At 28.0% G+C, this 57,671-nt stretch carries 57 protein-coding genes (2 of these 57 cut by a window edge); 29 read left to right on the top strand and 28 right to left on the bottom strand.

Annotated elements, in window-relative coordinates; translation table 11 throughout:
• Positions 1–165: the start of an AraC family transcriptional regulator gene (locus I0K12_RS12225; protein WP_196888401.1), read on the bottom strand. 735 nt of this gene lie to the left of the window's left edge; 165 of the gene's 900 nt are visible here — the first part of the coding sequence; its start codon is at positions 163–165; its stop codon lies off the left edge, out of view.
• A 148-nt stretch (positions 166–313) separates the two neighbouring features.
• On the opposite strand from I0K12_RS12225, the gene I0K12_RS12220 reads away from it, so the two are divergent.
• On the top strand, positions 314–685 hold the full coding sequence (locus tag I0K12_RS12220) for a VOC family protein (RefSeq protein ID WP_196888400.1): 372 nt from the start codon (positions 314–316) through the stop codon (positions 683–685).
• Between the two features lie 19 nt (positions 686–704).
• Here I0K12_RS12220 and I0K12_RS12215 read toward each other — a convergent pair whose 3' ends face one another.
• Positions 705–1,610 (bottom strand): DMT family transporter, encoded by a 906-nt coding sequence (locus I0K12_RS12215; protein ID WP_196888399.1) that lies wholly within the window; start codon positions 1,608–1,610, stop codon positions 705–707.
• A gap of 85 nt (positions 1,611–1,695) precedes the next feature.
• On the opposite strand from I0K12_RS12215, the gene I0K12_RS12210 reads away from it, so the two are divergent.
• Together I0K12_RS12210 and I0K12_RS12205 are read left to right on the top strand one after the other, a co-directional pair.
• Entirely contained in the window at positions 1,696–2,559 is an 864-nt protein-coding gene (locus tag I0K12_RS12210) for a VOC family protein (RefSeq protein WP_196888398.1), read from the top strand.
• A gap of 98 nt (positions 2,560–2,657) precedes the next feature.
• Positions 2,658–3,341: a hypothetical protein gene (locus I0K12_RS12205; RefSeq protein WP_196888397.1), complete on the top strand. Its 684-nt coding sequence runs from the start codon at positions 2,658–2,660 to the stop codon at positions 3,339–3,341.
• Positions 3,342–3,494: 153 nt separating this feature from the next.
• Here the strand turns inward: I0K12_RS12205 and I0K12_RS12200 are convergent, their stop codons facing one another.
• On the bottom strand, positions 3,495–4,571 hold the full coding sequence (locus I0K12_RS12200; protein WP_196888396.1) for a phytase: 1,077 nt from the start codon (positions 4,569–4,571) through the stop codon (positions 3,495–3,497).
• 399 nt (positions 4,572–4,970) lie between these two features.
• Positions 4,971–7,754 (bottom strand): TonB-dependent receptor, encoded by a 2,784-nt coding sequence (locus tag I0K12_RS12195; protein WP_196888395.1) that lies wholly within the window; start codon positions 7,752–7,754, stop codon positions 4,971–4,973.
• 157 nt (positions 7,755–7,911) lie between these two features.
• Here I0K12_RS12195 and uvrB point away from each other — a divergent pair, with 157 nt between their 5' ends.
• Positions 7,912–9,909: an excinuclease ABC subunit UvrB gene (gene uvrB, locus I0K12_RS12190; RefSeq protein WP_196888394.1), complete on the top strand. Its 1,998-nt coding sequence runs from the start codon at positions 7,912–7,914 to the stop codon at positions 9,907–9,909.
• 68 nt (positions 9,910–9,977) lie between these two features.
• Here uvrB and I0K12_RS12185 read toward each other — a convergent pair whose 3' ends face one another.
• The 9 genes from I0K12_RS12185 to I0K12_RS12145 all read right to left on the bottom strand — a co-directional run bounded on the left by I0K12_RS12185 (position 9,978) and on the right by I0K12_RS12145 (position 16,252).
• On the bottom strand, positions 9,978–10,694 hold the full coding sequence (locus tag I0K12_RS12185) for a hypothetical protein (protein ID WP_196888393.1): 717 nt from the start codon (positions 10,692–10,694) through the stop codon (positions 9,978–9,980).
• Positions 10,695–10,973: 279 nt separating this feature from the next.
• Positions 10,974–12,311, bottom strand: coding sequence for a serine hydrolase domain-containing protein (locus I0K12_RS12180; protein ID WP_196888392.1), 1,338 nt, complete (start codon positions 12,309–12,311; stop codon positions 10,974–10,976).
• Between the two features lie 23 nt (positions 12,312–12,334).
• Positions 12,335–12,910, bottom strand: coding sequence for an HAAS signaling domain-containing protein (locus I0K12_RS12175; RefSeq protein ID WP_196888391.1), 576 nt, complete (start codon positions 12,908–12,910; stop codon positions 12,335–12,337).
• A gap of 1 nt (position 12,911) precedes the next feature.
• The gene (locus tag I0K12_RS12170) at positions 12,912–13,247 is read right to left on the bottom strand and encodes a PadR family transcriptional regulator (protein ID WP_196888390.1); all 336 of its coding nucleotides are present in this window, start codon (positions 13,245–13,247) and stop codon (positions 12,912–12,914) included.
• Between the two features lie 104 nt (positions 13,248–13,351).
• Positions 13,352–13,759: a hypothetical protein gene (locus tag I0K12_RS12165; RefSeq protein WP_196888389.1), complete on the bottom strand. Its 408-nt coding sequence runs from the start codon at positions 13,757–13,759 to the stop codon at positions 13,352–13,354.
• Positions 13,760–13,867: 108 nt separating this feature from the next.
• Positions 13,868–14,551 carry a response regulator transcription factor gene (locus I0K12_RS12160; protein ID WP_231372755.1) on the bottom strand — a complete coding sequence of 228 codons (684 nt, stop codon included), beginning with the start codon at positions 14,549–14,551 and terminating at the stop codon, positions 13,868–13,870.
• Between the two features lie 66 nt (positions 14,552–14,617).
• A complete protein-coding gene (locus I0K12_RS12155) occupies positions 14,618–14,977 on the bottom strand; it encodes a cupin domain-containing protein (protein ID WP_196888388.1) in 360 nt (119 codons plus the stop codon).
• The gene (locus tag I0K12_RS12150; RefSeq protein WP_196888387.1) at positions 14,974–15,978 is read right to left on the bottom strand and encodes a hypothetical protein; all 1,005 of its coding nucleotides are present in this window, start codon (positions 15,976–15,978) and stop codon (positions 14,974–14,976) included. Before I0K12_RS12150 ends, I0K12_RS12155 begins: the two co-directional genes overlap by 4 nt.
• A gap of 37 nt (positions 15,979–16,015) precedes the next feature.
• Positions 16,016–16,252 (bottom strand): hypothetical protein, encoded by a 237-nt coding sequence (locus I0K12_RS12145; RefSeq protein ID WP_196888386.1) that lies wholly within the window; start codon positions 16,250–16,252, stop codon positions 16,016–16,018.
• Between the two features lie 213 nt (positions 16,253–16,465).
• Here I0K12_RS12145 and I0K12_RS12140 point away from each other — a divergent pair, with 213 nt between their 5' ends.
• Together I0K12_RS12140 and I0K12_RS12135 are read left to right on the top strand one after the other, a co-directional pair.
• Positions 16,466–17,122 (top strand): hypothetical protein, encoded by a 657-nt coding sequence (locus I0K12_RS12140; protein WP_196888385.1) that lies wholly within the window; start codon positions 16,466–16,468, stop codon positions 17,120–17,122.
• 125 nt (positions 17,123–17,247) lie between these two features.
• Positions 17,248–17,721, top strand: a complete 474-nt coding sequence (locus I0K12_RS12135) for a hypothetical protein (protein ID WP_196888384.1) — start codon at positions 17,248–17,250, stop codon at positions 17,719–17,721.
• A gap of 77 nt (positions 17,722–17,798) precedes the next feature.
• Here I0K12_RS12135 and I0K12_RS12130 read toward each other — a convergent pair whose 3' ends face one another.
• Positions 17,799–18,455, bottom strand: a complete 657-nt coding sequence (locus I0K12_RS12130; RefSeq protein ID WP_196888383.1) for a metal-dependent transcriptional regulator — start codon at positions 18,453–18,455, stop codon at positions 17,799–17,801.
• 101 nt (positions 18,456–18,556) lie between these two features.
• Between I0K12_RS12130 and I0K12_RS12125 the strand changes: the two genes are divergently transcribed.
• From I0K12_RS12125 to I0K12_RS12090, 8 genes are all read left to right on the top strand, one after another.
• Positions 18,557–20,851 carry a TonB-dependent receptor gene (locus I0K12_RS12125; protein WP_196888382.1) on the top strand — a complete coding sequence of 765 codons (2,295 nt, stop codon included), beginning with the start codon at positions 18,557–18,559 and terminating at the stop codon, positions 20,849–20,851.
• Between the two features lie 32 nt (positions 20,852–20,883).
• Positions 20,884–21,336, top strand: coding sequence for a thioredoxin family protein (locus I0K12_RS12120; protein WP_196888381.1), 453 nt, complete (start codon positions 20,884–20,886; stop codon positions 21,334–21,336).
• A 170-nt stretch (positions 21,337–21,506) separates the two neighbouring features.
• Positions 21,507–22,595 carry a hypothetical protein gene (locus I0K12_RS12115; RefSeq protein ID WP_196888380.1) on the top strand — a complete coding sequence of 363 codons (1,089 nt, stop codon included), beginning with the start codon at positions 21,507–21,509 and terminating at the stop codon, positions 22,593–22,595.
• A gap of 283 nt (positions 22,596–22,878) precedes the next feature.
• Positions 22,879–23,175, top strand: a complete 297-nt coding sequence (locus tag I0K12_RS12110) for a hypothetical protein (RefSeq protein ID WP_196888379.1) — start codon at positions 22,879–22,881, stop codon at positions 23,173–23,175.
• A 9-nt stretch (positions 23,176–23,184) separates the two neighbouring features.
• A complete protein-coding gene (locus I0K12_RS12105; RefSeq protein ID WP_196888378.1) occupies positions 23,185–24,519 on the top strand; it encodes a hypothetical protein in 1,335 nt (444 codons plus the stop codon).
• Between the two features lie 229 nt (positions 24,520–24,748).
• A complete protein-coding gene (locus tag I0K12_RS12100) occupies positions 24,749–25,267 on the top strand; it encodes a hypothetical protein (protein ID WP_196888377.1) in 519 nt (172 codons plus the stop codon).
• A gap of 277 nt (positions 25,268–25,544) precedes the next feature.
• A complete protein-coding gene (locus tag I0K12_RS12095) occupies positions 25,545–25,994 on the top strand; it encodes a hypothetical protein (protein WP_196888376.1) in 450 nt (149 codons plus the stop codon).
• Between the two features lie 305 nt (positions 25,995–26,299).
• A complete protein-coding gene (locus tag I0K12_RS12090; RefSeq protein ID WP_196888375.1) occupies positions 26,300–26,890 on the top strand; it encodes a DUF3575 domain-containing protein in 591 nt (196 codons plus the stop codon).
• Between the two features lie 83 nt (positions 26,891–26,973).
• Here the strand turns inward: I0K12_RS12090 and I0K12_RS12085 are convergent, their stop codons facing one another.
• Complete coding sequence (locus I0K12_RS12085; protein ID WP_196888374.1) at positions 26,974–27,294, bottom strand: hypothetical protein; 321 nt, start codon at positions 27,292–27,294, stop codon at positions 26,974–26,976.
• Between the two features lie 631 nt (positions 27,295–27,925).
• Here I0K12_RS12085 and I0K12_RS12080 point away from each other — a divergent pair.
• A complete protein-coding gene (locus I0K12_RS12080; RefSeq protein ID WP_196888373.1) occupies positions 27,926–29,149 on the top strand; it encodes a multidrug effflux MFS transporter in 1,224 nt (407 codons plus the stop codon).
• Between the two features lie 76 nt (positions 29,150–29,225).
• Positions 29,226–30,467: a multidrug effflux MFS transporter gene (locus tag I0K12_RS12075; RefSeq protein ID WP_196888372.1), complete on the top strand. Its 1,242-nt coding sequence runs from the start codon at positions 29,226–29,228 to the stop codon at positions 30,465–30,467.
• Between the two features lie 8 nt (positions 30,468–30,475).
• Here I0K12_RS12075 and I0K12_RS12070 read toward each other — a convergent pair whose 3' ends face one another.
• The 5 genes from I0K12_RS12070 to fabG all read right to left on the bottom strand — a co-directional run bounded on the left by I0K12_RS12070 (position 30,476) and on the right by fabG (position 35,692).
• Positions 30,476–31,081 (bottom strand): DapH/DapD/GlmU-related protein, encoded by a 606-nt coding sequence (locus I0K12_RS12070; protein ID WP_196888371.1) that lies wholly within the window; start codon positions 31,079–31,081, stop codon positions 30,476–30,478.
• The gene (locus tag I0K12_RS12065) at positions 31,074–32,330 is read right to left on the bottom strand and encodes an oligosaccharide flippase family protein (RefSeq protein ID WP_255552895.1); all 1,257 of its coding nucleotides are present in this window, start codon (positions 32,328–32,330) and stop codon (positions 31,074–31,076) included. The genes I0K12_RS12070 and I0K12_RS12065 overlap by 8 nt, the downstream gene beginning before the upstream one ends.
• An 84-nt stretch (positions 32,331–32,414) precedes the next feature.
• Positions 32,415–32,768 carry a hypothetical protein gene (locus I0K12_RS12060; RefSeq protein WP_196888369.1) on the bottom strand — a complete coding sequence of 118 codons (354 nt, stop codon included), beginning with the start codon at positions 32,766–32,768 and terminating at the stop codon, positions 32,415–32,417.
• Between the two features lie 12 nt (positions 32,769–32,780).
• Positions 32,781–34,820 (bottom strand): vWA domain-containing protein, encoded by a 2,040-nt coding sequence (locus I0K12_RS12055; protein ID WP_196888368.1) that lies wholly within the window; start codon positions 34,818–34,820, stop codon positions 32,781–32,783.
• 122 nt (positions 34,821–34,942) lie between these two features.
• Complete coding sequence (fabG, locus tag I0K12_RS12050; protein WP_196888367.1) at positions 34,943–35,692, bottom strand: 3-oxoacyl-[acyl-carrier-protein] reductase; 750 nt, start codon at positions 35,690–35,692, stop codon at positions 34,943–34,945.
• A 345-nt stretch (positions 35,693–36,037) separates the two neighbouring features.
• On the opposite strand from fabG, the gene I0K12_RS12045 reads away from it, so the two are divergent.
• A complete protein-coding gene (locus I0K12_RS12045; RefSeq protein ID WP_196888366.1) occupies positions 36,038–36,499 on the top strand; it encodes a DUF4064 domain-containing protein in 462 nt (153 codons plus the stop codon).
• A gap of 221 nt (positions 36,500–36,720) precedes the next feature.
• Here I0K12_RS12045 and I0K12_RS12040 read toward each other — a convergent pair whose 3' ends face one another.
• Positions 36,721–37,347, bottom strand: coding sequence for a LysE family translocator (locus I0K12_RS12040; RefSeq protein WP_196888365.1), 627 nt, complete (start codon positions 37,345–37,347; stop codon positions 36,721–36,723).
• Between the two features lie 131 nt (positions 37,348–37,478).
• On the opposite strand from I0K12_RS12040, the gene I0K12_RS12035 reads away from it, so the two are divergent.
• Positions 37,479–38,447 (top strand): sterol desaturase family protein, encoded by a 969-nt coding sequence (locus I0K12_RS12035; protein ID WP_196888364.1) that lies wholly within the window; start codon positions 37,479–37,481, stop codon positions 38,445–38,447.
• A gap of 1 nt (position 38,448) precedes the next feature.
• Here the strand turns inward: I0K12_RS12035 and I0K12_RS12030 are convergent, their stop codons facing one another.
• From I0K12_RS12030 to I0K12_RS12015, 4 genes are all read right to left on the bottom strand, one after another.
• Positions 38,449–38,874, bottom strand: coding sequence for a DUF6678 family protein (locus tag I0K12_RS12030; RefSeq protein WP_196888363.1), 426 nt, complete (start codon positions 38,872–38,874; stop codon positions 38,449–38,451).
• A 122-nt stretch (positions 38,875–38,996) separates the two neighbouring features.
• The gene (locus I0K12_RS12025; protein WP_196888362.1) at positions 38,997–44,072 is read right to left on the bottom strand and encodes a DUF4132 domain-containing protein; all 5,076 of its coding nucleotides are present in this window, start codon (positions 44,070–44,072) and stop codon (positions 38,997–38,999) included.
• 266 nt (positions 44,073–44,338) lie between these two features.
• On the bottom strand, positions 44,339–44,806 hold the full coding sequence (locus tag I0K12_RS12020; RefSeq protein WP_196888361.1) for a hypothetical protein: 468 nt from the start codon (positions 44,804–44,806) through the stop codon (positions 44,339–44,341).
• A gap of 66 nt (positions 44,807–44,872) precedes the next feature.
• A complete protein-coding gene (locus tag I0K12_RS12015; protein ID WP_196888360.1) occupies positions 44,873–45,361 on the bottom strand; it encodes a hypothetical protein in 489 nt (162 codons plus the stop codon).
• A gap of 250 nt (positions 45,362–45,611) precedes the next feature.
• Between I0K12_RS12015 and I0K12_RS12010 the strand changes: the two genes are divergently transcribed.
• The 4 genes from I0K12_RS12010 (at position 45,612) to I0K12_RS11995 (ending at position 48,701) form a co-directional block, all read left to right on the top strand.
• Positions 45,612–46,550, top strand: a complete 939-nt coding sequence (locus I0K12_RS12010; RefSeq protein WP_196888359.1) for a hypothetical protein — start codon at positions 45,612–45,614, stop codon at positions 46,548–46,550.
• Positions 46,551–46,620: 70 nt separating this feature from the next.
• Positions 46,621–47,571 (top strand): hypothetical protein, encoded by a 951-nt coding sequence (locus I0K12_RS12005; protein ID WP_196888358.1) that lies wholly within the window; start codon positions 46,621–46,623, stop codon positions 47,569–47,571.
• A 3-nt stretch (positions 47,572–47,574) separates the two neighbouring features.
• The gene (locus tag I0K12_RS12000; RefSeq protein ID WP_196888357.1) at positions 47,575–48,129 is read left to right on the top strand and encodes a hypothetical protein; all 555 of its coding nucleotides are present in this window, start codon (positions 47,575–47,577) and stop codon (positions 48,127–48,129) included.
• A gap of 113 nt (positions 48,130–48,242) precedes the next feature.
• Entirely contained in the window at positions 48,243–48,701 is a 459-nt protein-coding gene (locus I0K12_RS11995) for a hypothetical protein (RefSeq protein ID WP_196888356.1), read from the top strand.
• Here the strand turns inward: I0K12_RS11995 and mgtE are convergent.
• Both mgtE and I0K12_RS11985 read right to left on the bottom strand, forming a co-directional pair.
• Positions 48,694–50,010, bottom strand: coding sequence for a magnesium transporter (mgtE, locus tag I0K12_RS11990; protein WP_196888355.1), 1,317 nt, complete (start codon positions 50,008–50,010; stop codon positions 48,694–48,696). The two genes, I0K12_RS11995 and mgtE, sit on opposite strands and share 8 nt — an antisense overlap.
• A 3-nt stretch (positions 50,011–50,013) precedes the next feature.
• On the bottom strand, positions 50,014–50,463 hold the full coding sequence (locus I0K12_RS11985; RefSeq protein ID WP_196888354.1) for a 5' nucleotidase, NT5C type: 450 nt from the start codon (positions 50,461–50,463) through the stop codon (positions 50,014–50,016).
• 349 nt (positions 50,464–50,812) lie between these two features.
• Between I0K12_RS11985 and I0K12_RS11980 the strand changes: the two genes are divergently transcribed.
• Entirely contained in the window at positions 50,813–51,424 is a 612-nt protein-coding gene (locus tag I0K12_RS11980) for an HAD family hydrolase (protein ID WP_196888353.1), read from the top strand.
• A gap of 332 nt (positions 51,425–51,756) precedes the next feature.
• Complete coding sequence (locus tag I0K12_RS11975) at positions 51,757–53,268, top strand: T9SS type A sorting domain-containing protein (RefSeq protein WP_196888352.1); 1,512 nt, start codon at positions 51,757–51,759, stop codon at positions 53,266–53,268.
• Between the two features lie 60 nt (positions 53,269–53,328).
• Here I0K12_RS11975 and I0K12_RS11970 read toward each other — a convergent pair whose 3' ends face one another.
• Positions 53,329–54,570, bottom strand: coding sequence for a zinc-dependent metalloprotease (locus I0K12_RS11970; protein ID WP_196888351.1), 1,242 nt, complete (start codon positions 54,568–54,570; stop codon positions 53,329–53,331).
• A gap of 146 nt (positions 54,571–54,716) precedes the next feature.
• On the opposite strand from I0K12_RS11970, the gene I0K12_RS11965 reads away from it, so the two are divergent.
• The 5 genes in view from I0K12_RS11965 to I0K12_RS11945 are tightly spaced (at most 9 nt apart) and all read left to right on the top strand, a layout consistent with a single transcriptional unit that may run on beyond the window.
• On the top strand, positions 54,717–55,157 hold the full coding sequence (locus tag I0K12_RS11965; RefSeq protein WP_196888350.1) for a carboxypeptidase-like regulatory domain-containing protein: 441 nt from the start codon (positions 54,717–54,719) through the stop codon (positions 55,155–55,157).
• A gap of 8 nt (positions 55,158–55,165) precedes the next feature.
• A complete protein-coding gene (locus I0K12_RS11960; RefSeq protein WP_196888349.1) occupies positions 55,166–55,918 on the top strand; it encodes a carboxypeptidase-like regulatory domain-containing protein in 753 nt (250 codons plus the stop codon).
• Between the two features lie 8 nt (positions 55,919–55,926).
• Positions 55,927–56,679, top strand: coding sequence for a carboxypeptidase-like regulatory domain-containing protein (locus I0K12_RS11955; protein ID WP_196888348.1), 753 nt, complete (start codon positions 55,927–55,929; stop codon positions 56,677–56,679).
• A 9-nt stretch (positions 56,680–56,688) separates the two neighbouring features.
• Complete coding sequence (locus I0K12_RS11950; protein WP_231372754.1) at positions 56,689–57,432, top strand: carboxypeptidase-like regulatory domain-containing protein; 744 nt, start codon at positions 56,689–56,691, stop codon at positions 57,430–57,432.
• 9 nt (positions 57,433–57,441) lie between these two features.
• Positions 57,442–57,671 carry the 5' portion of a carboxypeptidase-like regulatory domain-containing protein gene (locus tag I0K12_RS11945; RefSeq protein WP_231372753.1) on the top strand. The gene runs 508 nt beyond the window's last position, so only the first 230 of its 738 coding nucleotides appear in the window; its start codon is at positions 57,442–57,444; the stop codon falls past the right edge of the window.

The raw sequence follows: 57,671 nt of genomic DNA, 5'->3' as shown, positions 1-57,671 counted from the left end.
AGAAAATGAAATTTCAAAATAATTATGAGAATGTGGTGTATCATAATCTGGGTTAGGAATTTTGTCTTCAAACTTTACAATATAAAAATCCGAATATTTAGTTGTTGGTACATTTATATTTATCAAAAAATCGTTAATATCACTATAATAATAAACCTGCTTCATAAATCTTTATTTTTCTATCTACAAAGTAAAATATTTAATTTTAAAAAGCAGTCTAAAAATCTTTAGATTCCTTTTTTAATAGTTTTGATTTCAATTATATTTGAGAATCGTTTTCTATGAAAACTAACAATTAACCAAATTAAAAAATATGAAATTAGGAGCGTTTTCAATCAGCTTAACTGTAAAAGATTTACAAAAATCAAAAGAGTTTTATGAAAAATTAGGTTTCTCTACTATCGGAGGAAGTGAAGAAATGAATTATTTAATACTAAAAAATAATAATGCAATCATCGGTTTATTTCAAGGAATGTTTGACAAAAATATTATAACATTTAATCCCGGTTTTGATGAAAGTGGAAATACTTTAGATTCTTTTGAAGATGTTAGAGAAATTCAGAAAAACTTAAAGAAAAACAATATCAAACTTGATTCTGAAGCTGATGAAACTACAAGTGGTCCAGCTCATATCACGCTTACGGATCCGGATGGAAATCAAATTTTAATTGATCAGCATGTTTAGTATTTTTTTTTAATAAACTCTAAACTTTAGAAGTTTTGGGAGTCCAACTGCTTAAAACTGCACCTGAAAAAAGTAAAATACCTCCTAAAACTTCTAAGCTATTTAGCTCTACCAATTGAATTGGTGTTTCTCCGAAAAAATTATAAATATAAATTAACAACACGGTTAGAAAAGGAGATATAGCAAGAATCACACTCACCTTCCCAGCATCTATATATTTGAAAGCTTGAATGAAAAGTGTATAAGTATAAAGTGTTGCAATCACAGCGATAGAAATCAGAATCCAAATTCTAGAATCGAAAGATGAAATATGACCAAATTTCACAAAAGGAAGAAGAAAAATAGAAGTACACAGAAAAGTAAAAAGATTCAAATTACAAGGTGGAATCTCTTTTTTCACTAATACTTTTTGAGTTAAAGCATAAACTGCCCAACAAAGTTCTGCTAAAATTAAATTTAGCATTCCAAAATTAAAATGCTTCGAATCTACTTGTGAAAAAGTTTGATTGAAATAAAGTATAATTCCAATAAGAACGAGAACAAAACCATATTTTTGCGTTTTTGCGACACTCTCTCGTAGAAATAAAATTCCACCAGCAATTACAAATAAATCTCCGGAAAGCTCCATCATTGCAACGAAATCTGGAAACAATTCAGAAATAGCATGATATAAAAAAACAATATTTCCAAGTTGCGCAAGACTTGAAATAAGAATCATTTTATAATTCTTTTTAAGCCTTTGTTTATCAAAATTAAATCCTTTTGTCATCAATAAAAAACCAATCATCGCAATAGAATATTGAATCCAAATAACGGTTAAAACATCTATTTTGTCTAAACCTAGTTTTACAACTATTAACTCTACTCCTATTAATATCGCTGTTAGAAATGAAAAACTGATTCCTTTGATTTCGTTTTTTGTCATTTTTATTTTTTGTTTAAAATACAAATTCTTGAAGAATAATTATAAAGAGGTTTTGTATTTTTATTATTCAAAATAAATTCAAAAAATGACACTTACTGGTTTTACATTACAAATAAAAAATCCTGAAAAAACGATCCAATTCTACACGGAAATTTTAGGAATGCAACTTTTAAAAGAAGAAAAAAAGGAAAATATAATTTTCTATGATTTGAGTTTTCCTAATAATTCTTTTGTTATTCAATTAAAATTTGATGAGAAAAATAAAGACATAAATTACCAACAAAATTCTATTGATAATTATTGGAAATATAGTCTGTTTGTAAAAGATATTATTCGAGTTTATGAGCAATTACAAAAAATGGATTATCCAATTGGCGAACCTTTTCAATTTGGAAAAATTGGTTATTTATCACATACGCAAGATATAGAAAATCACCAAATTGAGTTTATCCAAACTAGCTTTAAAGAGAATACAAAACCAACAGAAGAAGACAATCAATTTTTCTTGAAAGAACCTCCTATTTTAGGCTTATTGACGATAAGAACTAAAGATCCTGTAAAAACTATTCAACTTTATGAAAATTTATTTGACATGAAACTTTTTGTACGAATGTATGTAGATCGAGGAAATGGTTTTACGCTTTATTTTTTAGGAAATAAAAATTTAGAAGCTCCAAGTTCAGATATTGATGTGATTGAAAATAGAGAATGGATGTATCAGCAAAATCATCTTTTTGTGGAAATTCAATATTATTGGGAAAGTGAATTAGACTCTTCTTTTGATTTAAAACATAAAGAAAAAGAAGGGTTACAAACAATAAACTTTAAAGGAAATACGGAACAACTTCTTTTAAAACTAGAAAAACTTGGCATCTCTTATGAGAAAAATGAAGATTCTATCTCTTTTAAATCTTATGACGACCATGTTTTTGAAGTTGCCCCCTTTTAAATAGAATAATAATAAATTATTTTTTTAATAATTTAATTATATAAGATATCCTTTTTTAACATATATTTGCCGCATATTACAATTTAACACAAATTAAAATGAAAAAGAACTTTTTATCAAAAGTTGCTAGCTTGGCTTTATTAGCCTTTGTATTAGTTTTTACATCTTGTAAGGACGATGATGAAGATCAGTACACTGGTCCATTTAATGGTTCAATCGACTCTGTTGAGAATTTTTACAACCAAGACATTGTAAATGTTTTAAATTCATTTGATTTCCCAATCAATACAGGAGATACTCCTCCAAACATCGAAGGAGCGTATTATTGTTCTCCGTTGGTTTTAGAAAGTAGTAATATTCCTACAGATTATGTTGGAAATGTCTTTTTAGATTATGAATTCACCGTAAGTAATCAAAATACTGGAGATTTGACTATTGATTTTGAAGGGGAACATACTGGTGGTAGTCAAGTAGATTTTGGGACTGGTACATTTATTTCTGGAAATGGAAATGATTTCACAGTTTATTTAAAACTTACTTCTCAAATTGGAAGTACGCCAGCTGAATCAGCTATGGTTCTTTCTGGTACAATAGCAGAAGATGGAATTGAAAATTTAGAGTATGCATTATTAATGATTGATAATAATGGAAATCCTGAAGGAGTTTATATTCCAAATAATGGAGGAAGACATATTGTAGATTATGATGGTTTTTCTGAATCTATTACTGCTGAAGCTTCAAGAGATAAAAATCAAGAAGGAAAATTTTTCTTTGGAAAATAAGAAAATATTATATTTTTTAACTTTAAAAAAGGAGCTTAAAAGCTCCTTTTTTTATTTTCCATATATCTAAAAAATTAAACTAAAAAATCCCTGAAGCCATTACAACTCCAAGGATTCTAATACAAAACACTTAACTATTTATTACTAAAAAAATTATTTATTCTTTAGATCTAAAGCTTTTTCAATGGTTTCCCAATTCACGATTTTAAAATTTTGAATTGTTGCTTTTCCATTTTCAATATTTGTTCCATCCTGAATTACCATAAAACCTTTTGGATATAAAGTACCAAATGCGTGACTTGAAACATCTATTCCGTCTGTGTCGTTTGTTCCGTCTACTTTTGCTCCATCTTTCAGCATAAAACTCCCTAGATATTGATTCGAAATTCTGTCAAAAATCGCATATGAATTATTTCCTTGAGAAGATAAAATAACATAACCTTTACCATCACCTGAATCATAAAGTGTTACCCCTTCGAAATCTGCTTTCATATTTGTGTCTTTCACACGAATAATTCGTACTCTTTCTTCCGTATTAGTTGGCTCAGCTGGATATTTCCAAAGTGCTTTTTCTTCTTCTCCTACATATAAAATTCCATAATAATCATCTGCAACCATTCCTTCACATTGACTTCCTACAGAAATTGTTCTCATGATTTTTCCAGAAATTTCATTTCCTTTTTCAAAAAGCTCCCATTGCTCTATTTTTCCTTTTTTACTAACGATAAAAGCGTAAGTCTTCTCTGAAGTAGGATTTTGATATAAACAAAAACCGTAAACTTCTTTTAAATTTGAAACCAAATCTTTAGAACCAACTTCTTTTAATTCACGTGTTTCAGGGTTTACAATCATTACTGTAATTCCATTAAAACTTCTATTAGATGCAGCTACGATAGCTACTTTTTTATTTTGAAATGGAAAATTATAACGAATATCTACATTATTCACTCTCCCAACTGGATAACGAAATAATTCTTTTCCGTTAATATCATACACAAATAATCCGTGTTTTTTATCGGTTCCGATAATTGTAGATTCCATTTCGTTTTTAGGATTCACCCAAATACAAGGATCATCTGCCGCATCTTCCTCTGAATGTACCGGCATCGTTTCTGCAGATGCTTCAATACTTACAAATGGTTTTGTTTCCATATTTGTTTGTTCAATTTGTTTTGGAGCTTTACATCCCACTGCTCCAATCAGTGCAATAAAAATTAATCTTTTCAACATGTTATTTCATTCTTTTAAATATTTTTTTCATCGCAATTTTTTCTGAATTCGTTTATACTTTTTTGCCAAAACTAGGAGTTTCATCTGATGTTTATTAATGATGAAGGAAAAATTTTCAGCATAGCCTTAGCTATGGTTAAAAATTTTTACAAGTCAATAATGAACATGCTTGAAACGAATTTTGAGTTAAAAAGTTTAAATGAGTTCTCTTTTAAACTTTATCAAAATTAATTTTATAGAAAACAAGACGGAGCTAAATAGAACCAACAACACTAAAAAACAATGGATTTTTCAACCCCGCTAATCTTCTATCTAAAAATAATTATGACTTTTCTATTGAACATAATAACACATATCTCTTATCCATTTTCAAAAGAAATATGCATCACATGTTTTTAATTAAAATTCAAATTTTAACCCAGCAGTCCAGTTAATTCCGTAATATTCTGCTTGTTTTGTTTGAGACTTGATTCCTTGATAATATCTTAAAGGTTGGTTTGTTAAGTTTCTTGCTGCAACAAAAACTCTCCATTTTTTATTGAAAACATAAGAACCATTTACATCCAAGAATAATTGCTGATCATAATAAGCATCTTCAAAAGTATCATCTCCATATTCGTCAATATAACTTCCCGTCAGATTTGTCGAAACTCTTAAAGAAAGTTTTTTCGTTTCGTAAGATAAAGATCCGTTGAACATATTTCTCGCAGCTCCTTCTAAAGGTAATTTTTCATCTCTTCCTTCTACTCCATCAGCTTCTGTTTCAGTATAAGTATAATTCGCATACACATGTAAATTCTTTAAGAAACTTGGTAAAAAATTTAATTGACGTTGAATTGCAAATTCAAAACCATAAACTTTTGCTTTATCTCCATTTCTTTGTTGGTAGTATTCAAATAATTCTCCGTCAAATCCTTGAACACTTACATCATCTTTTGTGTATGTATATTTCCAATTATCTAAACTTTTAAAGAACGCTCCTCCACTAATTACTCCAACAGATTTGAAATAATGCTCCGCCATAAAGTCAAAATTCATTGCTTCTGTTGCTTCAAGATTTGGATTTCCTTCAATAATTTCTAAATCATCTGAATTGATATTTTGATAAGGAACTAAATCATAATAATCTGGTCTTGCTAAACTATTTGTAAAAGCTAAACGTAAAATCGTATTTGGATTTAAAGAATATCTAAATTGTAAGTTTGGCATCACATTCGTGTACGATTTTTCTGCGCTTAAAATTGTTGCATCTTCGATAGACTCTGCTTCTTCTACATCTACACTATATCCTTCATAATCTACTTTTGTAGCTTCAACTCTCACTCCAAAAAGCACTTGTAATTTCTTTCCAAAATTCTGAGTCAACATTGCATATGCAGCATTTACTTGTTCGTTTGCTTTATAATTTTCTGGTAAAAACTCATCAATTACAAATTCTCTTTCAAATTTTGATTCATCATATAAATCTAAATTTCCTAAAAATTCTGTATTTGTAAAATTACCTACTTGGTATTCTGAACCAGGATAAAAATCTTTGTTCGATTCGTTTGATAAAGGAACTCCTCCCATATTTTCTAACAATCCTTCTTCCGCATCAATCGGAGAATATTCGTAGAAAACATTATCTCTCATTTTTTCCTTTTTCTTGTATTTATATCCAAATTTCAATTTATTTTCATAAGCTCCTTCTGTGATTAAAGGCAATCTGAAATTAGCCATGAAATCTGTATTTGTTTCTTTTGTATTTTTAAATTCTTCAGAAATTTCATCTAATTCAAATTCATCAGGATTGTTTGCTTCTGTTCCTGTAATAATTGGGAATTTATTTCTGCTATAATTCACATTAAAAGTACTAGCATCTTGCTCCGACTCATAAGTAATGTATCGCTCATTTGGTCTTTCTTCTTTTGCTTCTGAAATAGCAGCTTTCCAATCAAATTCTAAGCTTGAGAAAAATAAATGCTCTCCTCCGATTGCAGCTTTCATCAATCTTTGATCTTCCAATCTTCTATAATCATTATCTCCAACTCCTCCTTTTGTTTGTCTTTTTACTTTTCTAAAAAGCTCTCCAGAATCTTCATCTTCCTCTTCTTCTCCAATTTTAAACTTAAAACGATTTTCAAAATCATTTCTTTGGTTATAAATTGAGTTGATATAAATCGTATGATTGTTTGAGAATTTATAATCTAAGTTTAAAGCCATAGACTGACGAACTCTTTTTACATCATATTTTCTGATTTCTTGTTCTTTGATAAATGGTGTTGAACCTTCATCTTCACGATCCCATTCAAACTCTACATTATCCGACCCATAATCATTTGAGAAATAAACTCCATTTAAAACAATTCCTAATTTATTATCGAAAACTCTTCCTGCAACTAAAGCTGAAGTATTGATTATATTTTTTCCTCCACGATTATTTTGACCTAAACCAGCAACCGCCGAAGCCCTAAATTTATTTGGAGCTCTTTTCGTAACTAAGTTCACCGAACCTCCAATCGCATCTGCTTCCATATCTGGCGTTAATGCTTTGTTTACTTCGATTGTTTGGATCATGTCTGCAGGAATTAAATCTAACTGAACTCTACGATTATCTCCTTCAGCAGACGGAATTCTGTCTCCATTTAAAGTAATAGAATTTAACTGTGGAGCCAAACCTCTAATAATGATATCTCTTGCTTCTCCTTGATCATTTTGTACAGCAATCCCTGGAATTCTCTTGATTGCATCTCCAATATTTTCATCTGGAAACTTCTCTGTCTGATCTGCAGAAACGATATTTGTTATATTTAAATTTGTCTTTTGTTGGTTTAACGCTTTCGCTTGTCCTTTTGCACTTGCACTTGCAAGAATTACCTCATCTAAACTATTTAATGCTGGAACTAATTGAAAATCTAATTCTTTTGTCTGATTATTTTCTAGCGTAATTTTTTCTTCTTTATCTTGATACCCCAAATACTGAACTTTTACAGTATATTCTCCTTCTTTCACATTTAAAAAAAGATAATTTCCATTTACATCTGTCATCGTTCCGATTCCTAGTTCTTCAACCATAACAGCTGCTCCTGGCAATGGATTTTTGTTTTCATCCAAAACGATTCCTCTGATTACTCCTTTCCCATCATTTGCGAAAGTTAATAGAGAAAAACAAAATGCGAAAAGCATTAAGATAAAATTCTTCATTATTTATGTTTTATTTTTGGTTAATTTTGTAGTCAAAAGTATATTTAGCATGAAAAGAAATCCTCAATAGACTATTATCAAACTATTGAGGAATTGTTAATAATCCTTTCGAAATGTTAAAACATACTTAACATAACAGCACTTTTACGTTAAAAAAATGAAATTTAAAATCAAATCTAACTTTCAACCGACTGGTGATCAGCCACAAGCCATTAAACAATTAGTAAATGGGATAGAAAATGGAGAAAAGTATCAAACTTTATTAGGTGTTACTGGTTCGGGTAAAACTTTCACGGTTGCGAATGTAATCCAAAAGGTAGAACGTCCTACTTTGATTTTGGCACATAATAAAACATTAGCTGCACAGCTTTATTCTGAGTTTAAACAATTTTTCCCTGATAATGCTGTAGAATATTTTGTTTCTTATTATGATTATTACCAGCCAGAAGCATTTATTCCTACAACCAATACTTATATTGAAAAAGATTTATCTATCAATGATGAAATCGAAAAGCTTCGTATCAGTGCTTCTTCTTCTCTACTTTCTGGTAGACGCGATGTAATTGTGGTTGCTTCCGTTTCTTGTTTATATGGTATTGGAAACCCGATTGAGTTTAAGAAAAATGTAATTGAAATTGAAGTTGGACAAGAAATTGCTCGAACTCGTTTTTTACATAGTTTGGTTACGAGTTTATATTCGAGAACAGAAACAGAATTGAAAAGTGGATCTTTTAAAGTAAAAGGAGATACAATAACTATTTTCCCTTCTTATGGTGAACATGCATATCGTATTCATTTCTTTGGAGATGAAATTGAAGAAATAGAAAGTTTTGATGTGATAAATAATAGTGTGATTGAAACTTTTGAGCATTTAACTATTTATCCTGCAAATCTTTTCGTGACTTCTCCTGATGTTTTACAAAATGCAATTCATGCAATACAAGAAGATTTGGTAAAACAAGTTGATTATTTCCATGAAATCGGAAGACATTTAGAAGCAAAGCGTTTAAAAGAAAGAACGGAATTTGATTTAGAAATGATTCGTGAGCTTGGTTATTGTGGCGGAATTGAGAATTACTCAAGATATCTGGATGGAAGACCTGAAGGAACTCGACCTTTCTGCTTGTTAGATTATTTCCCTGATGATTATTTGATGGTTATTGATGAATCGCACGTTACAGTTCCACAAGTTCATGCAATGTACGGCGGAGATAGATCGAGAAAAGAAAACTTAGTAGAACATGGTTTCCGTTTACCTTCTGCGATGGACAATAGACCGTTGAAATTCGATGAATTTGAGATGATTCAAAATCAAGTGGTTTATGTGACAGCAACACCTGCGGATTATGAATTGGAAAAAACTGAAGGAATTTATGTAGAACAAGTAATTCGTCCTACTGGGCTTTTAGATCCAATTATTGAAGTTCGTCCGAGTTTGAATCAGATTGATGATTTGATGGAAGAAATTCAGACTAGAGTTGAAAAAGACGAAAGAACGCTTGTTACAACGCTAACAAAAAGAATGGCGGAAGAATTAGCGAAATATCTAACGAAAATACAAATTCGTTGTCGTTATATTCATTCGGATGTGGACACTTTGGAGCGTGTAGAAATCATGCAAGATCTTCGTAAAGGTTTATTTGATGTTTTGATTGGAGTAAACCTTTTAAGAGAAGGATTGGATTTACCTGAAGTTTCTTTAGTTGCAATTCTGGATGCAGACAAAGAAGGTTTCCTTCGTTCGCATCGTTCGTTGACACAAACTATTGGTCGTGCTGCGAGAAATGTAAATGGTTTAGCAATTATGTATGCGGATAAAATCACAAATAGTATGCAAAAAACTATTGATGAAACTAATCGTAGACGTGAAAAACAGATTGCTTATAATGTGAAAAATAATATTGTTCCAAAACAAATTGAAAAAGCAATTGATACTAGTTTAGTGGATAATCATAAAGAATATCAAGAAATTAAAAACTACGAAATTGCTGCAGAATCAGGTGAAGAATATGTAACAAAACCAGGTCTTGAAAAACGAATTCGAGAAGCTCAAAAAGGAATGGAAACTGCTGCGAAAAACTTAGACTTTATCCAAGCTGCAAAATTCCGTGATGAAATTAAAGCTTTGAAAGATCGTTTGGAGGAGTTTAAATAAGATTTAAAGCAGAATAAAAAAACAGAATTTAGAAACCATACTAAATTCTGTTTTTTATTAATCGTTTCTTATTCCAAATTCAATGTTAAAGGAATTGCATATTTTACATTGACATATTCACCGTTATCAAAACCTGGTTCTTCTATTTTTAGAGTAGACAAAACTCTTTGCATTTCTGCATTTAATATTTCGTTTGATCTTCCCGTATCAATATCTTTAATGGTTCCATCTTTTGAAATAGTAAACTTTGTAATGATTTTATAAGTCCCATAATCTAGCCCAGAACTTCCAACATCAAAATTTGAAACCAAATGTGTATGAATAAATTTCTGTAAACATTTTTTAGCAACTTTTTCATTTGGTTCCTCCACACAATCTTTTGATCTTGGACCTTTATCTATTTTATAGTATAAATAATTAGTATCAAATTTCTTCTTTTTATTTTCTTTTCTAAAGTTGTGCTGAATCTTAATTCCTTTTAATTTTTTAGAGTAATCATCCACATTTACATGAAGAAAATCTTTTGTTTTTTGGACTAAATCCTTATCTAACTTTTTTCCTAAACTTAAATCTTTGAATTGAATTAAGATTACATATCTTGTTTTACCATTATATTTATGTTTTTCTTCCTTAATTTTCACGTTTTCTGAATTCCACATTTTTGAAATTTCTGCAACCACTTCCGATTTCGAAACATTATACAATGATTTTACAGCTTCTTCAGCCTTAACAGTATGAATTGTAAGAAATAAAACTACTGTACTTAAAATTTTAGCAATCTTCATATTTTTTAATTATAATTAATTTTCACCAAATATAGAAAATCCGTTTAATTTAAAAAGTAAATCAATCTTTTATAATGATTTTTAAAAGATATCACAGACTATTTATTTTCAATTTATACATCAAAAATTAAAAATATTTACACATAATCAACCTCTATTTAACAAGTTAAATATCAGTGAAATACGAATTAAACACCCCTAAAACCTCTCAAGAGGGGAATAAAAAAAGCAGCATCCTGAAAATCAAAATACTGCTTTTTATGTTTATTACAAACTCTTCTATTCTTCTTTTTGAAAAGTAAACTTTCCTCCTCCTTGATGTAAAACAAAAGTCTTTTTCTCTAAATCAAATACCATTTCAACACCAGCTGGGATAAATTCAAATTTTGTTTCATTTTTTGGAGTAATTGGAAACGCTCCTTGACCTTCGGCTTGTGCCATTATTTCTCCATCTTTTTCATAAATTTCAACTTTGAAAGGCAAATCCTCACTTTTATACTTTCCTAAATACGGCGTTAGATCCTCAATTTTAAATTTAGAAAAATCTGGCAATACTAATTTGTCATTAAAAATAATATCTAAAATTCCGATTAACAAAGGGTTTCTTGCATATTCATAACCATTTAAAACAACAGACAAACCTAAATCTTCTTCTGGATGATACACAGCAACAGAATGCGTTCCGATAGTATCTCCTCCATGTCCATGAGAAACCACTTTCTCATAAAAAACTTGCATCAATCCTAAACCAAAAGGAGCTTTTCCTTCTGCCAACATTTTATCTAAAGATTCTTTTTTGATTAATTCTCCTTGAAATAAAGCTCGAAAAAATTCATTCAATTCCTCGGTTGTAGATACGATATCACCTACTCCTACAATGTTTGGAAAATAAAAATCTTCCACAACTTCCCATTTTCCATCATTCAAAATATAACCTTGCGCTACATGATCCATTTTTGTTTTCTTGTGAAAAACATAAGATTGCGTTTCTTTTAATTTTAATGGTTTTAGGATTTTTTCATTTAAAACTTTATGATATGATTTTTTGTATTTTTTCTCCACAATTTTTGCCAAAAGATAATATGCCGAATTCGAATATTCAAAACCTTCTCTTGGTTCAAAAAGTATTTCTTCTCCCTGAATTCTTTTTAAAATATTTTTCTTTTTTTCTTTTTTCATCAACCAAGTAGAATCCCCATATTGCATGGCAAAATTGTTCAGTCCACTTGTGTGATTCATCATTTGACGAATTGTAATTTTCTCTGAATTTTTAATTTTCGGGAAATAATTTTCTAGTTTTTCATCATAGCTCAATTTTCCTTCTTCTTCCAGCATCGCTAGTAAAACTGCTGTGAACGATTTAGAAATCGATCCCATTTGATAACGTAAAGATTCTGGATTTTCTACTTTTTCTTCCAAGTTTTCATAACCAAAACTTTTACCATAAATTTCTTTACCGTTTTCTGTAATCGAAATTTCTCCAATTCCTTGATTTTCTTTAGAAATATACGCTAAATACTCATCTAGTTTTTGTTTTTTTTCTGGTGTAATTATCTGTTGCGCTATACTATTTTGTACGACCAAAAGCACCAATAATAATGTTATTCTTCTAAGCATAATTTTTATTTTTAAGTTAAAATTTATTTTTGTTTTCTTATTAATTTTGTTTTAAATCTCAGTAATACAAAGGAAACTAGAATGAAAAGAGCTGTCAGAAAATAAAGTCCATTTCCTAAAACTTCTTTAACCTCAGGACCTCCTCCAGTGTGAATTCCAATTGCTCTAAACTCTCCATTTTCTACAAACAATCCTGTCTGATCTGGATGTTGAATTTTATAGTAACTAGTAATTATCAAAAGAATCGAGGAAACATAAATAAGAGAAACAATAAAATTCAGAAAATAAATCGTCATTTTATTCGACACCTTTTTTGTAATAGTATCTGTTTCTTCACTTTTTTCTTCCGAAATATTATCTGAAACATAATTTCTAAAAATCTCCTCTGGTTTCCCTAACTTTTGCAAAATCAAGTTTAAAAAATCATATTCATTTTCTTCTTTTCTCCTGTGATAAGCTTCAAAAATATGTGAGTTAACTTCATTTAAAATTTCATTTCTATCTTCTTCATTCAGCTTTTTTACAACCTTTTTCAACTCTTTTAAATACTTTTCATAAAGCTGAGTGGTTCTTTTTTCTTCAAATTTTATCGATTGCATCTTACTTCTTAATTTTTTTAATTAACCCTTCTAATTCATCCCAATATTTTTGCATACTCTTCAATGTCTCTTCTCCTATTTCCGTCAAAACATAATATTTTCTAGGAATTCCTGTTTCTTGCTCCACCCATTTTGAGTCTACCAATTTTTCTTTTTTCAAACGATTCATCAGCGGATAAATAGTTCCTTCTGCAATTTCAATAGCCGTTTTTTGCTTGATATTTTCTATTAATTCATAACCATAATATTCATTTCCTTTTAAAACATTTAATACAATAAAGGATAATGTTCCCTTTTTCACTTGCGATTTCCATTTATTTATAAATTCTTCGTTCATGAGACAAATATATAATAAAATACATAGTATAACAATGTACTATGATAAAAAAAGTACATCTAACAACAATTTATATTGATTATCAATATTTTAAATAAATTATTTTAGTTGAAATATTTCTTTTTTAAATAATAATGGAATACAACTGGTTCTATAAAAAGTAAAATATAGATTAAATCATCAACCTTGTAAATTGGTAAAATCCCCTTAAAAAGATCTAAAAAAATATGAGATTTCATATACAAATTCAAGGTTAAAAGACCTAGCCAAAGTAGAAATGGAACATAAAAAAACCAAAGTCGTTTTGATTCATTTTTGTAAAGAAAAATAAATGAGTTTAGGATAAGGTTTAAAACAATGATACCAAAAGAAAAAATAATTAATCCAGCGGAAATAAACCTTCCTTTTGTTAATGGTGGATCTATTTCAAAATTAATCGTATAAAGAATTAATAATAATAGTAAGTGTAATAATAATTGTCCCCAGTAAATTTTTCTTAATTGTAATTTCATTTTTTTATTGTGTCATGTGTGGTTTTGAGTGTTTTATTCAAATATTTTGATAAAAACACACCCTTTAACCCCTCTCGAGAGGGGAATTTTGAAAAGTAGTAAAATCTATTAAATCGTGTATTTCTCAACAATATTAAATAATTCCGAAATCTTTTTGATGCTTAATTTTTTATAAATATTCTTTACATGTGTGTTTACAGTATGCTCAGAAATAAAAAGTTTTTCGGAAATATCTTTTTGTGAAAAACCAGAACAAAGCAATTCAATCACCTGTTTTTCTCGTTTAGTTAGTTTTTTAATTTTCTCAAAAATATCTGTTTCAAAAACTACATTTTCTGGCATTGCTAAAAGAGAAAGTGCATATTTTGGTTTTCCATTTTTTTTCCGCAAAATAGTTCTTGTAGTTCCTATCATGTTTTTCCATTCTACATTTTTATGAAGCAATTTATATTTCAAATTTAAATACTTCGAATTGTCTTTTCGGAAAAAAGAAATAGATTCTATAAGTGCGCTATATGTAGAAGTATGAATCGTTTTTAAATAATAAAAATGATCGAAATGTGTAAGCCAGTTATTACTAAAACCATAAAATTCGACCATTTTATTATTCAAACATATGGGTCTGAAATATTCTACATCATGAAGTGTAAGATAGAAATCCGATTTATTCATTTGTGCTACCAATTCTTCTGATTTAATAGTTTCAAAGCGAATTAAATTCTGATTTTCGAGAGATTCTATTAATTGTTCAAGATGCACTTGAAGATTTGTAAAAGTAATTTCTTCGGTCATTTTTTTGTATAAACTTTTTCTTTCATCGCAAATTTAACAAAAACTATAAAACCCTATAATTTAATTTTATAACTGATCTTCTAGAGATTTTGTAATTGCCGTTTTCACTTTTCCAGTATGTTCGGTAGTTTTCGATTCTATCAACATAATCTTACATTCTTTCTTTGAAGAAACTCTATGATTCACTTCTTTTTTTACTACATACAAATCTCCTTTTCGCATCACAAAAGGTTTTTCATTTTCTATTTCCATCAAAAGTTCTCCTTCTAAAATAAAAAAAGATTCATCTTCATTTTCATGATTATGCCAAGGAATATCTTCTCCTAAAATCTTTGCAACTTTTATATATTGATTATTCACCTCTCCCACAACTTTTGGTGAAAAATAACTTTCTACTGTTTCTAGTTTATCTATTAAATTGATCATTTTTTTATTTTTATATATTTTAAAGCTTCCTCTTTTGTTTTAAAGAAAATCGAATATTCTTCATTTACAAAAGCATCATAAATTTGTTTGTTCTTTTCATATTTTTCTTTAAATCTTTTTAAATGATTTAGTTTTCGATCTACCTCAATTTTCTTATCAAAAAAAATTCTTCTTTTCTCATCTGACAAATTGGAAGTTTTAATATTTTTTAGAGAATCTCTTTTACTTTCAAATTTAGATAAGAGTGTTTTCTCAAATAGAAAGTTTTCTTTTTCCTTATTTAAATTTAAGTCCGAAATATAGAAAACATTTTTCTGAAATGAATTGATTAATAAAAAATCGAAATTATCTTCAAAACTTATATTTTCTAGAAAAATAAAAGTTGGTTTTGATCTATCTAATTTTGAAATAAATTCTAAAAATTCTTTTACTTTATCCTTAGTAATTACATAAAACTTATATTCTTCAAATTCAGAAGAATTATTTATTTTTTCATATCTCAATGTTGAATTTCTTTCCAAAAATGAAAGATAATTTTTCACTTCATAATCTTCTATATTCTCAAAAGTAAAATCGGAAATAACATCAAAAACTTTAAAATGATTTTCTGATTCTTTCGTTCTTTCCAATTCCCAATGAAATTCTGAAATTGTATCTTTTCCTTTACATATTTTAAAACCTAAAACTCCTCCATCTAAACCATTTTTATCTTCAATGTGATTATATTCTAAAGGAATTTTCTCAAACAAAGAATTTATTTTTTCGGGTTCTATCAGAAATACTTTTTCAAAAAATATTTGCGTAGAATCTAAAACGTACTTCTTTTTCTTATTTTCATAATGATAATAATGTTCATCTTTTTTATAAATAATCTTATTCTTATTTATTTCAATATAAAGATCGGGATAAAAAGACTCAGAATAACTTACTTCTAATTTTCTGATTTCATCTTTACAACTTGAAAATAAAATCAGCATAAATATTATTACTATCTTTTTCATAATTCTTTTTATATTTTCTCAAAAATAGCATTTTTATCTATTCTTCATCAAAAAACATATCTTTCATAGAAATCTTAGCCAATAACCGTGAAGCTTCTTTAGACTCGATTTTATGATATTTTTTTAAATACAATTTCAAATCCAACAATCCAGATTTTCTTTGTTTTATATCTAAAGCTAAAAATTCTTCTAAAGAGTTTTCTTTATTTTCTTTTTGAAATTCTTTAAACGCTTGATCTAGTTCTAATAATTTTTGTTCTGTTTTTGAAAGCATAACATTGATTTTTATTCAAATTTAATTTGTTTTTTGTTAATATTTAAAGATTCTTCTATATTTGACAACTTACTGCTATGAAATTCATTTTTACTAAAATAATTTAAGTTGTAGGAATAACAGGAATTCTTGTTGTAATTATGTCAAATATTATCTATAAAGTAATAGGTAAAAATCTATAAACTCTTTTCAAAATACCCCTAAACCAAAACTATGAAAGTAATACATTGGACACCAAAAGAAAATAAAAATCAAATTTTAGAAAATGGAATTTTAATATCCGACACTTGGATTTCATGTTCCATTCTTACACCATTTAAAAACTTAAATCGTTGGTGGCTTGACTTTTTACTAAATGATAAAGAATATGTTGGAATTATTTTTGAATTAGAAACAGAAGATTTCCCTTTAGTTCACAATCATTGGTGTATTGATTCAGATACAGAATATGATGACGACTTTAAAGTAATCTCCCAAAAAAGATATAATCTGAATGAAATATTATCTAATAATCCAAAGCCTATATTTAATAATTTAAAAGAACTAAAGCGTAATTATGCAGAAACGATAATTTGGAGAATAGGAAATACAGTAGATGATTTTAGTTTTTTAGATAAGGATGGTGTTTATCGTTCAGATAATAAAAAAACAATGGAAGCAGCTCTAAAACTAATTAAAGCGAATCCTAAAAAAGCAAAAAAAGTTTTTTTTGACAATTCTGATTTTATGGAATTTGTTTTTGAAGACTATGAAGTTCTTTTATTCAAAAATATCGAACCGAACAGAATTGAAAAAGTAATTCAAGCAAATACAAACTATTCTTATAATGATTTGATGAATGAAATAAAAAAAGATTATAATCTAGTGTGAAAAATGCTCATGAGCAATAAATAATATATACTCTCTATTATAGATAAATATCAAGAAACTACATGAAAAACAAATGATTAAAAAAATAATCGAAACTGTATAACTCAAAAAAATATAAAAAAACAATGAAAAGATTCCTACACTTATTAATATTCATTTCAATCTGTTCATTTGGACAAAATCAAAATTCTACAAGTTTAAAATTAACAGAAACGGATTCTTTGTATTTGACTTCAATTAAAAAATATATTGTTCTAGTTGAATCAAATTACAACAAAGTCGTGAACGAAAAACAGCCTAAAACAATTTTTGTAGAAGATGAAGATTATTTATACAGAATACCTGATTCTGTAAATGGATATCGAATTCAAAAATTCAGTTTAGGAGATAGTAAATTATTTAAGAAAAATAATAAAGAATTAAGATATGTGAAAATTTTTCCATTAGAAATAGATAAAGGAAAATTTAAAATACCGTTCGTTCATTTCTTTGCGAAGTTAAAAAAGAGAAATCATCTTGTTATAACTAATATTAATAGCTCATATGTCTTTTTTGAATTCAAAAATGGACATTTAATTTATGATAGAACAGAAAAATGATGAAATGTATTTTTTACTTTCTATGATTTATGGATTAGTTTATCTACAATTCCAATTTATATCTTTTATATTCATTTTCAAACCTTTTCCACTAACAATCGTTCACAAACCTTTTGACTCAAAGTCTCTGAAGGATGATTTTCATAACTAACCACCATACTATTATCAAAAATCTCTACAGATTTTATCGTAATTTTTGTGTTTAAAGAAATATTTCTACTATCTAAAAACTCCAAAAATTCTTTCGAAGAATGATTCAAAGCAATCAACATTACTTCCTCTCCTACTTCGTGTTCACTTAGTTTTTTATAATTTTTCTGAATGATATTTCCATCTTTATCTGGTATCGGAGAGCCGTGCGGATCTACTTTCGGATAATCCATCAACTCGTCCATTCGATCAAACAAAGCCGGTGCTTTTATATGCTCCACTTGTTCGGCAATTTCATGAACTTCTTCCCAACCAAATCCCATTTTTTCTACCAAAAACATTTCTGTTAATCGGTGCTTTCTCAAAATCAATGCAGCAGCTTTCCTTCCTTCTTCCGTAAGTTTCAAAGGTTTATATTTTGTATAGATTATCCATCCGTGTTGTTGCAAAGTTTTCACCATTGCATTAACCGTTGGTTTAGATACTTCTAACTCCGCACTCAATTCTGAGATGTTTACCTCAGCATTTTCATTTGCCAATCTATATAGGGCTTTTAAGTAGTTTTCTACTGTTGATGATACCATTTAAAAAATCAGTTTTCACAAAAATAGAAAAAAGTTTTCGTTTATTTTGTTAGAGTCATCTAACTTTATATATTTGCCAACCAAACATTAAAATTACTATAATGCTAACTAACTTTACTATAAAATCTAAATGGATTGGAATTGTACTACTTATGTTTGTTTCTATAAGCGTTCATGCACAAAATTCGCTTTCAGGAACAATAACTTCCAATAACAAACCTGTTGATTTTGCAAGTATTTATTTAAAAGGAACTCGACTTGGAACCTCAGCTGATGACCAAGGAAAGTTCGAATTGAACAATGTTCCTTCTGGAACTTTTACGGTTGTAGTATCTTCAATCGGATATAAAACGCTTAAAAAAACAATCACTTTTAATAACAATGAAAAATTAACGGTAAACTTCCAATTAGTAGAAGACAGCTCTCAACTTGATGAAGTTGTAGTTTCTGGAACCATGAAAGAAGTTTCCAAATTGGCAAGTCCAGTCCCTGTGGAAGTTTATACCGCAAAATTCTTTAAAGCAAACCCTACTCCTTCGATTTTCGAATCTTTACAAAATGTAAATGGTGTTCGTCCGCAATTAAATTGTAATGTTTGTAATACTGGAGATATTCACATCAATGGTTTGGAAGGTCCTTACACAATGGTTCTGATTGACGGAATGCCAATTGTAAGTGGATTATCAACGGTTTATGGTCTTACGGGAATTCCGCAATCGCTTATCGAGCGTGTGGAAATCGTAAAAGGTCCTGCTTCTACGCTTTATGGTTCGGAGGCTGTTGGTGGTCTGATTAATATTATCACAAAAAAACCTAGCGCTGCTCCTTTGGTTTCTACAGATGTTTTTGCTACAACTTGGGGAGAAGTAAATGCAGATGTTGGTGTAAGATATAGTTTAGGTAAAAAAGTTGATGGACTTTTAGGAGTAAATTATTTCAATTACAGCAATCCGATTGACAATAATAACGATGGCTTTACAGATGTGACGCTTCAAGATCGTATTTCAATTTTCAACAAATTCAGTTTTCAAAGAAAAGACAATCGAGTATTTACTATTGCTGGACGTTATGTTTATGAAGACCGATGGGGAGGAGAAATGAACTGGGAACCAAAATATCGTGGTGGTGACGAGGTTTATGGAGAAAGTATTTATACGAGCCGTTGGGAAACTTTTGGAATTTACCAATTACCAACTGAAGAATTGATTAATTTTCAATTTAGTGCCAACGGGCATAACCAAAACTCGGTATATGGTGATACAAAATATTTAGCAGATCAATATATTGGTTTTGGGCAATTGACTTGGAATAAAGTACTTGGAAAACATGATATTTTAACTGGAGTTGCTTATCGTTATACTTATTATGATGATAATACACCAGCAACCGCAAAAGGAGATGATTTAGAAAATAATCCTGCAATCACGCATTTACCAGGAGCTTTTATACAAGATGAAATTGAATTGAATCCTCAAAATACTTTGTTGTTAGGAATGCGATATGATTATAACAGTTTGCATGGTGGAATTCTGACGCCAAGAATTAACTATAAATGGTCTTCAAAAAACAATCGAAATGTATTACGTCTAAGTGTTGGAAATGGATATCGTGTGGCAAATGTGTTTACAGAAGATCATGCTGCGCTTACAGGAGCGAGAGATGTGGTTTTTGAAGATGAATTATTACCAGAAACTTCATGGAACGGAAATATTAATTTCGTAAAAAAGATTTATTTAGAAGGTGGAATTTTCATCGGATTGGATGCTAGTGCTTTTTATACCTATTTTTCAAACCAGATTTTACCAGATTATGAAACAGACCCGAACAAGATTATTTATAGCAATTTAGATGGTTCTTCGGTTTCTCAAGGAGTTTCTCTAAATGTAGATGTTGATTTTAAAAATGGTTTAAAAATCAATGCTGGAGGAACCTTGATGGATGTAACTGTGGAAGAAGATGGAAGAAAATACAGACAATTATTAACCGAAAGATTCCAAGGAGTTTGGAGCGCAGGATATACGATTAAATCTTTAGGTTTAACGATTGATTATACAGGAAATTTATACGGACCAATGCGTTTGCCAGTTTTAGGAGAATTGGATGACAGACCAGATTATTCGCCTTGGTGGAGTATACAAAATATTCAGGTGACGAAAAACTTTGGCGAGCATTTCCAACTTTATGGTGGTGTGAAGAATTTATTGAACTACACGCCTCCTTCAAATAGTATTGCTCGTGCTTTTGATCCTTTTGATGAAAATGTTGTTTTTGATACGGATGGACAAGTAGTTCCAACTCCTGATAATCCGAATGCTTTGACTTTTGATCCATCTTATGTTTTTGCACCAAATCAAGGAATTAGAGGATTTTTAGGATTCCGTTATACTTTAGATTAAATTTAAGGATGCAATCATTCCAAAAAATAATAATGCTGATAGTGGTTTCTTTACTGCCACTATTAGCTTTTTCTCAAACAAAGATTTCTACGTTTGAGCAAGTGGATAGTTTACAAAAAACAAATCCACGAAATATTGTTGTTTTTATACATACCGATTGGTGTAAATATTGCCAATCGATGAAACAAACTACTTTTAAAAATAAAAAAGTTGCACAAAAACTGAATGATCATTTTTGGTTTATAGATTTTAATGCTGAAGAAAAAAGAGATATTCAATTTGTTGGACATACTTTTAAATTCAAACCTACTGGAAGAAAAACTGGTATTCATGAATTGGCAGAACAACTAGGAACTGTAAACGGGAAAACTTCTTATCCTACCCTTTGTATTTTAAACGACAAATATGAAATCATTTTTCAATACGATCAATTTCTTTCTGCAGAGGATTTGTTGAAGGTTTTGGATGGAGTTTTTGGGGAATAATTTTTTTAATTAATAATTTTCACATAATTAACTTAATTATTGTTAATAATTTAATATTCTTTATATTTGAAAAAATATTCTATGACTATTACTTTTTTAACAAAATTCCATAGCTGGAGTAAAAGCAATAAATGTTCTTGCTTTATATGAAGCTTTAAAATTAATTAAATATGCAAGATAAAAAATTACTTGAAGGCGTTATATCAGATTATTATAATTCAGTAGAAGATTCTTTCAATTATAGATTAAAAAACACTTGGAAAATACAAATTTCTACTTTCTTCTTTATTCTCTCTACTGGATTTCTAATATTTAACATTTTACCATTTTTACCTGCAAGTATAGATAATTATCTTTTATGGCTTTTTTTAAAAATAAAAAACAATGTAATTTTTGAAAATGAGGAATATTCTTTTTGGATTCAATGGGCATTAGGTTCAATACTTTCAATTCTAATATTTGTAATTACATTTACTATATTTAGATACTGGAATATCAAAGAACATAAAAAGGCTATCAAAATTTCACATTTACAATTTTGTTACGCATATATTCTTAGAAAAGAAATTAAAAGTTTTTTGATTAACGAAAATGTTTCCCATCTAGAAAATATTTCTAAATATTTTAATATAGTCAATTCTGATCTTGTTTTAACTCCATTTTATAGTAATAATAAAGATCAAACAACCAAAATTGCTATTTATGAATTAAGAAATCTACTTTTAAAAAAATATAATTGGATTGAATTTAGCAAGGAGACTAATGAATTAATTGATGCATTTGAATCAATTAATTTAAAAATAAAGAATCGAATTACTCAAAAAGCTGAACTTGAAAAAGTAGTTCCTTTTGTTGATATTTTAACACTATATGAATTCAGCTTTATCAAACCAAATCTTAAAAATTTTCAGGAAATAGAATTAAAAGAGCAAAGATTTACATATCTAAAAGAAATTGTAAAAGAGCTTAATTTATTAAGTAATTATGAAGATTTGAATGAAATTGAAAGGACCAAAAAATCAAATATTAAATCTATTTTAAATTTCTTTGCAAATCTCTTTACAAGTTCAAATATTTTAATAATGTTTATAAGTTGGCTAATATTACTAATTATAATTTTTGTAGCAACTTCTATTTTGATAATAAAAAAAATAAATATAGAAGTTGACTCTACAATACTAATTGGTTTACTTTCTGCTCCATTTCTAGGAGCAATAACATTATCTGCAACTATTTACTCTAAAAACAAAAATAATTAACTACAATCAAATCATTAAAATTCAAAAAAAACTATTGATGTTGATTTAGCACCAAATCGAGATTTAGTTTATTTGTATTAATTGCTTAAACCATCATAATTAATTTTATTTCCCCATTTAAAATCAGTACAAACGAAATATCAATTATTCATATTTTATTAACATAAATACTATATTAAATATCATTATTTTGTTATTTTTGAAGAACATCATTAATTAACTTAATAAAATAACAAAACTCATTGTTATTATTATGTATCATCTAATAAAAAACTACTAGAATATGGCAAAAGTTAAATGTGAAATTGAATTACCAACAAGTATTATTGACGAAGTCGGAAACTTTTATTTTAATAATTCTCTTCAAGAAAACAAATCCATTTTTGATGGTAAAATTATTATACAAAATGATAATATTAACACCTCTGGTGCACTTACTATATTTGGTATAATTCATTCTCCTGAAGGTATTATTATTAAAATGAATGTTTTCGTAAATAACAACAAAATTAATAACGAACCAATTTTGGCTAATTATCAAGGAATAGGAAATTACAAACTAGAATATACAGCCCCATAAAAAAGAACAATGAAAAAAATTATACTCTTAATCTTATTAATTGGACAGAATACTATTTTACAAGCGCAAATAGTTAAGAATTCAGAAGGTAATAACACAATTTTATTTAATAATACTAATATTGGAATTGATATTGATAAAAGCGAAATTTCTTTTAATTCTAATAATTTTCTAAACTCTAAATTATCTTCATCTGGGTTAATATGGGGGGTTGATTTTACAACTAAAAACAAAGAAGGGATTGGTTCTATAATTAAATCATCAGATTTAACACCTTCATCGAATCTTAATATTACGTTTGGTTTCCAAATATCTAACGTTAAAAAAATGGGAGATAAGATTAACAAGCAAAGAACAGAACTTTCTAATGAATATAAACAAATTAACGAAAATTTCGAAAGCAAATATAGAACTATAATTCTCGAGGAGATAAAAAAAGATAAAAAAATAGTGTTAGAACAAAAAGAGTCTCCAATAATTCTTGATGAAATTAAAAATAAAATTGATAGTAATACAAATATATGTACTGGTTTATTCGACTTATTGTCTAAAAAAATAAAAAAATCAACAGATCCTATTGAGTTGAAATACTCTATCAAATACAGAGATCTAATAAAAAAAACAGATTATTATAAAAAACTTAAACAATTCTCTAAAAAAAATGAAATCTTAAATTCAAGTGTAAAGAACATTCTAAGCAATAAGGCATATATGAAACATGTTTTTTACACACATGGTGGCTTAAGCAATGAGAAGTTTAATACTTTTTCATCTTGGAACATTAATGATTTAGGAAAAAGCTTTAATGAAGTTAAGTTTAATGGATCTACTTTAGGATTAGGTTACAATTTAAGAGTTGGCGGAAATTGGATTTTTGGAGCAAAATATTCTTATCAAAAAACAAATAATTCTTCACTTTTAGCTTTAAATGAATATGAATATGAATCTGTTATATCTTCAAATAATACTACTTTTACTACAAAGGGTAAAAAATCAGCTTATTCTGGTGATTATGGAATAATTTATCTAAACAAAATTGAAATTGATGCATTAAATTATATATCAATAAATAAATCATTCCTTATTATTATCGACACTTACCTTAGAGTTAAAGAATCAAACAATGATTATTTATATGCCTCTCATACAGATTTAGGTTTAGCAAGTTCTTTCTTTAAAACAGGTGGAAAATTTTTAGGAGGAATATATCTTGAACTCCCTGATATTGATCAAAATATCGAAAGACAAAAAGTAGAACCTAAATATGAAAATTGGTATAATCGATTAAGTTTTGGTTTATATGCAAAATTTAGCTTTGACTCTTTATCAAAGTTAAATTTTTAAATACTCACTGTAAGACACTTAATATTTAAGATAGACAAATGAAGAATCAAGAACTTTGACTTACATAGAGTATTTTTCTTAAAGGAATCTTATATAATTTATGCAGATATATGCAACTTAAGGCCTAAATACAAAATATTCAAAAGAAAAAAATTTCAAACAAAAACTAACCTATATTTTAGGTTAGTTTTTGTTTTTAAATAAATTTCAGAATATTTACAATTTAAAAATGAAAAAACAGACTTACCTATTATTTATCTTAGTTTTTTTTCTAATAAATACTGGAATCTATGCTTGTACTTGTATTGGAAAAAGAACATTTAAAAAAGAAATAAAAAATTCAGATGCTGTGTTGGTAGGAAAGATAATTTCTAAAGAATTAATAACACTTGTTGATTCAACCGCAATTAAAATGTTCGCTAATGATAATATAATTGCAAAAGGACCACTTTACGAAACGGTTATTGCTAAATATGAATTGCTATTGACTTCCAAATACAAAGGGAATACAACGACAGATACAATAGTAATATATACTGGACTTGGCAATGGAGATTGCGGAGTACATTTTAAAATTGGGAGAAATTATGTTGTTTATAGTAAAAGTGAAACCTATTTTGGGCAGAAATATAATGATTGGCCGTTTCCAAAAGGAAAAAATATTTATTGGACAAATACCTGTTCAAGAGCAACCTTAGAAATCGAAAAAGAGATTCAAGAGATTGAAAAACATAGAAAGAAACAATGAAAAAACTAGCCACAACAACATTTAAACACAGTTTAAAAAAAATTCAGACTGTGAAAAATTCTTTGTTTTATTAGCCTAAAATTCGAAATAAACAAATTTCATTCAAAAACTCCCCTACATTTGATTTACTTCTATTAAAATAGTAGTTTTAGCCAAAATTGAGGTTTCAGTTATAAATCTTAGTTAAAGAAAAAATTGAATAAAAATGAAAAAGATTTTGAACCAAACAGAATAACAATTGAAAATGAATTAATACACCTATTTAAACATATAATTAATGAAAAATAAAGAAATCATATTATTACTAGCTTCTATCCTATTATTGAGCTGTAATTCTGATAGAAATAATCTTGAAATAATAAAAAAATTAGAAAAAGAAAGAGACTCCTTAAAAACAATTATTGATACTTTAAACACAAAATATATTTTTGATAATGCTTCTATTAGATTAATTGTAAATAAAGACTCTATAGAAAAAGTTGGAAGTGAATACAGCGGGGAATTTGTATTTGTTGGATACAACGAAAAATCTATAGTAAAATTCCATACTGGTAAAAAAGATTCGATTTTGAAATTAAACAATAATGGAGGTTATGACTTTAAAGGAAAAGTTGAAAATCCTGATAAAATTAAATTGATGATGGAATACCATCATTATAAAAAAGATATTGGTAAATATTTTGGAGCTAGAGTAATTTCTTTTGAAAAAATAAATATCGATAAATAAAAAGCTTTAAGAAATAATATGTAGTTAACATATTAGATGAACTAAAATTCAAAAAACTAACCTAAAAAATAGGTTAGTTTTTATTTTAAAATCAGTTTCAAACTTTTTACACCCTGAAACACTTTCTAAATATCTAAACAAAATCTTACATTTTTACATATTTCTATACTTAACAATTAAATAACTTAACTATTTAATTTATTTATGTTAATATTGTAGCTTTATTTTTATTAATTCAAAATAAGGTTGCATTCTGTATCCTCTTTTTGAAAATGAAATTAATTAAAAATTAAATTTTTATAATTATGAAAAAGTATTTATTCTTTATTTTATTAGTCACAGGAGTTATGGCTAATGCGCAAACCTCTACAGAATCTGAAGAGACAGATAGCCAAAAACGAATGACAAAATTCTCTAATGCAAAAAGACATGGTCTTAGTTTAGATGTAATTGCTGGACTTGTATTCCCTGCGTTTAATCCAAGATATGAGTATACACTAAATAAATATAGTAGTATTGGTGCAGATGTAAATATTAATTTTGATAATGAAAACGGAACAGAAATTATGGAAAAATTTTCGTTTTCACCTTTTTATCGTCAGTACTTTTTTTCAAAAGAAGATTTTGGAGCAAAAGGTTTCTATGGTGAAGGTTTTTTAAAATTATATACCTATGAAAATGAATACGATTTCTACTTTAATAATTATAGGGAGACAAAAACAGAAAGCTATTTTGAAACAGCTATTGGTGTAGGTATAGGATGGAAATGGGTAAGTAATTCTGGATTTCTTATTGATATAAATGGTGCATTAGGTCGTAACCTTGGTTTTGCAGACGATGAGGATAAACGTGATTTTACAGGGAGATTTGGTATCAATTTCGGGTGGCAGTTTTAAAAACTTTTAACTACCTACTAAAATATATTTTTGATAAATAAAAAAAGAGAAGTATGTACTTCTCTTTTTTTATGATTGTATTTTTATGAAGTTACAGCAGTACTTAAAATATGAATAAAATTTTTATTCCATCCATAAATATTCCCATAATACCCTCTTCCCCAAGTATATTCTGTATCAAAATATCCTTGATGAGATGTAATCAAATGATTAATATAATTTGTATTTCCTGATTGAGAAACTTGCGCAACGGCATTTTGAATAGGATATCTACTATCAATATCCCATATAATTCGAACTTTCCCATACATTTCTACTAATTTAATACTAGCTTTCATTTCTGTTGTAGCAGATACAGGTAAACTACAACCTAATTCTGATAATTGCTTTTTAATATCACTCATAACATAATAAACTTAAATTCCTACTCTATTTAAAATAGGCTTTTCGGATTTTGCCTTTGTAATAAAAACGGATAGCAGCCACTCAATCGAATAATTTGTTTTTGATTACATTACAAATATCAGATGATAACAGAATTCTTTTTAGAGTATAAATACCTAATTTTACAATATTCTAATATTTTTAACAGTAATTAAAATTGAAGAATCAATTTCCTAATCCTCATACAAAATCAAAATTTGTAATATAAATTATCACGTTTAAAATCTTATGAGAGAATTTTAATTGTTTTAAAACACACCCCAACTTCTCTCATAAAGTAGGACTGTCAGGCTCTAGTTTGATTTATCGAATTTTGATGATCGATGGTGCGAGTTTGTAAACGTGACCACATAAATGTTAGAAATAATGGGCACACTTTATAAAAGTGCGCCAGGTTTTAATTAAAAAATTAGGAGAACCTGATAACCCTGCTCTCAAGAAGGGAACTTAACAATCTATATAATTTAAATAAATTCAAACGTGATAAAGTTTAATAACAAAATTCTCTTCTTTTTTTATAAAACATAAACAATCCTTTAACGAAAAAACATCTGATTTATAGCTAACTTTATTGAAAAGAACAAAATCAGGATGCCAAAGAAGAACTCTCATAAATTCATAAGTATTTTTGCAGTTAGTATTTGTTTATACGGATATTTATCCATAAACATTGGGCTACCTGCCTACCCTTCTCTGACAACTTATTTCGATACTTCCAAATCTTTTGTAAAACTCTCGATTACGATTCTTCTTTTAGGTTTTGGTTTTTCACAATTTATTTGGGGAACTTTATCGGAGAAATTTGGTAGACGTTCTATTGTTATTGTTGCCACTGTTGTAGCTATTTTCGGGAGTATTTTGACTTCTATTTCCGAATCCATTTTATTTTTTACAATCGCCAGGTTTATTGAAGGTTTTGGAGCAGGTTATGCATCTGTTTTATCTCGGTCGATTATAGCAGATTCATCTAGTGAAAAAAGATTACACAAAATCATGTCACAATTAGTTGCAATCGTTGCTTTTGCTCCAGCTATTTCTCCGATTATTGGAGGTGAAATATTGCATATAACTTCTTGGAGAATGATTTATGTTGTTTTAGCAATTGTAGGAGGAATACTATTAATCAGCTCTGTAATCCAGTTAAAAGAAACACATAAATCAGCAGATAGAAATTTAAATTTAAAAGCTTGTTTAATTGTTATAAAAGAAGCTTTTCAGCATCGAAAATTTATGGGTTATTTCTTACCTTATAGCATTTTATTTAGCGGACTTATTACTTTTTACACCATCTCCCCTTATATTTTTATCGAACAATTTGATTTTAATGAAAACTCTTATAGTTACCTTCTACTTGTGATCGGAGCTTTTTATGCTTTTGGTTCTTTTTTATCAAGAAAATTAGCAAAAATTATTAATCCCAATAAAGTTTTACAAATTGGATATTCGCTTGCATTTTCTAGTGTAGCTTTTGCATTTCTTTTTTCTTTTTTAGGGTTATTTGATTTTTATGTCGTATTAATTACAATGAATATTTATGCAGTAAGTTGCGGGATCATTAGTCCGATTTGCAATACAAAAGCTATATTGGCTCTAGATAAAAAAAGTAATGAACGAGGAAATAAAGGAATTACTTCTTCCATTTTAGGTGGTGGAAATATGATTTTATCTAGTTTACTTTCGTTTTCTATTACCAATATTCTTTTTGATGATATGTTTAAACTAAGCTTCTATATCTCAGGTATTATATTAGTGAGTTTTTCTCTTTACTATCTTCTTATCCAACGATTAATCGTAAACCCTATAAAAGTAAAATAGCTTTTAAACATAAACAATCCTTTAACGGTAAAGCATCTAATTTATATTTAACTTTAAGTGAACCAAATACACCAGGATGCAAAAAAAGAACTCACACAGATTTATCAATTTATTTGCAATTTCCATTTCCTTATACGGATATCTGACCATAAATATCGGACTTCCAGCTTACCCTTCTCTCAAAGACTATTTTGGAACAAGCGAAGAATTAGTGAAATTTTCGATTACAGTTCTTTTATTAGGATTTGGTTTTTCTCAAATAATTTGGGGAGCTTTATCCGAAAAATACGGAAGAAGATTCGTTATAATTACTGCAATTACTATTTCTGTAATAGGAAGTTTATTAACTTCTCTCGCACATTCCATTGAGTTTTTTACGATTTCAAGATTTATCGAAGGTTTCGGAGCTGGTTTTGCCACAGTTCTTTCTCGAGCAATTATCGCTGATTCTTTAAAAGACAAAGCACTTCATAGAACTATTTCAAATATTGTTGCAATCGTTGCTCTTGCTCCAGCTATTTCCCCTATTATTGGAGGAGAAATTCTTTATTTAGCATCTTGGCAAACCGTTTATGTGGTTCTAACAATTATCGGTATTCTCTTGCTTTATAGTTCTTTTTTTCAGCTTAAAGAAACACATAAAAACCCAAATAAATCTCTGACTTTTAAAAAGATTTTACACATCATGTCGCAAATTTTTAGACATCGAACTTTTATGGGTTATTTTTTGACTTATAGTTTTATTCTTAGTGGTTTGATTACTTTTTATACCATTTCTCCTTATATTTTTATTAATCAATTTCAATTTACCGAAAACACTTACAGTTACCTTCTGATTGTTGTTGGTGGTTCCTATGCTTTTGGTTCTTTATTTTCTAAAAGATTAATAGAACATATGAATTCAGATCGAATCTTAGAACTTGGTTTTATAGTAGCATTTTCAAGTGCTTTACTGACTTTCATTTTCTATTTATTAGGAATCTACAATTTCTATATCGTTCTTGGCGCAATGATTCTTTATGGAGTTTCTTGTGGTTTTGTAAGTCCTATTTGTAATGCAAAAGCAATTAATGCTTTAGAAGGTGACAAAAAATCTTCAGGTCATAAAGGAATTACTTCTTCCATTTTAGGTGGAGGAATCATGATTTTCTCAAGTATTATGACTTTTGCTATTGCGAAAGTTCAGTTTGATTCTATCTTAAAAATCTGTATTTATATCACTTGTTTAGTTGTTGCAAGTTATAGTGTTTTCTGGCTTTTGGTTGAGAAAAAAAAAGTTCCGTTTAAAAATCTCTTTAGTTTTATCTTAGGAAAATAATTCTTTATTTATTTCAAATAGGATTTTTGATTAAAAACAACATTTGAAATATCTTTCTTATAAGGAGCTTTTTCACGAATTACTTTACATGGATTTCCTACAGCTACAGAATTCGATGGAATTGATTTTGTAACAACAGATCCTGCACCAATAATAACATTATCTCCTATTTCAACTTCAGGTAAAATCACAGTATTTGCTCCAATCCAAACAAAGTTTCCGATTTTGATAGGTTTTCCTTCTACATGAATAGTAAAATCTTCTAAATCATGGTTTGAAGAAATGATTTTCACTCCAGGACCAAACTCGATATTACTTCCAAACTCAATACCATTACTAGCTTGAATGTAATTTCCATGATTATCTCCTGGGTCACACATTATTCCTTTTGTAATATTTTCTGGACAAACAACTTTCGAAGTATAGTGTACTGGCCATTTCACTTTCGCATTAATTCGTAACAATTTTTGTGGAATGAAAAAGTTTAAAAAAAAACGAAAATATGAGCAATATCCGTATTTTGGTCTTATAAATTTTGGATAGGCGATAGTTAATATTTTCCCGAAAATTAAATAATCTATTTTTTGTTTGAAACTCACTTTATCTTTATGCATAGGTCAATTGCTTCATTAATTTTAAAAAATATAAAGTTATTAGAATGTAAAGAATACTTCCAAAAATAGAAAGAATTGTTATTCCATAAACTAAATCTTGAAATAGAAAACCAATATAGATTCCAACCAAATTTAGAATTAATAGTGTAGTATTAAATAAAAGTCCAAGTTTTAATTTATCAAAAATCACTAATAAACTACTAATTGGATTGAAACATATTCTACCTAGAATTAAAACAGAAACTACAGCTAAATAAATCCCTAAATCTTCATAAGACTTGCCAAAAAACAATTCTAAAAGATATTCACCAATTGTATTAGTTATAATAATAATTACTAGCATAACTAACACATTATTTCTAATTATTTTTTTAGAAAAAGAATATAATTCTTGTGGAATTTTCTCATAATATTCAACAGCTTTTTGGTAATAAACTTGTGTTATTGAAGACGAAATTACCATTAGAGGAATATTTAAAATCTTTAGAGCTATCGAATAAACACCTGCTGCTGATTTTGAAAAAAATATTCCAATCAAAATCGTTAAAATATGATTTGCAAAAGCATTTATTAGATTTGAAGGTAAACCAAAACGAATTAGATTTCTATACTCTTTATAAAAATTCTTAATCCCCCTATAACTTTCTTTTTTGACAAAATATTTTTTTTCTAAACTAAAAGAATAGATTACTAAAATTACAAATGTAGCAATTAAAAAACCGAATATAAGTCCCTGCTCTATTTCTAATTTAAAAAACAAAAACTGAATTAAAACTGTCAGAAAAGAATAAACAATTTTTGCATTTGCTATAATTTTAAATTTTTTGGCGAAAGTGAAATAATATTCACAATTTGATTTTATCGTAAAAACCAAACATCCGAGAACGGAAAGATAAAGCAAAGTAGAAATATCTGAAATTACTTCAAAAAAAGAAGAAAGCACAGCTATAATTCCAACAAAAACTGCAGTAAAAATAAATGCTAACGTAATAATCTTCACTAAAGTTTTGTTTGCAGCGTCTTTATTTTTAGAAAGAACTAAAACATTATCCAGATTTAAAGTAAAAAGAATAGATAATATACTCAAAGTCGAAATGAAAATTCCGAATTCTCCATAAATAGATTCTTCATATTCCTTTGCTAAATAAAGAGCTCCTAGCACATTTATTATTTGTGCAAACGTAGAGCCTTTTAGCATGGAGAAAATATTTCTCTTAAATTGACTACTATTCTTAGGTAAAATATTCAAGGTTTTTATTTTTTCCCAAATATATAAAACATCTAAGAGCCTTTTCGATTTAGAATAGAATTTATTCTAAGAACTTGTTTAAAATTAACTTCTCGCTCTACTTTGAGTATTTTCCGAATCGATAAACACTTCAAAAACTCCCCAAACTAGCAAAGAAATCCAAAATCCGTATCTAAAAAAACTTGAATATAAAAAGTGATTTATACTCAATATTCCTTGAATACACCAAAAACCAATTAGAATCAATTTAATGAAATCTAAAGTTCTTCTATATTTCTGTTTAAATACTTTGATTGCATAAAACAATAGAATCAAACCAAATGAAATGGATATTATTAAATTTCCTCCAGATAAGTGATTTACTTTGAAAACGATTCCAATTAATAATATTCCAATAGCAAATCTTACTGGACCATTAAATCTTCTTAATAAATTCATTGTGTTATAAAATTAAATCTTCCCTAAATACTTTCTGATAAACCATTCTAAACTCAAAAGAAAAACTAATAAACCAAGAAGCCATTCCCATGAAATCAAGTTTTCTTGCGTGATAATTTCTTTTTGTGTTTGTGTTATTTTCTGATCTTTTACCAAATCTTTTAGAAGAGAATTCAATTGGTTTGGGTAAATTGTTTTTCCACCAGTATTAGAAGCTAATTGATTTAATTTCTCTGTATTTGCTGAAACTAATTGTTTCTCTACATCAAAATCTATAATTTCAAAAAATCCTTGTTTCTTTTCTTTTTCATTTTCTACAGAAATATTAAAAGAATATTTACCTGCTGGAATTTCTTCTAAAGAAACTTCATTATAATTTTCCTTAGAACTAAAAGGTAATTTGTATGTTTTATTCGTTTCTGAATTTTTAATATCTAACCAAATTTTCGCTCTTGAATCAAAATTAAAATTAGAATCAAAATAAGAAGCAAAAATTTTATTTTCTTCGCTAGAAAGCATATTTTGATTATAATCTATTTTCAAACGATCTAGTTTTTTAGTTGAACTTAAATATTGGAAAAGCTTACTAAAAAGCATATCAAAATCCGAAAAAGATTGCTCATTTAAAAAGGATTGCATTCTCCAACGCCAAATATCTTCTCCAAAAAGAATTCCAATTTTTTGCTCATTATTCGGATTCATTGTTGCTAAAAGTGGCTCTTCTGTTTCAATTCCTTCCACTTGCTGATATAGCAAAACATCTGTAGGAACTTGAATCGAAACTTTCCCTAATTTTCCTTTTACGGGAGCAAAATCAGAAAAACCAATATCTTCTGTAATAAAAGGCATAAATCCAGAATTAAAACTTGGCGTAAAATTCTCCGTCAGGTTTCCAGATTTTTTCTCAAAATTATCTTGCGCATTATTTAAGAAATTCCAATCTGTACTAGCTCCTGTTATAACAAAATAGTTTTGATTTGTATTTTTTAATTGCTGAAAAACCTTTGAAAAACTTCTTGTTGGTTGGTATAAAATCACCAAATCATTTTCAGCTAAATTTCCTTTATAATCTTTAATATTTTCAAAAACAACAGACTGTTTTTTATCATTTGCTACAATTTTCTTGAACATTCCAACATCTGGATGTACGAAATCTGAAAGAATCAAAATCTTTGACTGCTCCTCCACTACTTCAACCACAAAATTCACATGATTATTCTGTGTGTTTTTTTCATTTAAATCAGAAGAAACCAAAGAAGCTCTATATTTATGAAAACCTTTTTTATTTGCTTTTAAATAGAAATTAATCGTTTCTGAAGTTTTATTCGCATCAAAATTCACATCTTGAGAAAAAACGGTGCTGTTTCCTTCTTTTACTAATAGTTTTGCCTTTATAGGTTGATTTCCTTCGTAATTTGTAAAAATCTCTACTGGAAAATTATTATCCAAAGCAGCATAACGATTGACATTTACTTGATTAATTTTTAAATCAGAATAAGAAATTGTATCACCTAAAATCACTGGATACACTTGTTGTTTTCCTTGAAAATATGCAAAATCATTTCCTTTTGTACTATTTCCATCCGAAAGTAAAAGCATTGGCGCTTTTTCATTCTTATAAACTCTTTCTACTTTTTGTAGAGCTTTTGAAATATCTGTTTGTTTTCCATCAAAATTCAAGGAATCTAAAACAGAAATATCTTCTGAAAATTGATAAAAATCTACATCAAATTTTTCTTCAATCTCCTTGTTACTTTCAATTATTTTAAATAAATCTCTGATAGACTTCTCATTATGTTCAACAGAAACTACAGAAGACGAATTATCTAATAAAACTGCAAGTTTTGGTTTTATGGTTTCGTAAGTCTTTCGAGTGATAACTGGATTTATAAAAAGAAGTAAAATCAAGAAAATACTTAAAGTTCTTAAACCAAATAAGAAGTAAATACTTTTTTCTTTTTTCTTTTCTCCAAAAAAATAGAATAAATATGATACTGCAATCGCTAAAACAAAAGCTAAAATAAGATAGAAAATAGTAGTTGTGTCAAACATGAATAATTCAAATTTTCATAAGTTGTAAAAATAGAATTTTTTATGTTGTAATGAAATAAGAACACAAAAAAACTGACTCGAAAATTTCAAGTCAGTTTTTAAATGATTTATTTTAAACCAGATTAAGCAGTAATCATACCACCATCTACGTTTAAAGTTTGTCCTGTAATATAAGAACTCATGTCTGAAGCTAAGAATAAACAAGCATTTGCAATATCTTCAGGGCTTCCTCCACGCTTTAAAGGAATTTCTTTTCTCCATCCTTCCACAGTTTCTTCTGGAAGTTTTGCAGTCATTTCTGTTTCAATAAATCCTGGTGCAATTGCATTACAACGGATATTTCTAGATCCTAACTCTAAAGCAACTGATTTTGTAAATCCTAACATTCCAGCTTTAGAAGCAGCATAGTTAGATTGTCCAGCGTTTCCTTGTACTCCAACTACAGAACTCATGTTGATGATAGAACCTTTACGTTGCTTCATCATTGGGCGAATTACTGCTTTTGTTAAGTTGAAAACTGACTTTAAGTTTACATTCATTACTTTATCAAAATCTTCTTCTGAAATACGCATCAATAAGTTGTCTTTCGTAATTCCTGCATTGTTGATTAATACATCAACAGTTCCGAAATCCTTAACAACCTCAGCTACTAAATCTTGAGCAGCTTGAAAATCTGCAGCATTTGATTGGTAACCTTTAGCTTTAATTCCTAATGCATTTAATTCATTTTCTAAAGCGTTCGCTGCATCTACAGAAGAACTATATGTAAAAACAACATTAGCTCCTTGCTCTGCAAATTTTTGAGCGATTCCTTTTCCGATTCCTCGTGTAGCTCCAGTTATTAAAACTGTCTTATTTTCAAGAAGTTTCATAATTTTCTTATTTTTTTAATGAAAAATCAAATATAGCAATAATGTTTATTTGAAAAAGCTTCCTTTTAAAAAAAATAATTTAAGTTCTTAATACAATTCATTTACTAGTTATTTTATTACCTAAAATCATTAAATTTTTATACTCATTTAACAAGTTAACATTTAAACGGTTAATATAATTTACCATTTATTAACATTTAAACATTAATTCGTATTAATCACAATATACTGAAAATAAACATTTATATTAACTAAATTTAACATGATATTGATAATATAGTATCAGTTTTTTAGATTTTTTTTATTTAAATTGCAATACATTTTTTAACAAAAAACTTAATATATATGACAGAAAAAGGTACATCATCAGCACCTATGATTTTAGGGATCATTGGAGGAGTAATTGGAATTCCATCAGCATTATGTGCTGGAGTTTGTGGAACTGTAGCAGGAGGTTTAGGTGCTGCAAACTTAGAAAAAATGGGAGAACTTAATGAAAATGCAACTGAAGAAGATGTCGTAAATGCTCTTAATAGTATTAATGAATCTGGAATCAGTGAAGCAGCTTCTACAACTGGAAGTATTATTTTATGGGTTGGAATTATTGCTGCAATTTTGGGATTAGTTGGTGGAATTATGGGGAAACCAAAACCAACAGTAGCTGGTGCACTAATGATTCTTGCTGCATTAATGGCAATGTCTTCAGTATTTGTAGGAAACTTACTTTCTTTATTAGTTGGAGCATTATTCTTAATTGGAGGAATCTTATGTTTCACTCAAAAGAAAGAAACAGTTACTATCGCTTAAGAATAGATTGAATTATAATAAAATTAAAGATAAAAAAGGCTACGTTTTGTAGCCTTTTTTTTGAACCTATTTAAAATTGTATCAGAATTGTTTTATAGCTTATTAAAATACTATTTTGAAAGCTTTTTTAGAATTCATAGTATTGCTATGGATGAAAAAAAAGATAAAAAAGAGCTTTTAAGAAGTGTATAAAACTTTTTGATTTAAATTTAAACAGGTTCTTATAAATCAGTATAAATAATAAATACGGAAATTCCGACTAAAACTATTATTTGTAACCATTTCAAAATAATTTGAAACTTATCATTTTCACGTAAAAAAGAAGTTAGTTTATCTGCCAAAACTGCCATACTTGAAAAAATAATAAAAGCTTGTAACATAAAAACTAATCCTAAAACATAAATCTGTACTGTTACATTTCCTAAAGAATCATCAATAAAACTTGGAAAAAGAGCTAAAAAGAAAATCGTTACTTTGGGATTTAAAACATTCATGATAAATCCTTGTCTAAATAATTTCAGTAAAGAAGTATTATTATTTGTTTTTACATTCAAATCAATAACAGCACTTGCTCTATAGGTTTTATAAGCCAAATACAAAAGGTAGAAAACTCCAAAGAATTTAATAATTGTATAAATAATTTCAGATTCTTTGATTAAAGCAGAAACTCCAAATGCAATTAAAGTTGTGTGTACTATAATCCCAGAAACCAAACCTGCAGCTGTAGAAATCGCATACTTCTTACCATTCGAGATACTCTGGATCAAAACATAAATAATATCTGGTCCTGGCATAATTGTAAGCAAAATGGATGCTGTCAAAAATGAAAATAATAAATCTATATTCATAAAATTATGTGTTTAATTTTGCAAAATTAGATTTTTAATTTAAAGTGCAAAATTTTATTTAGAATACCTCTAAATAGTTTGCTCAAACTTAAATAATTAAATATTTTTGCAGAGAATTAAAATACGAAAATATGAGTTTTCACGAAATCATAGATACCATAAATGAAGCTTTAAAATTACCTTTTAAAAATTTCATTGATCCTTCAAAGAGAGTTCATTTTTTGTATTTAGCTACAACTATTTTGTTAGCACTCTATGTTTTCATACAAACAAAAACACACAAAAACTTCTTCAAATTTCTTTTTCATAAAAAAGTTTGGTTCGGAAAATCTGCCAAAATTGATTATAAAATTATCTTTTTCAACAGTTTTGTAAAAGTTTTATTGATTGGTCCTTTTCTTATTTTAAGTTTATATATCGCATATTATGTAAATGAATTTTTATTGCACAAATTTGGTTATGATGCGGTGAAACTTTCCGTTACAGAAACTTTAATTTATTACACAATCACTCTGACCATTCTGAATGATTTCTTTTCTTTTTTCATTCATTATTTGATGCATAAAATTCCTTTTTTATGGGAATTTCACAAAATCCATCATTCTGCTACTTCGCTAAATCCTTTTACACAATATCGATTACATCCAATTGAATTATTAATCAACAATGCAAAAAACATCATCATTGTGGGATTTGTAACAGGTCTTTTTGATTTTATGTCCAATCATCAGATTGAAAAAGTAACTTTTTATGGAGTGAATGTTTTAAGTTTTATTTTCTTGTCTTGGGGAGCAAATCTTCGTCACTCTCATGTAAAACTTACTTATTTTAATTTCTTAGAATATATTTTAATTAGTCCTTTTCAGCATCAAATTCACCATAGTCAGAATCCAGAGCATTTTGATAAAAACATGGGGTCTAAACTAGCAATTTGGGATTGGATGTTTGGAACTTTAGTTCGTTCAAAATCTGTAAAGCGAAAAATAAAATTCGGAATTGGTCTTGGAGATGATAAAAATTACGATACTTTTTGGAAAAACCTTCATATGCCTTTTACAAATTTATTTAGAAAAGTAATTTATTCAAAAGACAAAAAATAATTTATTTTCTGTACGCATATAAACGAATTTTATTTTCATAATCTTCAAGAACAAACTGACCTATTTTCTCAATTTCAGATTTTATATCTTCTATGTTTTGAGAAAACTGTTTCTTCCCTGCTTTAAGATTGTCTAAATTTCTCCAGTCTTCATATTCTTTAGGAAATTCAATCCATTCTACTTCTTTATATTCTATTGGTTCTAAAAAATAAGGTGGACAATCTACATCTGAAAATAAATAACCTTCTACTTCCTCATTATAAATCAACTTATATTGAATATAAATCTCATCAAATTTCAAGGTTAAAGCATCAATTAATTTATACCATTTCGTATTATTTAAAAAAGAAGCTGAATATTTTTCTCTAATTATTTTATCTACTTTTTTAGAATTGTATTTTGATGTTTTATACAAACTTTCACTCATTTTACAAATTTCAACAAATATAAAATTATCTACAACCAAATCATGTCGGTGTAATTTTTTTACAAACAAAAAACCGTGAAAAAATTAATTTCCACGGTTTTCACAAAATATAATTAAAAAAATCAATGTTCCATAATCTGACGAATGATTGTCGGATCTTGAATTTTATCGTCTTTCGCTAGCAATAACATTTTAGAAATAATCTCAGCAGTTTTTGGATCATCATCTACGAATGGTAAAAATATTTTTCCTCTGTGTTGTGAATGAACTGGTAGAATATGCATCGTGCTTCCTGCAATTTTATGTGTGATTCCACTTCCTAGATGCAGAGAATATTCTTGATGTTTTCCTTTGATAATAATATGTTTTTCTTTGAAAGTCACATTATCTAATTTAAACAACATTGCCGTTTCTCTAGCAATGGAAGCTCGTAACTCAATAGAAGATTGACTCGTTTCTGGATCCACTTCTCCAACATGTGCAACCGAAACCACTAAATCAATATCTCTCATAATTTCAGAGAAAACTCTTGGAGAAATATCAGAAATCAATGTTTTTGACCAAGAATTTCTTTTATAAAAAGCAATTCCTTCAATTGTTGGGCTTTCTACATCTGATGGATAATACCAATCAGCATAAGCCATCAAATTCACCATGAAATTTTCATTATGGAAAACTTTTTGTAATCCTTCTTCATAATCCAAAATCCAACCTTGTGTTTTCAATAAAGCCATTGTTTTTCTAGTCTGAATCTGATGTCCAGCATATCTTCTAGAAATATGATTTTCTTCTTTTTCATCTTCTGTCGGAAGATATAATTCACGGAAAATTTGCTTAAATGGTTGTCTAACTTCATTTACAAAACAATATCTTTGATAAGCTGACCATTGTTTAGTTGCATATAAATCTGTACAGTGTGCAATTTGTAAATCTTCAGAAATCTCAACAGTTTCCGCATTTGGTGAAACTAATTTTCCATCTTTCCAGAATCCATGATTTTCTCCTGAAATGAAAACTAAGTCTTTAATAATTGGAGAAATTACTGGATGCTGCATCAAGTTTTCAACTTCAGAAACTTTAAACAAATCTCCAGAAATCATAGCTTCTTCCAAACTTTTTCTTGTTCTTCTATATTGTTCTTGAAGTCGTTTTACATTATTTTTCAAAGCAACAACTTCTTTGTTTTTACGAAGTTTCGCTGGAATAGATTTTAAAGTTTTATCATTTCGAGTAATTTTTAAACTGGCTTTTCCAATTTCATCAATTTCTAGAGAAATTCTCACATTATCCAATTCTAAAACAGCATTTTCTAAAATCTGTGCAGCTTCTTTTGCTTCCATTGCCCAAGTCAAACGAATCGGATCAGGGAAACCAGCTGTTCTTGCTAAATTCTCCATAGAAATTTGGGTTGCCAATTTCTCACTTGCTTGTCTTTGCGAACCAAATTGTTTACTTTCTTTCAAGAAATGTTGTAAAAACTGATAACGAGTCAACATATCTTTCTCTGGATTTGCTCTACTCAAAGGAACTAAACCATAAACCCTTAAATAATCTTGATTTCTCTTGTCTTTTACTCTTTTTCGAACTTCTGTAATTTTCGTTTTCCCAAGAATTACATCCGCATATAATTGTGCTCTTTTTTGTCCTCCAAGACTAATATATTTTGCAGATTTATAAAGCATTTCCCATTTTTTCTTTCCTAAAGCTTTATAAGATTTTTTAAACCAATCTACATCAACAGCTCCATTATTAAAATCATTGATAGAAATCTTCGAATACATTGCTATTTTTTCTTCCGAAGGCTTTGAAGACTCATCTTTCGTATGTGCTTGTAACCACCAAACTGCACTCGTCATTTCCCATTTCAAATTTGCTTCTACAAATGGCAACCATTGCGGAGCAAACATTCCTAAATCCACTAGTTTTTGCTGAGAAATTTTTGAAGATTTCACATAAGAATTAAACAATTCCTGTGTATCTTCTTCTTTCGGAAAACAATGTTCTATTAAATGTGAGAAATTTTCTTTCAAAGACGGATTTCGATTCCAATATCCAACTCCTCCTCTATTGAAAACTTCTTTTCCTAATTTATCGATGAATTTGAATAATAAATCTATTCTATAAATCTTAGAAATACTTGGAATCAATCTACTCACACTTGTTTCTGAAACAGTTCTTTCAAACTCAATTTCTAAAACTCGATTAAGTACAGTTTCTCTCACTTCTTTTAAGATAGGATATTCTTCTAAAGCTTTTCCAAGTTCAGTTTCAAAAACCTGATCATTTCTAAATCTGCGACGAATTTTCCCTGTAAATTTCCCAAGAATTGTTTGCGAAAAACTTGCCCAATACAATTCATCTTTTGTAATTAACCCTAAATCTAAAGCTCTTCCATAAGCACGAATTCCCATCAAATTATATTTATCTGGCGATTGTTCTTCAGAAAAGGATCTGTCCCATTGAGTTACTTTCCAAAAAAGCGTAAATTCTTCATCTGTTCTATCTTTTTCAGATCTAAAATAAAGATCTTCCACATGACTAATCATCGCTGTATCTTTCCAGCTTTTATAAGAATATCCTACTTTTTGATCTGTATAAAAATCTTCTTTCGGAACACAATTTACCAGTGAAAAATATAGAATCTTATATAATTCTTTCTGATTTTCATAAGCATATTTTTTGTGTAAAAGTGCAATCACATTGTTTAAATAATAATCCGCAATAACTTTCTCTCGATTATAACTCAATGGTTGCATAAACATATCTACCTTCTGATAAATCTGTGGGAAATTTTTAGAAAAAGGTCGTCCATAACGAACTAACAAATTCAATAAACATAAATCTTTCGTTGTTAATCCTGTATTTTTATACCAGGCATCCCAAAGTTCTGCAAGTGGATAATTTTCTAGGTAGAAATTATCTTTATTTTTTTCTCGACTAATCTGCTGAAAATAAGAACCAAATAAAACCGTTTCCTTTCCTCCACTATAATTTTCATAAGTATATTCAAAAGTTTCATTTGCTTTCATCAAAGCCAATAATTCCTCGATATCTTTAACAACCTCATCATAAGATTTAGAAAATTTAAATTCTTTCGTAATATCAATATTTTCAAGAATATTATGCTCTGAAATAATATCATAAAAAGCTTCTTTCTTATCCTTCGAATTGTATTTTTTTACTGGATCAAAAGAATAAATTCCACCATAACCATTTTCTAAACTAAAATTCAAAGTAGATTCTTCTGATTGTACCAAAAGATCTAAAGTTTCCTTTTCTTTTTTTGATAATTTTGGTTTTTCTTGATATAGTTTTACAGTTTCTTGTATCCAATCTCCATAAGTAATTTCTTCCTCTGTATCCACTCCTTGCTGGTGCGTAATCGGAAGTTCTAATATATTTTCTTGTTTCTGAAGCTCTACCAAATAATCTAAACCAGAAACTCTTTGTTCTACCGTTTTTTGTTGCAATAATTCATTCGTAAACCAAAGAGAATATTGAAAGTTTTTTTCTAAAATCAGATGACTAACTTTCTTTTTAAGCTGTGCAGATTTACTTTTTAATAAACCAACAAAAACAGGAAGTTCTTCAAAAGAAATAGGTGTTTTTGTGATGAAATCAATTCCTTCTGTTTTCAAGTCAATCGATTTATCTTCTAAAAGTTGAAAAGCAAATTCACGCTGATGTGGTAAAATTTCAGCTTTCTTTTTACCATCTCTTCGATATCCCCATTTATCCAAAACTGCATACATAATACTTCTTCGAGTATCCACAGATCCTTTTTCATAAATAGGAAAAACCAAACGACAATCTTCAGGTTTCTTTAAATCTAAAACACTCAACAAACATGTCGTGATATTCGATAAATTAATATGATAAGTTTGCCAATTAAATAATTTAGATTTAAAAACTTTTCCTTCTTTCGGAATTACCTGAATTAATTTGACCAGAACATTTGTATATTCTTGTTTTTTCTCAAGAGAAAGTGTGTTTTTATAATTATCATAAACACGAACAGCTTCACACTGAATTTGTAAATGATCAAAATGTAAATTTGGTTCTGCTACTAGATTCGCAAAATGACGAAGTTTTGTTTCATTTGCTATTTTAAAAGCAAGTAACTTTTTCTGAATTCTATCATCATTTGCCAAATCAATTAAATAAGGCTCTAAAGAATTTACATCTTCCGTAGCTAAAGCCCAAAGTGCCATATAAGCTTCTGCAGAATCATTACTAAAAACTCCAGATTTAATTGCTTGTTTTTCTTCTAAGAAATGCTCTGCAAGATGGAAGAATTTCTTTACTTGACTTTGATTTTCTGCACTCAATTCCAAACCTGTCCAAGTATCAAAAGCTCTTACAACAGAGGCAAATCGATGCATTTTTTCACGGTTGATTAAAACCACAAAATCTTTAAAAACATTCAACGGACATTGATCTACGGTTTCTAAAATTGTCTGACGCAAACCTTCTTGTCTTTGTGCAGCTAATAAAAGTTTTTTCACAGCCTCTACTCCTTCTTCCGACTGAGAAACCAATAATGCTTTTATCACAGAATGTGAAACTTTATAAGTTTCATGTTCGCCTAAAACGATAGAAATCAATAATTGTTCAAAATCTTTATTTCCTGCTAAAATAGCTCCTGTAAATAGCTCTGTAACCGTAAAACTCGAAATCTCATAAGTATAACTAAATTTCAAGAATTCTTCTAAAGAAAGATTGTATTTAAAATGCTCAATCGCACGAACAATAAAGTTTAATTGATCAATAAAAATATCTTCTGCAATTTGTTCATTTTCGTTATAAGCAACACGGAAAGATCTTCTCGCGTATCCTGACTGAAAAGGCAAAGTTGGAATCACTTTCCAATATTCATGCAAATAAGAAGCAAATTCTTCTCCGAAAATATATTCTAAAACTTCGTAATATTCACTTTCAAAAATATCGTTTGTAACGCATTTTTCTCTAATTTTTAAAAGTTCATTATATCGTTTTCCATAATAATTGATAAACAATTGATTGTAATAACGATCTTTTACCTTTATTCCAAATTTAGCTGGATCTACAAGAATTTGCGTAAATAGAACTTGCTCTTCTGAAAAATTCGAAATTCCTTTCTCACATTCTTCTCGAAGTTTTTTTACATGATTTCTTCTTTGTCTTTTCTGAAGAAAATTTTGCAACTCATTTCTTTCCATGTCTTATTAGTTTTCTGTGATAATTGTTTTTTATATAAAAAGTCTTTTTTATTTATTGCGAAAATAAATTGTCGGACTGCCAAAAGATGTCGGACAAAAAGCTTTTTACAAAAATTCAATTTTATTTAGAGAAAAAAATCCCTGAAAACAGTGAACTTATAAGAATTTTAAAAATAATGATAGAAAAACTTAGTCTAAGTCAATATTTAAAATTGATTATTTTTTGACTTAGACTAGTTTCATTCATTTTTGTATTTTAAATAAAATTACCAACCTCCAGCAAGGAAAGTTAATCGAACAAAAACAAACTCGTCTTTTTCTTTTAGTTCAATTTCTTCTTCTAGTTTTTCAATTTGAGCTTGGTTATGAAACACAACAATTATTCCATCTTTGAACCCATAAAGTACCGTTTCTATTGCTTTTTCTTCGTTTGCTAACTTTGTATTATAGATGTCGTTAAACTTGACTTTTCCTTCAGTCAACTTCGCTTCAATAGTTTCTTCGGATAAAGATTGATCTTTTTGGCTCGGCATAATTCCTTGTTCTCCTAGAAAATTAAACAAGTTTTTTTCTTCTCTTTCTGCATTAAATTCTTCCACTTGCTTAATAACAATTGTTTTAAGAATTTCTTCTAGAGTATATTTTCTATTTTCTTCAAACGGAAACTCCATTTCTTTTTTTGCTAAATATGGCTTTCTCTTCCCTAACTGTTTTACGGTAAATTGTAAAATCATAACAATATAAATTAGTTTTAAAGGTTCAAAAGTATGAAATGATTATTTAGGACTTGACAAACTCTTTTAAATATCTAATCCTTCTTCGTAAATAATTTCTAATTCAAAATCATTAAATTCATTACTTGAAAAATCGTAATATTTTTTTAACAATAATAGTTTATATTGGTTTGGTGCAATTTTTCTGAAATCGATAAAATAATTTTCATCATCTATTTCTAAATTTTCAAATATTTCTTCTTCTGTCATTAAACCAAAACCATCTTGAGCAAATTCAACAAATCCATCAAAAATATATTGTTTCGGAATATAAAATGAAAATAGTTTTTCATTATTTATATATTTTACTTCTAAATCACATGGATTTTTTGAAAAATTAGTCAATTCATCTATTAAATTACTATTTGACTGTCCATCATTATTTAAATCTATAAGTTGACCATTTATTGTTTTTAGGCTTATGACTTTATAATATTTATCAACTGTAGAAAAATCATTATTTTCTTTTGAACAACTAATTAAAAATAATACTAATATAACTGTTAAATATCTCATATTTTAATAATTTTTTCTTTTAAAATTGTTTTATTACTAAACGCTTTCCTAGTAATATTATTTGTAGATAGCTTCCTTTTCCCTAACTGTTTTATGGTAAATTGTAAAATCATAACAATATAAATTAGTTTTAAAGGTTCAAAAGTATGAAAATGATTATTTCAAATCACTTTTTAAGTAATAATAATTCGTTCACAAATAGACGATTTTATTAGTACATTTGCCACAATTAACATAATATTTAAACAAAATGAAAAAGAAAATTTTATTGCTATGTATTTTATCATTAACTGTATTTCAGTTAGTAAATGCTCAAAAAACAATCTACAAAGACACAAAAGAAATTTCATTTTCTCCTAAACTTAAAAAAGGAGACAAATTGAAATATTTGATGGAATTATTCAAAGTAGCTCCAGGTGAAAATAACCTATTAGACACAATTGCGATTACATATAAAATGAATGTATATGTTACATCTGTATCAGATTCAATCTTAAAATATGATGTTACAGTTTCTGAATTTGATGATAAATTATCAAATTACCTATTTAAGAATTTAAAATTGAACATGAAATATAATTTTAATTCTAGAGAAAATACCCTTACAAACTCTAAATTTGATCTTGAATTAATTGATGATGAAGATTTTGAAAAATTGATTAGTTCACAGCTAGCTAATAACCAACAATTATCGAAAGAAGAAGAAATAGAATACATAAAGAACTTTACTTCTAATAGAATTTCAAATTTAATTTTAAGAGATACAGATAGAATATTCTATGGATATAATGAAAAATTACCTTTTAAAAGAACAAAAACAGATACAACAGAAAACAAGGATTTATTAGGTCTTAATGCAAAATTTGTTTTTAAAAGAGAAACTATTAAAGATAAAAAAAGCTACGTTTATTCTTCTTCGAATAATATGCTAAAAAATGACAATTTTACAAAAATGATCTCAGAACAAACTGATGAAGCAATCAAAAAAGAATTTGGTGAAGATGCAAAAGTAGTTCCATCAGAAAATCCTGTAGAAACTTCCTTAGAACAAACAATCCAAAGAAAACACACTTTAAAATTCAACAAAAAAACTGGAATACTAGAGTATTTTAACAAACAATCTAGGCAATCTATTACTGGAGTTGTTGATGTAATAATAAAGAGAACGTTTACATTATTAAAAGATTAAAAAAACATTTTCAAACATCAAGCTAGAAGTATTATTTTCTAGTTTGATGTTTCATTTTTAAAGCATTACTATGAAATTAAAAAACACATTATTTATCCTCTCATTTTTTTGCTTCAACCTATTAATTTTCGGGCAAAAAACCATTCATAAAGACACTAAAGAAATTTCATTTTTACCTAAAATTGAAACGGAACAAAAACTTAAGTATTTAGTGGATTTCACTACACATTTAATAGATGAAGAAACTCGTGAGATTAATAAAGATTCAGCAAGTTATCATCTAAATTTAACTATTCATTCAATAAAAGATTCCCTAGTAAATTATAGTTTTCATTTATCAGATTTTAAACATCCAGCTAAAAATATTTTATATAAAGACATCGTTTTCGAAGGTACTTTTAATTTAAAAAAAAGAAGAAGTTTAAAAATTAAAAATTATGATGAGGCAGAAGATTTATTAAAACAAAACCTTAAAAAAGCAAAAAAGGCAAAGCGAAAAAGTATTACTAAAGAGGAATATGAATTTATTAAAAAATATGCTAAAAATGATTATTCTGTTGTTAATATCTCAGGATTATCTAGTACTATTTTAGATCCATATGCTCAAAAATATTCTTATGAAAGATTCAAAACAGATACAATTCAAAGTGAAGATCTTTTAGGTAATATAGTCCCTCATAGTTATACTACAAGTTTTAAAAAAACAAAAACACATTATAAATATATTTCTCGAAAGGAAATGCATTCTAATTTTAAACATGTATATTCATATAAAGAAGAATCATCTCCAGATATTGAAATTTTTGGACAAAAAATATCTATCATTACTGAATTTAAAATTAATGGTAGAAAAATAGCCCCGAATAATACTATTGAATTTAAACAATCTAAATTCAAAAATATAGACCTACTTTTTAATACCGAATCAGGAATCATAGAATCATTTTTATATCAAGAATATTCTGGATGGGATGATAACCAAGAAACATTTTTGTATATCACTTTCACTTTACTAGAATAACATATGGAAAATTTGATTCAATTCTTTAATGATTTTTTAGAGGTTTATTTGGTAAATAGTTTTTCTTTATACAGCATTTTTTATTTAATACTAAGAATAATTCTAAAAAAAGAACAAAAACTACTTTCGTTTGACAGAGAAGTTTGTCGAATTTTTCCTTTTATCGGAATATTTTATGCTCTAAGTTTTGCTCTTACGTTTTTGATGGATTATTATGATGGTCTCACTTATGATCAATATGAAATACGTTATTTAAAATATATATTCATTTCGAGTGTAATTTGGTTAATTCTTTCTCAATTATTTTGGTTTAAAAAAATACAACAAAACATCACCATAAGAATCATTGTAAGTTTTATTGGACTTATGACTGTTCCAAAATTAGTAATGATTTTTGAAACAATGTTCCTAAGAGATTATCTTCCAAGTAGCTATTCTCTTTCTATTTCAGATATAGTTATAATGTTTTTCTTACAAATAATTTCTATTCTTACAATTACATCTATTTCTATTGGAATTCAAAAATTAATCAAAAAAAAGCCACTGATCATTAATTAACTATGGATATCATCTTTATATTTCTTACAGAACCTGAATTGTATTTTTTTTCAAGTTTTGCGCTGTATTCAATTTTATTTCTAACACTTAAATTTTTCATTAAAAAAAGATTCTTGTTTAAAATAGATCGTGCTGCTTGTACTCTTTTTATGATTTATGGCATTCTATTTTTCTTATTTTATTTATTTAATAAATTCGGAGATTTCATAATTGATGATGGCATAACTGGTGAACTTTTGTATCTAGATAAACGAAATCAAAACATTGATTATCTTATCTTTTTATTAAACTTATTTTGGTTAATTACCTCAAGTTCTTTAATAATACCTATACTTAGAAGGTCTACAATTTTTAGAGTTTTTGTAATAATTGCAGGACTGATCTCTATAAATGAAGAATATTTAAATACATTCAAAAATGCAGTTGTAACAATGTCAACCGAAGTACATTCAACTACTTCTTTAGATCTTATCAAGTTTGTTCTTTTCTCATTATTAATCCTATTTACTTTATTTCTACAATTTTTATTTAGAAAAGGAAAAGAGATATTTATCAAACAAAAAATTAACTAAGCAATATTCCTTTTAGGAAAACAGCTGCAATTGAAAAATAAATCACTAATCCAGTAACATCTACAAGAGTTGCTACAAACGGCGCAGAAGATGTTGCTGGATCTAGTTTGAAACTTCGTAAAATAAAAGGAATCATTGCACCAGCAATTGTTCCCCAAAGTACTACGCCAATTAGAGAAGCAAATATGGTAATTCCGATTAAATACCAATGTGCTCCATAATCATAAATTCCTGCTTTTTGCCAAATCCAGATTCGTAAAAAACCAATAATTCCTAAAATAGCACCGAGCATAAATCCTGAAAAAAGCTCTCTTCGAAGTACAAACCACCAGCTTCTTAAATTTATTTCCTGTAGCGCCATTGCACGAATAATCAGAGTTGCAGCCTGCGAACCAGAATTTCCTCCACTGGAAATAATCAAAGGAATAAAAAGAGCTAAAACAACTGCTTGCGCTATTTCATCTTCAAAATACCCCATTGCAGAAGCAGTCAACATTTCACCCAAAAAAAGTAAAATAAGCCAACCTGCTCTTTTTCCAATTAATTTTTTCAAAGAAGTTTCAGCATACGGAAAATCTAAAGATTCTAATCCCCCGAATTTTTGAATATCTTCTGTATCTCTGGCTTCAATTACTTCTAAAATATCATCAACAGTAACAATTCCTACCAAAACTCCAGAATCTGTAGTTACAGGTAGCACAGTTCGATCGTATTTATCAAAAACAGGAATTGCTTCTTCTTTTGAATTATTTGCAAATAAATTGATGTAACTATCATCTCCCAGCTCTCCCAAAGTGGTGTTTTCATCTGCCAAAAGAATTTTCCCAATCGGAATATCATCAATCAACTTTTGATTTGCATCTACCACATAAACGAAATTTAGCGTATCTGCTTTTCTTCCAACTTTTTTGATGTGTTTTAAAGTTTTTTCTACAGTCCAACTTTTCTTTGCTTGAATATAATAAGGCGTCATCATTCTCCCAACAGCATCTTCAGGATAACCTATCAGACTCAAAGCAATTTTTCGTTCTTCATCACTTAAAAGATTCGTGATATTTTTAATAATATTGTCCGGAAAATCTTCAAAAAGTTTGGTACGATCATCTGGCGCCATATTTTCCAATATTTCTGCCAACCCATCTTTACCAATGGAAGTAATAATATTTTCTTGAGTAGCTTTATCTAAATAAGAAAAAACATCCGATTTTTGCTGAGGCTTCAAAAGTAAAAAAGCTAAAATTTGCTCTTTATCTTCCATGTTGGAAATTTGCTCTGCAATATCACTTGGATGTTTATCTTGGATTGCCATTTTTTATATTTTTTCGAAATAATTTAAAACTTTGTCCCAATCATTAAATTTTTCTGAACCAAAAAGAATCAATTCTCCTTCAAAATGATCTTGTCCTTTTCCTGAAACCTCATTATCAATCAGGTAATTCCCTTTAAGCAAACCTTTATGTGGAGAAATAATCAGATTATGTACCGAATGAAAACCAAGGTGATTTTCAACCCAAATTCGTTTTTCAGAATAACAATGCGGATTTGTAACCGATGGCGAAGTAAGAATATAAACTTCAAAACGATTATCATTTTTAAGAGTTTTAAAAGCATCAATTGCTCCTTCTATTGGAGGAAGGCTTTCCCAAAAACCTAAATTGTTTTGTGGATACTGAACTTCAGGATATTTTTTCTTCACTTCATTGTATCCATACTCGAAATCTACCAAAACACCATCCATATCTATATATACAACCTTCTTCATCATCTTCCATTTAAACAATTACATCTCTAAAAATAAAGCAATTAAAACCGAAATTAAACAAGAAAATGTTAATTTATTTTGAGGAAAAACATATTTTAAAAACACCTTTAGGAAAGTGGTAAATTCTACTTAGAGCCTGTTTAAATTTATATCAAAAAAATTTATGTGCTTCTTAAAAGCTCTTTTTTGTCTTTTTTAATCGTCCATAGCGATGCTATGCACTCCAAAAAAGCCGTCAAAATAGTAATTTAATAAGCTATAAAATAAATTCTGATACAATTTTAAACAGGCTCTTAATTTTTTACAAAATAATGTATTTTTGTTGGGATTTTTTAAAATAAAAAAATAAATGATAGACACAGTTATTTTCGATTTAGGTGGTGTTTTATTAAACTGGAATCCTAGAAATTTATACGAAAAGGTTTTTGAAGGAAATGAAGAAAAAATCAATTGGTTTTTAAACGAGATCTGTACTTCGGAATGGAATAGCATTCAAGATTCTGGATTGAGAACTATGAAAGAAGCCACAGAATTAAAAGTTGCAGAATTTCCAGAGCATGAAGAATTAATCCGCATGTATTATGACCATTGGGAAGAAATGTTTGATGGTTCAATTCCAGGTTCTGTTAAGGTTTTGGAAGAATTAAAAGAAAACACAAAACAGAGACTTTTCGCACTAACAAACTGGAATGTTGAAAATTTTGATTATGCTGAAAATACGTTTCCTTTCTTAAAAAACTTTGAAGATATTTTAGTTTCTGGACAAGAAAAAACGATGAAACCTGATCCTAAAATTTTTAAAATCGCCATTGAAAGATTTGGAATCGAAGCTGAAAAAACTGTTTTCATTGATGATAAACTAGAAAATGTAAAAGCTTTTGAAAAATTTGGTGTGAAAGGAATTCATTTTAAATCTCCTGAGCAACTTAGAGAAAGTTTAAAAGAATTGAATATTTTATAATAACAGAGGTTAGCTTAAAAGTGAGCTAGCCTTTTTAATTTTTTATAAAGTTCTTTTTAAGAATCTTATTCCTCTATTTTACTGTATATTTTCAAAAAACAACTATAAAACATGTTGAATTTTATAAAAAACATGTATAAATAAAGTTTATATCTTAATTCATCAAAACATAATCAATTACAAAAACTCACAATTATTTCAGATACAACTACAATTTAACACTTATTTCATAGTTTTTCCGAAAACTAAAAAAACACTTCATATAAACACTGATTTTTTCCCATTTGAATAGATAAATAAGGTACTTTTAAACAAATCAAAATAATTTTATTATGAAAAAAAAATTACTTCTTATTTGTTTATTTATTGTATTTCAATTAAACGCTCAATACCAAGTTAAAACATTAGATTTTACACAATATTTTGGAGATGACACTGTACAGTATAATTCTGATGATTTATTTTCAGATTTAAAATATTTACCGTTCTCTTTTACTTTTTATGAAAATGTGTTTGATAAACTTGCAATTGGTTCAAATGGTCGAGTTACATTTAGAGAATGGAGTTCTGGAGGATATAGTCCATGGCAAATTGATGAAACGGATGTGTTGCCTTCACTAGATGGAGCATTTGGGATTGAGAACACAATTTATGGTCTTTATCATGATATGGATAATTCACAAAATACAACAGGAGCAGTATACACTTCTGTTTTTGGAGAAGCTCCATTCCGAAAATTTATTATTACATATGACGATATAACTCATTTTTCTGGAAACTGTAATCAGTCAAAAACAACCTTTCAAATAGTACTTTTTGAAGGAATGAATTTTATTGATGTACATATAAAGAACAAAGACCTTTGTACTTCTTGGAATGAAGGAAGAGCTGTTATTGGAATACAAGATGATTCAGGTGTGAATTATACTTCACCAGATGGTCGAAATAACTTTATTGAAGAATTAGAAGAAGAATCTTGGAGATTTATTTTCTATGGAGGTACTTATGAAGCATTTTTATGTGGAAACTCTGCAACTTCAATTTCTTTAGAAGATTTTGAAAACCTTACTTCGGTTTATCAACTAAATGATACTAGCTTTTCTGTTCATACTTCCTTAGCGGATGCAAATAGCAATACAAATCCTGTAACTTTCCCTATGGATATAGCTTTCCCATTACAAGAACTTTTTGTTAATGTGGATGGAAACGTTTTCAATGTGATGATTAACTCAATTGACTGTACGACTTCAGATAATGATGGAGATGGTCTTTCAGCTTCAGATGAAGATATTAACGGTAATGGAATTTTATCTGATGATGATTCTGACAATGATGGAATTCCAGATTTCTTAGATTCAGATGATGATAACGATTATATTCTAACAAATCAAGAACTTGTTTTTTCTGATGGATTTGATAGTGGTATTGTAATGCAATTAGACACAGATAATGATGGAATTCCAGATCACATTGATACCGATGATGATAATGATGGAATTTTGACAATGTTTGAAGATACAAATGGAAATAGAGATTATACGGATGATGATGATGACGAAGATGGAATTCCAAACTACATTGATAATAATGCATTAGATGTTGAAGTAATTGATAATACAAAAGGTAATATTTACCCAAATCCTTTCAATAAAAATATTTTCTTCAATAAAAATTACCATAATGCAGAAGTTAAAATTATAAATATTGACGGTCAGATTGTATTAAAAGGAAATCTTGATAATAACACAAGAAGTATCAATACAGAATCTCTAAGATCAGGAGTTTATCAAGTTTTGATTACTTCTAAAAGAGGAACTGAATCTTATAAAGTATTAAAAATGTAAATTTTAAGTTCAAAAAACATAAAGGCTATCTCATTTTTAAGATAGCCTTTTTTATGTAAATCATTTAGCAATCAATATTTTACCGACAAACTGATTTCCTCCTCCAAAAATTTTAATAATATAAAATCCTTTATTAAAAATATCGGTCTGAATCTTATGATTTGTATACACTGAAGATTTTCGATTGTAAACTAATCTTCCTCTTGTATCATAAAGATGAATTGTGATTTCTTCTGTATTACTTTTCGAAATCATTTCTATATTAAAAAAGTCCAAACTTGGATTTGGATAAATATCAAATGAAAATCCCTCTGGTCTATTTTGTGTAGAATTTGTGTGATATGGATCCAAACGATCATTGTGATAATTAGAAATAACCGATTCGATATAAGCTCGCATCACTTCCGTCTGACCTTCCGAAAACATATACATACAAGCATCATTTGTATAATCCATAAAATTCATTGTCATATTAATACTTCCACACTCCGGAATCATTCCTGGACAACCTGAAGATGGCGAAGCTGCATCCGGAGTATCTTCTATTCCATCATCAATGCTACACCCATTCCCCCAAATATGTTCAAGATTAAAATGATGTCCAAGTTCATGAGTCACAGTTCTCCCTAAATCAAATGGAAATCCAGCTGTAAATTCTCCACAACCAACCGTATTATCACCAAAAGCATCTACATTCATAACAATTGCATCACCATTAAGCGGATTCCCTCCTACTGGCGAATAACCTAAAATTCCTGTACCGATTGGTTTCACTAAAAAATTTAAATATCCTGCCCATTTTAGATCATTATCTCCTCCATCACCAAAATTATATCCAATAGTTACTGCTGGTTCGTTTTCTAAAAGTTCTGGATCTAAATTTGGATGATTTTTAGTAGCAAGAACGAATTTTACATTGACAGCTCCTGTATTAGAATTCGGGTAATTATTTTTTACTGTTTGCCAGTTTGAAATATCTTGATTTGCTCCGTTAAAATCTTGATTTAAAATTTCTATTTGCTTTTGAGCTAATTCTACCAAACACGCTCTGTTGGTTTCACTTCCTGTAGGAAAATGTACAGCAACCGGAATATATAATTCGTTTTGGGTTTTTCTGGATATTTTGTTCTGAATTAAATTCGCTTGAAATAATTCTTGAATTTCTTGATGTTCTTTTTGATATTCAGCATTTTTCATTTTTTCATTCATAAATGCTTCTGAAGCACATCTTTCAATTTCCTGAGAAAAAACATTGTAACTACAAAAAACTAAAATAGAATAGAAAAGTATTTTCTTTTTCATGTGATTTTATTTTAAATTATGTTGAAATATAATTAATTCTAAGCTTCATTTCTTTTAAATTTTCATTAATATTTTCTAATTAAAAACCAATTTTTCTTGTAAAATCTTAATTTTTTAATATTTTAACAAAAAAATAAAAAATCCACATGAAAACACTAAACTTCAGACCACTTAAAAAATCTAATTTATTTTTATTAATCATTTCTTTTCTTTTTATATCAAATATCGGGTATTCACAAGAAAACAAAAATGAAATTACTCTTAAAGGAATTGTTTATGATGAAGATGGACCATTACCAAGTGCAAGCGTTATAATAAAAAATACAACAACTGATACAGAAACAGATTTTGATGGGCAATTCACTATTAAAGTTTCTGTTGGAGATACGATAATTTTTAGTTATGTAGGTTATGATTATCAAGAATATTTAATTACTGAGAAAAATAAAAACAATTATTTTAAAATTGAAATGAAGGCAGATAATATAATAATATGCCTAGATGATCTTAGTTCAAATCAAATTTACCAATCCAAACCTTCCATTTTCCAAAGAATTAAAAACATATTTAAGAAAAAAGAAAACTAAAAAAACATATGAAAAATAACAACCTCAAGATTCGAATGGCAAATCCATGTTCGGAGAAATTTGAAAATTTCACAGCTACAGAAAAAGGTGGATTTTGTCAATCTTGTCAAACAGAAGTGATTGATTTTACAAATATGTCTAAAGAAGAAATTCAAGATTATTTTAAAGATAAATTGAATCAACGTATTTGTGGAAGATTTAAAAAAGAAGATTTAGATTATTCTGTTTCTCATATTAAAAAAATGGAATCTAAAAAATATAAATTTCTAGGAGCTGCAAGTGTTATCGGGTTTTCTTTACTTTCTTTTCTTAATCCAAATTCTGTTTATGCACAAGAAAATACGAATAAAACACATCAAGTAGAAAACGATAAAAAAAACGAAAATACTAACCAAATAAAAGAATATACTGTAAAAGGTATTGTTAGTGATGAAGAAGGAAGTTTACCTTCTGCAACTATTGTTTTGAAAAATTCGACGATAGGTACCGAAACAGACTTTGATGGAAATTTTGAATTTCCAAAAAAATTGAAAGCTGGAGATATTCTCATTTTTAGCTATGTTGGATATGATGATAAAAAAATTAAATTGACTGGAAATGAAATTGATGAAGTGATACTATTGAAAATTACATTAAATAGCAACAACACAAAATTTGAAGAAATCAATCTAGGAGGAGCTATTGCAGAGAGTGAAATTTATGAATCTAAACCTACTTTCTTCCAGAGAATTAAAAATATATTTAAAAAAAAGAAAACTTAAAAAAACATATGAAAAATAACAACCTCAAGATCCGAATGACAAATCCATGTTCTGAAAAATTTGAAAATTTCACATCAACAGAAAAAGGTGGATTTTGTCAATCTTGTCAGACAGAAGTGATTGATTTCACAAATATGTCTAAAGAAGAAATTCAAGATTATTTTAAAGATAAATTGAATCAACGTATTTGTGGAAGATTTAAAAAAGAAGATTTAGATTATCCTGTTTCTCAAATCAAAAAAATGGAATCTAAAAAATACAAATTTCTAGGAGCTGCAAGTGTTATCGGGTTTTCTTTACTTTCTTTTCTTAATCCAAATTCTATATATGCACAAAAAAACACGAATAAAACACATCAAGTAGAAACAGATAAAAAACACGAAAATACTAATCAAATAAAAGAATATACTGTAAAAGGAAATGTAAGTGATGAAGATGGAAGTTTACCTTCTGCATCTATTGTTTTAAAATATTCTCAGATAGGCACAGAAACTGACTTTGATGGAAATTTTGAATTCCCTGAAAAATTAAAAGCTGGTGATGTTCTTGTTTTTAGCTATGTTGGATTTAGGGATAAAGAATATACAATAACTGGAAAAGAATCAGGAGAAGTAATTTCATTAGAAATTATTTTAGACTCTGGTAATGCATTTATATGTGGAATCGAACTTGGAGGAGCTATTGCAGAGAGTGAAATTTATGAATCTAAACCTACCTTCTTTCAGAGAATTAAAAATATATTTAAGAAAAAAGAAAACTAAAAAACCCATATGGAAAATAACAACCTCAAAATTCAAATTCCAAATCCTTGTTCAGAGAAATTTGAAAATTTCACACCCACAGAAAAAGGTGGATTTTGTCAATCTTGTCAGACAGAGGTGATTGATTTCACAAATATGTCTAAAGAAGAAATTCAGGATTATTTTAAAGATAAAACAAAGCAATCCATTTGTGGCCATTTTAAAAAATCACAATTAAGCGCACCTCCTATAAAACAAAAAATCACATCTTTACAACCTAGATTTAAATATTATGGGGCAGCGAGTGCTTTTGGCTTCTCAATACTTTCTTTTTTAACACCAAATAATACCCTAGCGCAAGAAAACAAAAATCAAACACATCAAATAGAAACAAGCGAAATTCAGAAACAAACAGAACAAACAAAACAATTTACTATAAAAGGGACTGTAAGTGATGAAGTTGAAACTTTACTTGGAGCATCTGTTGTTATTAAAGGTACAAGTAGAGGAACAGAAACTGATTTTGATGGGAAATTTACTATTAATGCTTCTGTAGGGGATACATTAGTTTTTAGTTTTGTTGGGTATTATGATAAAGAAGTTCTAATTACTGGAGAAGAAAATCCACTAATATTAAACATTGTTTTGGAAGATGGTGGACAACTATTAGATGGATTTATAATTACTGGAGAGGCTTCAACAGACCAAGTTTACCAATCAAAACCTACTTTTTTTCAAAGAGTAAAAAATATTTTTAAACGAAAAGAAAAATAAATTTAAGTTATGAAAAACAGAAACGAGACTATTTCAGTTCCTAATCCATGTTCTGAAAAATTCAAAAATTTTACACCAACAGAAAAAGGAGGATTTTGTCAATCTTGTCAGACAGAAGTGATTGATTTCACAAATATGTCTAAAGAAGAAATTCTATCATATTTGAAAAACAGAAATGAAAAAGTATGTGGATATTTCCAAAAAGAGCAATTAGACACTAATAATTCAAAAATAATTCC

It is taken from the genome of Aureivirga sp. CE67 (genome assembly GCF_015767245.1).
In the GTDB taxonomy this organism is placed as follows: Bacteria; Bacteroidota; Bacteroidia; order Flavobacteriales; family Flavobacteriaceae; genus Aureivirga.
The sequence above is the reverse complement of the archived record's forward strand: the minus strand, read 5'-3'. Positions and strand labels throughout refer to the sequence as shown.

Coding starts and splice junctions, on each gene's coding strand:
- I0K12_RS12220 (WP_196888400.1), top strand. CDS start 314: ATGAAATTAGGAGCGTTTTCAATCAGCTTAACTGTAAAAGATTTACAA.
- I0K12_RS12215 (WP_196888399.1), bottom strand. CDS start 1,610: ATGACAAAAAACGAAATCAAAGGAATCAGTTTTTCATTTCTAACAGCG.
- I0K12_RS12210 (WP_196888398.1), top strand. CDS start 1,696: ATGACACTTACTGGTTTTACATTACAAATAAAAAATCCTGAAAAAACG.
- I0K12_RS12205 (WP_196888397.1), top strand. CDS start 2,658: ATGAAAAAGAACTTTTTATCAAAAGTTGCTAGCTTGGCTTTATTAGCC.
- I0K12_RS12200 (WP_196888396.1), bottom strand. CDS start 4,571: ATGTTGAAAAGATTAATTTTTATTGCACTGATTGGAGCAGTGGGATGT.
- I0K12_RS12195 (WP_196888395.1), bottom strand. CDS start 7,754: ATGAAGAATTTTATCTTAATGCTTTTCGCATTTTGTTTTTCTCTATTA.
- uvrB (WP_196888394.1), top strand. CDS start 7,912: ATGAAATTTAAAATCAAATCTAACTTTCAACCGACTGGTGATCAGCCA.
- I0K12_RS12185 (WP_196888393.1), bottom strand. CDS start 10,694: ATGAAGATTGCTAAAATTTTAAGTACAGTAGTTTTATTTCTTACAATT.
- I0K12_RS12180 (WP_196888392.1), bottom strand. CDS start 12,311: ATGCTTAGAAGAATAACATTATTATTGGTGCTTTTGGTCGTACAAAAT.
- I0K12_RS12175 (WP_196888391.1), bottom strand. CDS start 12,910: ATGCAATCGATAAAATTTGAAGAAAAAAGAACCACTCAGCTTTATGAA.
- I0K12_RS12170 (WP_196888390.1), bottom strand. CDS start 13,247: ATGAACGAAGAATTTATAAATAAATGGAAATCGCAAGTGAAAAAGGGA.
- I0K12_RS12165 (WP_196888389.1), bottom strand. CDS start 13,759: ATGAAATTACAATTAAGAAAAATTTACTGGGGACAATTATTATTACAC.
- I0K12_RS12160 (WP_231372755.1), bottom strand. CDS start 14,551: ATGACCGAAGAAATTACTTTTACAAATCTTCAAGTGCATCTTGAACAA.
- I0K12_RS12155 (WP_196888388.1), bottom strand. CDS start 14,977: ATGATCAATTTAATAGATAAACTAGAAACAGTAGAAAGTTATTTTTCA.
- I0K12_RS12150 (WP_196888387.1), bottom strand. CDS start 15,978: ATGAAAAAGATAGTAATAATATTTATGCTGATTTTATTTTCAAGTTGT.
- I0K12_RS12145 (WP_196888386.1), bottom strand. CDS start 16,252: ATGCTTTCAAAAACAGAACAAAAATTATTAGAACTAGATCAAGCGTTT.
- I0K12_RS12140 (WP_196888385.1), top strand. CDS start 16,466: ATGAAAGTAATACATTGGACACCAAAAGAAAATAAAAATCAAATTTTA.
- I0K12_RS12135 (WP_196888384.1), top strand. CDS start 17,248: ATGAAAAGATTCCTACACTTATTAATATTCATTTCAATCTGTTCATTT.
- I0K12_RS12130 (WP_196888383.1), bottom strand. CDS start 18,455: ATGGTATCATCAACAGTAGAAAACTACTTAAAAGCCCTATATAGATTG.
- I0K12_RS12125 (WP_196888382.1), top strand. CDS start 18,557: ATGCTAACTAACTTTACTATAAAATCTAAATGGATTGGAATTGTACTA.
- I0K12_RS12120 (WP_196888381.1), top strand. CDS start 20,884: ATGCTGATAGTGGTTTCTTTACTGCCACTATTAGCTTTTTCTCAAACA.
- I0K12_RS12115 (WP_196888380.1), top strand. CDS start 21,507: ATGCAAGATAAAAAATTACTTGAAGGCGTTATATCAGATTATTATAAT.
- I0K12_RS12110 (WP_196888379.1), top strand. CDS start 22,879: ATGGCAAAAGTTAAATGTGAAATTGAATTACCAACAAGTATTATTGAC.
- I0K12_RS12105 (WP_196888378.1), top strand. CDS start 23,185: ATGAAAAAAATTATACTCTTAATCTTATTAATTGGACAGAATACTATT.
- I0K12_RS12100 (WP_196888377.1), top strand. CDS start 24,749: ATGAAAAAACAGACTTACCTATTATTTATCTTAGTTTTTTTTCTAATA.
- I0K12_RS12095 (WP_196888376.1), top strand. CDS start 25,545: ATGAAAAATAAAGAAATCATATTATTACTAGCTTCTATCCTATTATTG.
- I0K12_RS12090 (WP_196888375.1), top strand. CDS start 26,300: ATGAAAAAGTATTTATTCTTTATTTTATTAGTCACAGGAGTTATGGCT.
- I0K12_RS12085 (WP_196888374.1), bottom strand. CDS start 27,294: ATGAGTGATATTAAAAAGCAATTATCAGAATTAGGTTGTAGTTTACCT.
- I0K12_RS12080 (WP_196888373.1), top strand. CDS start 27,926: ATGCCAAAGAAGAACTCTCATAAATTCATAAGTATTTTTGCAGTTAGT.
- I0K12_RS12075 (WP_196888372.1), top strand. CDS start 29,226: ATGCAAAAAAAGAACTCACACAGATTTATCAATTTATTTGCAATTTCC.
- I0K12_RS12070 (WP_196888371.1), bottom strand. CDS start 31,081: ATGCATAAAGATAAAGTGAGTTTCAAACAAAAAATAGATTATTTAATT.
- I0K12_RS12060 (WP_196888369.1), bottom strand. CDS start 32,768: ATGAATTTATTAAGAAGATTTAATGGTCCAGTAAGATTTGCTATTGGA.
- I0K12_RS12055 (WP_196888368.1), bottom strand. CDS start 34,820: ATGTTTGACACAACTACTATTTTCTATCTTATTTTAGCTTTTGTTTTA.
- fabG (WP_196888367.1), bottom strand. CDS start 35,692: ATGAAACTTCTTGAAAATAAGACAGTTTTAATAACTGGAGCTACACGA.
- I0K12_RS12045 (WP_196888366.1), top strand. CDS start 36,038: ATGACAGAAAAAGGTACATCATCAGCACCTATGATTTTAGGGATCATT.
- I0K12_RS12040 (WP_196888365.1), bottom strand. CDS start 37,347: ATGAATATAGATTTATTATTTTCATTTTTGACAGCATCCATTTTGCTT.
- I0K12_RS12035 (WP_196888364.1), top strand. CDS start 37,479: ATGAGTTTTCACGAAATCATAGATACCATAAATGAAGCTTTAAAATTA.
- I0K12_RS12030 (WP_196888363.1), bottom strand. CDS start 38,874: ATGAGTGAAAGTTTGTATAAAACATCAAAATACAATTCTAAAAAAGTA.
- I0K12_RS12025 (WP_196888362.1), bottom strand. CDS start 44,072: ATGGAAAGAAATGAGTTGCAAAATTTTCTTCAGAAAAGACAAAGAAGA.
- I0K12_RS12020 (WP_196888361.1), bottom strand. CDS start 44,806: ATGATTTTACAATTTACCGTAAAACAGTTAGGGAAGAGAAAGCCATAT.
- I0K12_RS12015 (WP_196888360.1), bottom strand. CDS start 45,361: ATGAGATATTTAACAGTTATATTAGTATTATTTTTAATTAGTTGTTCA.
- I0K12_RS12010 (WP_196888359.1), top strand. CDS start 45,612: ATGAAAAAGAAAATTTTATTGCTATGTATTTTATCATTAACTGTATTT.
- I0K12_RS12005 (WP_196888358.1), top strand. CDS start 46,621: ATGAAATTAAAAAACACATTATTTATCCTCTCATTTTTTTGCTTCAAC.
- I0K12_RS12000 (WP_196888357.1), top strand. CDS start 47,575: ATGGAAAATTTGATTCAATTCTTTAATGATTTTTTAGAGGTTTATTTG.
- mgtE (WP_196888355.1), bottom strand. CDS start 50,010: ATGGCAATCCAAGATAAACATCCAAGTGATATTGCAGAGCAAATTTCC.
- I0K12_RS11985 (WP_196888354.1), bottom strand. CDS start 50,463: ATGAAGAAGGTTGTATATATAGATATGGATGGTGTTTTGGTAGATTTC.
- I0K12_RS11980 (WP_196888353.1), top strand. CDS start 50,813: ATGATAGACACAGTTATTTTCGATTTAGGTGGTGTTTTATTAAACTGG.
- I0K12_RS11975 (WP_196888352.1), top strand. CDS start 51,757: ATGAAAAAAAAATTACTTCTTATTTGTTTATTTATTGTATTTCAATTA.
- I0K12_RS11970 (WP_196888351.1), bottom strand. CDS start 54,570: ATGAAAAAGAAAATACTTTTCTATTCTATTTTAGTTTTTTGTAGTTAC.
- I0K12_RS11965 (WP_196888350.1), top strand. CDS start 54,717: ATGAAAACACTAAACTTCAGACCACTTAAAAAATCTAATTTATTTTTA.
- I0K12_RS11960 (WP_196888349.1), top strand. CDS start 55,166: ATGAAAAATAACAACCTCAAGATTCGAATGGCAAATCCATGTTCGGAG.
- I0K12_RS11955 (WP_196888348.1), top strand. CDS start 55,927: ATGAAAAATAACAACCTCAAGATCCGAATGACAAATCCATGTTCTGAA.
- I0K12_RS11950 (WP_231372754.1), top strand. CDS start 56,689: ATGGAAAATAACAACCTCAAAATTCAAATTCCAAATCCTTGTTCAGAG.